This window comes from Rhizobium chutanense (assembly GCF_002531935.1).
GTDB lineage: Bacteria > Pseudomonadota > Alphaproteobacteria > Rhizobiales > Rhizobiaceae > Rhizobium > Rhizobium chutanense.
The window spans coordinates 1-57,671 of sequence record NZ_NWSV01000013.1; the positions used below are offsets into that span (position 1 = coordinate 1).

Sequence of the window (57,671 nt, forward strand, 5' to 3'; positions counted from 1 at the left end):
CCGTCCCCGATCTCGATCTTCGAGGCGAAGGTCGCCTGGGCCGAACCCAGCAATGCCGCCAGCATCTGGCCGGTCTGGTTCGAATCGTCGTCGATCGCCTGCTTGCCGACGATGATCAGGCCGGGCTGTTCGGCGTCGGCGACAGCCTTGAGGATCTTGGCGACGGCGAGCGGCTCGACTTGATCCTCGGTCTCGACCAGGATCGCCCGGTCGGCGCCCATGGCCAGCGCCGTCCTCAGCGTCTCCTCGGCCTTGGCGGGGCCGATCGACACCACCACCACTTCCTCGGCCTTGCCGGCTGCCTTCAGCCGCAGCGCCTCTTCCACCGAGATCTCGTCGAACGGGTTCATCGACATCTTCACATTGGCAAGCTCGACACCCGTGCCATCCGGACGAACCCGGATCTTTACGTTGTAGTCGACAACCCGTTTGACGGGCACGAGAATCTTCATTTGCGAATCCCTATTGTTTTTTCGATTGCCGGCCGTCAGTGCGGCCGTTCTGCAAGCAACACCCAGAAAGCGAAGAGCGGCGTATCGACCGACCTCATGGCATGTTTGATGCCGGGGACATTGTAGAAGGATCCGCCGACGCCGGGCGAAAACCACTCCCCGTCACCTTGCTGGAACTCTCCCTTGGACAGCACGAGATAGACCTCCTCCGGCGCATGGCTATGATCCGGATAGCGCACATGAGGCGCCATCAACGTCACCCCGAACCACAGGTCGTTCCGCTCCTCCAATCCACCCGGGCCGATGATCATGGCATTGGCATGCCCCTCGACGAAGTTGTCGCTGGCCGTGTGGTCATACTTGGTGCGACGACGCCATTCAAGCATTGGTTCGATGCCTTTGAACGTCTCGATCAATCGCGTCAGCGAAGCATAGGAGGTATCCACCGCAAGCGCCAGATCGAGGTGATCACAGACGGGCAACCGACTGCCGTTTCCCGCGCGCGGGGCTCCCGGGCGCTCCAGCGCCGCAAAAAACTGACGGACCGAGCGACGGGCCTCCGGGGCCTTCGCGAACTGATCGAAAGCCAGAGACGCCGCATCCACGAAAAGCTGGAGGCTTTCCCTGCGTAAACTCATCTCATCCCCTCCCCAGGCGATCGGCCGACAAGCGGCCCTTCCTCAATCATATATCCTTGGCGATGCGCAGGCCGTCATAGATGGCGGCATGCGTGTTACGCGCAGCGACAGCATCGCCGATTCTAAACAGCTGGAATTTGCCTTCGGGATTGCGAATGACAGACTGCGGTTCCCCGGAAAGGAGCTGCTCGTGCGACATCTCGCCGAGATTGGTCGAATTGGGCTTCAGTTCGAAATAAAGTTCGTCGAGCGGGATGGTCCCGTGATTGACGACGATCTGATCGAAGCTGCTCTGCTTGGCAATCCCGCCGTAATCGCTGCCGACATGGGCGACGAGCTGGTTGCCGCTCTTCTCGACGGCTTCCAGGCGGTAGGTGACCGTGAAGGTCACGTCATGCTTCTGCAGAGAACGCATATAGGGCACCAGGTTCATGGCCATGACCTCGGGCGCGAAGGACCGGTCGGGCGTCATGATCTCGACCTTGGCGCCCGCCTTGGCAAGAAACTCCGCCGCCTGCAGGCCGGCATGATCGCCGGCATCGTCGAAAATAAGCACGTTGGTGCCAGGCTTCACGTCACCGGAGATGATGTCCCAGGACGAGACCACCAGCTCGTTGCCGCGCGAGAGAACCTCGGTATGCGGCAGGCCGCCGGTCGCGACGATGACAACATCGGGATTCTCGGCCTCGATAGTCTCGGCTTCCGCCCAGCTGTTGAAGTGGAAGGTGACGTCGTATTTTTCGCACTGGCTCATGCGCCAGTCGATGATGCTGATCATTTCCCTGCGGCGCTCGCTCTGGGCGGTGAGCCGGATCTGGCCGCCGGGATTGTTCGCCGCTTCGAAGACAACGACTTTGTGGCCGCGCTCTCCGGCGACACGCGCCGCTTCCAGACCGGCCGGGCCGGCGCCGACGATGACGACCTTCTTTTTCACCTCGGCCTTCGGCAGAATATGCGGCATGGTCAGTTCGCGGCCGGTCGCGGCATTATGGATGCAATAGGCGGCCCCGCCCTGGTAGATGCGATCGAGACAGTAGTTGGCGCCGACGCAGGGACGGATATCCTCTTCACGCTTCTCGATGATCTTGCGGACGATATGCGGGTCGGTCATGTGGGCGCGGGTCATGCCGACCATATCGACCTTGCCGGCCGCGATCGCGTGGCGCGCGGTGGCGACGTCGGGAATTTTCGCCGCGTGGAAGGTCGGGAAGTTGGTCGCGGCGCGGATTTCACCGGCGAAATCGAGATGCGGCGAATTCGCCATGCCCTGGATCGGGATCACGTCGGTCAGACCGGCGTCGGTATCGATGTGGCCGCGGATCACGTTCAGGTAATCGATGAGGCCGCTTTCCTTCAGGCGCTTGGAGATTTCGATGCCTTCGGCCCTGCTGGTGCCGCCGGGAAGACACTCGTCGGCGGTGTAGCGCAGGCCGAGGATGAAATCGTCGCCCACCCTTTTCCGGATTGCCTTGAACACATCGAAACAGAAGCGCAGGCGATTATCCAGCGAGCCGCCATAGGGGCCGTCGAGTTCGTTGGTGAGCGGAGACACGAATTGATCGATCAGATGGCCGTAAGCCTCGAGTTCGACACCGTCCATGCCGCCCGCCTTCATGCGCTCGGCCGCGTCGGCGAAGTCCTTGATGATGCGCTCGATATCCCAGTCTTCCATCTTCTTCGGGAAGGCGCGATGGGACGCCTCGCGATGATGGGACGGCGCCACGACCGGCAGCCAGTCGCCCTTATCCCAGCGCGTGCGCCGGCCGAGATGGGTCAGCTGGATCATGATCGCCGCCCCCTCCTCATGCACGGCGTCGGTCATCTCCCTGATCCAGGGAACGATCTCGTCCTTATAGGCAAGCAGGTTGTTGAAGACGGGCGGGCTGTCCTTGGAGACCGCCGCCGAGCCCGCCGTCATCGTCAGGGCCACCCCGCCCTTTGCCCGTTCCACCGTATAGGCGCGATACTTCTCCTTCGGCATGCCGTCTTCCGGATAGGCCGGCTCGTGGGAGGTCACGATGATACGGTTGCGAAGCGTCAGATGCTTGAGCTGATAGGGCTGCAGAAGGGGATCATTCGACATGGGCCGTGGTTCCGGATTAAAACATCAAGGAAGACGCTAAGCGCAATGTACATATGTGTCAACGACGAAAACAGTTAAGTCGTTGTTTTCGACACTGATGTACATTTTTCTTGTGCGCGGCTTCGTAATTTGATAGGAGATAACGCATGGATCAGGCTTTGAACGACACTGGCTGGCGCGGATCGCAGGAGGGATGGCTGGAAGCAGCTTACCATTCCCTTCTGGATTCCGGTGTGGATTCGGTGAAGATTCTGCCACTGGCGAAGAAGCTCAATCTCTCGCGAACGAGCTTCTACTGGTTCTTCAAGGATCGGGAGGAACTCCTGGCTGCGCTCGTGGCGCGCTGGCGCGAAAAAAACACCGGCAACATCGTCAAGCAGTCCGAAGCCTATGCGGAATCGCTGGCCGAGGCGATGCTCAACGTCTTCGATTGCTGGCTCAACATCGATCTGTTCGACGCGAAATTCGAGTTTGCCGTGCGCAGTTGGGCGCTGCAGTCCGACGAGCTTCTCGCCGAGGTCCAGCAGGCCGATCAGATCCGACTGGAGGCGCTGAAACGCATGTTCATGCGGTTCGGGCTACCAGAAACGACATCCGATGTCAGAGCGCGTACGACTTACCTTGTCCAGATCGGCTACATTTCCATGCAATCGAAGGAGGATCTCGCCGTCCGCATGAAACGGATTCCGGAATATATCGCGATCTACACGGGCGTCGTGCCGCAGCAGAGGGAGCTTGATCGCTTCTTCTCCAGGCATGGCTACAGGCCCGATTAGAGGAGGCCGGGATGAGCATTTCCTTGCGGATCGGCATCATTGGCGGCAGCGGCTGGCTGGGTGGAGCAATCGCCGACTCGATCCTCGGTGCCGGCTTGGTCGATTCTCGCAATCTCTCTCTTTCCTATCGCAGTCAGCAGCCGGATCGTTTCCCGAATTCTTTCTGGACTCCCGACAATCAGGCGCTTGCCGACCGCTCCGACGTGATCCTCCTTTCCGTCCGGCCCGATGACTGGCGCTCCCTTGATGTCGATGCCTCCGGCAAGCTCGTCATTTCGGTCATGGCGGGCATCGGCCTTGCCGCCCTTTCACGACGCCACAAAACCGGCCGCATCGTCCGCGCCCTGCCGAATGCCGCCGCCGAGGTGGCAAAGTCCTATACGCCCTGGATCGGCGCGAGCGATGTCACCAAGCACGACCGCGCCGTGGTCCGCGCCATTTTCGAGGCCTGCGGATCGGAGGATGAGGTCGCAAGGGAAAGCGATATTGATTACCTCACGGGCCTTTCCGGCTCCGGACCCGCCTTCCCGGCGCTGCTTGCCGCCGCCATGATGCGCGATGCCGTCGCCCGCGGCCTGCCGGCCGAGATTGCGCGCCGCGCCGTCAACACGGTGCTAGCAGGCGCCGGCCGCCTTTTGGAGCGTCGCGACGACTGTCCTGACGACGTCGTTCAAACCTTTGTCGACTATCGCGGCACCACCGCGGTCGCCATCGAAGGCATGCGCGCTGCGGGGTTTGACGCGTCGGTCGCCAAAGGATTGTCGGCGGCATTTGAGAAATCGGTGAGTATGGGAAAGGTTTCCTGACGACCGTTGGGGCGGGCACTGCGGCACCCCGCTCGGCAAGACCGGCCGCTAAATAGAGGGAACGAGAATGAAGAAACTACTAGCATCGACATGCCTGACATTCGGCCTGATCGGCGGGGCGTCCTTCGCCAGCGCCGCCGAATGCGGCAGCGTGACCATCGCCAGCATGAACTGGCAGAGCGCGGAGGTTCTCTCTAACCTCGATAAGTTCATCCTGAACGAGGGTTATGGCTGCAGCGCCGACATTACCGTCGGCGACACCGTCCCGACGATCACCTCCATGGCCGAAAAGGGCCAGCCGGATATCGCGCCCGAAGCCTGGATCGACCTGCTGCCCGACGTCGTCAAGAAGGGCACGGACGAAGGCCGCATCGTCCAGGTCGGCTCGCCGCTGCCGGATGGCGGCGTCCAGGGCTGGTGGATTCCCAAATATCTCGCCGATGCCCATTCCGACATCAAGACGATCGGCGACGTGCTGAAGCATCCGGAACTCTTCCCCGATCCCGAGGATCCGAAGAAGGGCGCTGTCTTCAACGGCCCGCAGGGCTGGGGCGGCACCGTCGTCACCTCACAGCTCTATAAGGCTTTCGGCGCCGAAAAGGCGGGCTTTACCCTCGTCGATACCGGCTCGGCTGCCGGTCTCGACGGTTCGATCGCCAAGGCGTACGAACGCAAGGAAGGCTGGGTCGGCTACTACTGGGCGCCGACGGCGCTGCTCGGCAAGTATCAGATGGTCAAGCTCGAAGCCGGCGTGCCGGAAGATACCGCCGAGTGGAAGCGCTGCATCACCGTCGCCGATTGCCCCGATCCCAAGCCCGCTGCGTGGCCGGTCGACCACGTCGTCACCCTGGTCGCCAAGCCTTTCTCGGAAAAGGTCGGGCCCGAGGTCATGGACTACCTGACGAAGCGCTCCTGGAGCAACGACACGGTCAACAAGGTAATGGCCTGGATGACCGACAACCAGGCAACCGGCGAAGATGGCGCCAAGCACTTCCTGGAGGAAAACAAGGACCTCTGGACCAAATGGGTTTCGCCGGAGGCAGCCAAGAAGATCGAAGCTGCCCTCTAATGCCAAAACTGCGGTGCGCCAAAAGCGCACCGCTTCTCGCTCGCCGACAAAATCAAAAAGACTGCCACGGCTCTTTGAAGAAAAGGGGAACCGAATGGAATGGTTTTACAAATTCCCGCATATGAACGACGACGCGCTTCGCAATCTGAAGAAAGCGATCGATGACGGCTTTCGCGGGTTCACCCGCAGCTATGGCGACGGCATCGAAAGCCTGTTCGTCCCGCTGCAGCATTTTCTCATCGCCGCCGAACGTTTCATGACGCAGACGCCGTGGCCGATCATCACGACGATCATCCTCGTCATCGCCTGGTTTGCCAGCCGCAGCCTGAAGATCGTCGTCGGCTGCCTGGTGACGCTGATGCTGATCGGCTATTTCGACATGTGGGACGATACCATGCGGACGGTCTCGATGATCTTCGTATGTACCGTGCTCTCCATCGCCATCGGCATTCCGATCGGCATATTGATGGCTCGCTCCGACCGGCTGCAGCGCATCGTCAACCCGATTCTCGACGTGATGCAGACGATGCCGAGCTTCGTCTATCTCATCCCGGTCGTCATGCTGCTCGGCATCGGCAAGGTGCCCGGCCTGATCGCCGTCGTCATCTACGCCATTCCGCCGATGATCCGCCTGACCGATCTCGGCATCCGGCTGGTCGACAAGGACGTGCTGGAAGCCGCCGATGCCTTCGGCACCTCGCGATCGCAGAAACTCTTCAAGGTCCAGTTGCCGCTGGCGCTGCCCACCATCATGGCCGGCATCAATCAGACGATCATGATGGCGCTCGCCATGGTGGTCATCGCCTCGATGATCGGCGTCCAGGGCCTCGGCCAACCGGTGCTCAAGGCGATCGCCAACCAGTATTTCACGCTTGGCATTTTCAACGGTCTTGCCATCGTCGGCATCGCCATCATCTTCGACCGGGTCAGCCAGGCATATGGCAAAAGGCTCCAGAAGCATCGGGAGACCGTCCATGGCTGAGCATCATTTCGGCGGCATCAAGATCCGTCACCTCTACAAGATCTTCGGCCCCAACCCCTCCGCTCACGTCGATGCGGTTCAGAAGGGCCTGACGAAAACCGAGCTCAACCAAAAATATGGCCATGTGCTTGGCCTCAGGGATATCAATCTCGAGATTCCATCCGGCTGCATCCAGGTCGTCATGGGTCTTTCGGGATCGGGCAAATCGACGCTCATCCGCCACATCAACCGGCTGATCGACCCGACATCAGGCGAAGTGCTGGTCGACGGCGTCGATGTCGTGAAGATGAACGAGGCCGAGTTGCGGACGTTTCGCCGGCAACAGACGGCCATGGTGTTCCAGAAATTCGCGCTTCTGCCGCACCGCAACGTGCTCGACAACACCATCTTCGGCCTCGAAGTGCAGGGCATGGAACGCACCAAAGCCGTCGACATCGCCATGCGCTGGCTGGAGCGGGTGGGGCTGAAGGGCTTCGAGCAAAGATATCCCAACCAGCTTTCCGGCGGCATGCAGCAGCGCGTCGGCCTGGCCAGGGCTCTCTCCAACGACGCGCCGGTCCTTCTGATGGACGAAGCCTATTCGGCTCTCGACCCCTTGATCCGCACGGACATGCAGACGGTGCTTCTCGACATCCAGAAGGAGATCAAGAAAACCATCGTCTTCATCACCCACGATCTCGACGAGGCACTGCGTCTCGGCGACCAGATCGCCATCCTGCGCGACGGTGAAGTCATCCAGCAGGGCACCAGCCAGGATATCGTTCTGCGGCCGGCCGACGACTACATCGCCAACTTCGTCAAGGAGGTCAATCGCGGCCGGGTCATCCATGTCGAAGCTGTCATGACGCCCCTCCATTCCGGTGCGGCGCCGGTTGGATTGGCGATCGTGGCGGGAACGACCGTCGAAGAAGCTGTCCGCATGCTGTCATCGGCACCAGAGGGCGACGCCAGAGTGGTTTCGCCTTCCGGGGAAACCCTGGGGCTCGTCACCTTCCGCCAGCTCGCCAGTGCGATGGTGAACTCGCAGGAGGTGGCTCCCCGACGCGACAGCACGCTTTCCGTCGCACTTTGACGCTTCGCTGACGGCCGTCTTTCCAGGCCGATGGCGACACCGATATCAGGCAGGGCGCCAGGCTTCGTGCAGGCGGCCCGCCGCTGCCGCGAGGCCGGCTTCGATGGCGTGAGGCTTGATGTCAAATGGCTTCTAGAGCTCAGCGTGCAGGAATGTCACGGCAATGGCGTCACGCTGCTCGATCATAACACCACGAGCGCCTTTTCGTAGCAGGCGACAGGCTGATGCTTGCCGTCACCAATACGGCGCCAATTGGCTGGGCGAGGAACTGCATTCCCAAGGTCGCCATGTGATGGAAATCGGGGACTGCACCGCACCACGCCAAGCGCCCTACGCCTTCTATGAGGGTGGACGAGCCACCCTGGAGCTGGGACGGCGAAGCGGCCTCGCTGCGCCTTATGCCAACTCCTGCTGGATGCCACATGAGAGATTCGAGATCTCTATCCACTTTGCGCGCGCCGCGGCGCGAACATGCCTCCAGCCCGCGCTTGCCTATACATTTTGCGCAAAGCCAGTCCAGACTGCGTCGCGAAAAGCCGATTAGCGGATAATATCGTAACCCGACAATTGCTCCATGGCTGCGGAACAATAAAATGAATCGCGACCGGGACCATGATGGTTTGCGGTTCCAAAGCCAAGCCCGTTCATCCATCACCCCCAAAAAGGATGGAAGGGATCATACATACGCACACCATCCCGTGCGTATGCCTGCAATGCATGTCTGCCTGCCGAAGGCAATCTTAAGCGGTCCACTATAGAACCTTCGGCAGGCGACTGCGCGGCTCGCGAATGCGGACGCACCTCCATCAGCTTCAGGCAATGTGCATCTCGGCGAGACCGCCCCATTTGGGCGCGTGGTGGCCCCACGGACACACGCGATAAATTTGCCCTTTAGCGTAATCGTTTCATCATCTTGCCAATCCTGCGATGTTCTGCCAGTTCCTTCCGTCAGGCTGCGAAGCCGGACGCGATGGGAACTGTCGACACTCTATTTAGCGGATTGGTTTTTTTGACATTTGCCGCGCCCGAACTCGGCCTGCATCAGCTTGCGCAAGGCCAGGATTTCGATGCCGCCATCAGGCGGAAATCCACTCCTGCGCACTACTGTGCGCAGCCCTCGGATCGTCTAATATATAGGCCAGCCTTGCTCACCGTTCCCTCAACCGGGCTTTGATGAGCACGCAATGGAGGATGACCAGGATGATTGGCCGAGGTACGTGCATCAATCCCGCATCCACGAAGCTCGCCCTTCGTCCCGGCATCTGCGGGCAATCGCAAAGGGCAAGGCGAAGCAACCGAATTGAACAACGGGAGCAGCATGACAGAAAATAGCACTCCGCAATTCTCATTTCGATTTCGCGGCTCGTCCTTCGACAATATGGTCGAAACGCTCGGGGGCGCTTTTGGCGCGTTCGATGCCGAGCCTGTCGGCCGGGCGCAGCAGTTCCATTGGGGATTGGATTTTTCTGCGGCTGACAGCGCTGTCTTGCTCACCGGCTATCACGAGGCGGAGTTTCAGTTCAATATCGAGCCAACCGTCGATACGACAGAGTATTTGTCGATCGTCGTGCCGCGCAGCGGCGGCATGGGGGTGGCTTATGGATCCCGCATCGCCGAGGCGGGGCAGGGAAAATTGCTTCTCTACAACAATTTCGAACCAGACAGCGTCATCATGCACGGACAGTCGAACGTCATCGACGAATTGCTGATCAACTGGTCCGTGATCCTCCAGACGATCGGCCAGACGTTCGAAATTCCGTTCAGCGGCTCTCTCGATCTGTTGCCCGAACTGGATCTGTCGACGCCGGTCGGCCGGACGATCGGCAATCTGACCGAAACGATCGCCATCGGCATGCGCGACGACGGCCCCTTGCTGCAGTCGCCGATCGCCATGGCGCATATGACGCAGGCGCTGGCCGATCTGGTCGTGCGCCTGGTACCGCACCGGCTGTCGCATTTCCTCGACAACGGGCCTGCCCTGATTGCTCCCCGGCATGTCCGCAAGGCGATCGAATTCATGCAGGCCAATATCGATCAGCCGATCACCATGCCGAAGGTCGCCGAAGCGGCCGGCGTCTCCAGCCGGGCGCTCGAAACCGGTTTTCGCGCCTTCAGGGGAACCTCTCCTGCCGCCTATCTGCTGACGCTTCGCCTGCGCGCGGCCAGGCAGGACTTGCTCGACCCCGAAAGCACGGAGACGAAGAAGGCGATCTGTCTCAAATGGGGCTTCTTTCATTTCGGCCGGTTTTCCGCAGTCTATAAATCGACCTACGGAGAATATCCTTCCGACACCAGGAAGCGCGTCTACCGTCGATAACGCATATCATCGGGACGCGTGCCGCGGCTCCCGGCTTACGGCGGCGAAGCGGGCGGTAACCGGTAATGCACTCTCATCGTCCGCGGATCCCGCTTGACGATCTCGAGGACGCCCTGGCGCTCGGCCAGGGCATTGAGCTCCCGCAATACGAGAGAATGGGCGATCCCCAGCCTCTGCGCAAAGGCGCGGCTGTCATGGACAATCCCGAGCTCGGCGGCGACGAGAAGACCCGCCTGGATCGTCGTCAGCCCGGCATCCCGGGCTTGCGCTGCCGCGACGAGGGCAAGAAACCGATCAACGTCGGAGGTTTCTTCATTCACGCGGCGTTGCGCCGGCGGAAGGATACCATGATCGACTTCGAGGTCGGCGTATCGCTTTCCCTGCCCGCACTGCCCAGCGGCACCAGCACGTTCAGCTCGGGATAATAACCGGCTATGCTGCCCCTCGGAATGTCATAAGGCACCAGCCGGAAATCCTGTGCGATGCGCTCGATGCCGTCATCATACTCGCCGATCACGTCGACCCGGTCGCCGGCCTCGGCGCTCATCGCCTGCAAATCGGCGGGATGAATGAAAATCACCCGCCGCTCTCCGTAGACGCCGCGATATCGGTCATCGAGACCGTAGACCGTCGTATTGTATTGATCATGCGACCGGAACGTCTGCAGAGCGAAACGATGTCCCTCGCCCTTTCGCGCGCGCTGATGCACCGTCTCCTCGGGAAGCAGCTCGGACGAGAATGACGCCTTGCCTGCCGGCGTATCCCACTCCCGGTGCGCGGCCGCATTGCGCAGGTGGAAACCGCGCGGCTTGCGCAGGCGCGCATTGTAGTTTTCGAAGCCTGGAATGGTCGCCTCGATATGATCGCGGATAAGGTCGTAGTCGTCGGCGAGCCCCGCCCAGTCGACCACGGCGACCCCCACCGTCGCTTCCGCCATGCCGGCAATGATGGCGACTTCCGAGAGCAGGTGCGGCGAGGCCGGGCGATTGATGCCGGCAGAACCATGCACCATGCTCATCGAATCCTCGACGCTGACGAGCTGGGAATTGCCGGCTTCGTTGAGGTCCATCTCGGTGCGTCCGAGGCAGGGCAGGATGAAGGCCGCCTCGCCGGGCATGAGATGCGAATGATTGGGTTTGGTGGCGATGTGCACCGTCAGCTTCAGCCGCCGCAGCGCCTTTTCGACGAGGGCGCTGTCGGGCGTGGCTCGCGCGAAATTGCCGCCAAGCCCGATGAAGGCTTCGGCCGAGCCGTCGAGCATCGCGCCGATCGCGGCAAGAACATTGTGTCCATGTTCGCGGGGAACGGCGAAGCGGAAGTGTTTCTCCAGCGCATCGAGAAAATCGTCCGCCGGCTTTTCGTTGATGCCGACGGTGCGGTCGCCCTGCACGTTGGAATGGCCGCGCACCGGGCAAAGGCCGGCGCCCGGCCTGCCGATATTGCCGCGCAGGAACATGAAGTTAGCGATCTCGCGGATCGTCGCGACCGAATGCAGGTGCTGGGTGACACCCATCGCCCAGGTGCAGATGACCCGTTCGGCATTGATATAGACATCGGCCGCCCGTTCGATCTCCGCCCGGCTCAGTCCCGACTGGTCCTCGATCTCAACCCAGCTCGTCGCCTCGACCGCGGCCCGATAGGCCTGAAAATCCGCGCAGTGTTCGGTAAGAAATGCATGATCGAGGACCGGGGGCAGACCGGCGGCGACCGCTCGGCCTTCGGCGGCCAGCACGGCCTTGGCCATGCCCCGCACCGCGGCCATATCGCCGCCGAGCTGCGGCTGCAGATATTGGCTGGCGATCTCGGTCGAACCGCCGCGCAGCATCTCGATCTTGTCCTGCGGATTGGAGAAGCGCTCCAGGCCGCGCTCGCGGATGGGGTTGAAGACGACGATACGCGCGCCGCGGATGGCCGCACGGCGCAGGTCGCCGAGCATTCTCGGATGATTGGTGCCGGGGTTCTGGCCGATCACGAAAATCGCATCGGCCTCTTCGAAATCCTCCAGAAGCACGGTGCCCTTGCCGACGCCGACCGCCTGGCGCATGGCAATGCCGCTTGCTTCGTGGCACATGTTGGAGCAATCGGGAAAATTATTGGTGCCGTAGACGCGCACGAACAGCTGATAAAGGAAGGCGGCTTCGTTGCTGGCCCGGCCCGAGGTGTAGAATTCCGCCCGGTTGGGGCTGTCGAGGCCCTTGAGGATGCCGCCGATCTCGGCAAAGGCATCCCCCCACGAAACCGGCAGGTAGCGGTCGCTGACCCTGTCGTAACGCATCGGATGCGTGAGGCGGCCGTTGAGTTCGAGTTCATAATCGCTCAGCCGGCGAAGCTGCGAGACCGTATTGTCCGCGAAGAAGGCGGGCGTTGCCCGCTTCTCGGTCGCCTCCCAGGCGACCGCCTTGACGCCGTTCTCGCAGAACTCGAACGACGATCCGTGTTCCGGATCGCCCCAGGCGCAGCCCGGGCAATCGAAACCATCCGGCTGGTTTGCCTTCAGCATGGTGCGCGCGCCCGAAATGGGCATACCGCTTTGCAGTAATTGCTTACCGCAACTCTTCAAAGCGCCCCAGCCGCCGGCTGCCGCCGATTTCTTACCAATGAATTTTGTGTCCATGCGCCCTGTATTGTTGAAACGGGCAAAACATCAAGGCCACAGCAGCGATGGTTCAATAGAAAAAATCTATCGAGGAAGGATCGCATCCAGCTTGATCGGACGGCGAGCTAACCGACGTCCTTCATGGCATGCCGTTCCCCAGTGGGCGAATAGGCCAGAATCCGATTGCGGCCCTGGGTCTTGGCGTCGTAGAGCGCCGCGTCGGCTTCGGCCAGAAGGCGGTTCGGATTGGTTCGCAGAACGGCCCCGGTCGCGCAGGCCAGGCCGATGCTCGCCGTCACCCGCAAAAATTCGCTGCCGGAATGGGCGATATTTTCCTTGGCGAGGCGACGCGCGAATTGCTCGGCGACGATCATTGCCCCTTTGGCGCTGGTGTCAGGGAGAAACACCACGAATTCCTCTCCGCCGTAACGCGCGACGATGTCGGCCGGCCGGCTGACCGATTGGCGCAGACACTTGCTGACGACCCGCAGGCACTGGTCTCCGGCGGGATGGCCATAGGTGTCGTTATAGGCCTTGAAGCGATCGATATCGACCATCAGCAGGCTGAACGGCGTGTTTTTCCTGGCGCTGCCTGCGGTTTCGCGCGCGAAAGCCTCATCGAAGGCACGACGGTTGACGATGCCGGTGAGCCCGTCGGTCTCGGCCAGGCTCTTCAGCTGCTCGGCCGACAGCCTGAGGGCGATTTCCGCCTGCTTCGTCGCCGTGATATCCGAGACGACGGCCATCGCCATACCGTCTTCCGCAAGCCTTGTCCGAATGCTGCGCCAGTCGCCGTTGTGAAGCTGAACCTCTTCGTCCTTGTTGCTGTGCAGCGAGGCGGCGGCGGCCTTGATCCACCCGTCCACGTCACCTTCCGGGATACCGGTGCGCTCGCCGGTTTCCGCGACGCGGCGCAGGATGTCGCTGATATGGGCGCCGACCACGCGAGCATCTCCGGAGAGCGGGAACGCATCGCGATACTGGTCGTTGCAAAAGACAAGAAAACCCTTGCTGTCATACATGGCGATGCCATCGGACATGCCCGCCATCGCATGCGACAGCAGGTTCTTGCTTTCGCGCAATTCCCGGTCCAGGGCGACACGCTCGGTGATATCACGCGTTACGCCGGCCAGGCCAATCACCCGCCCCTGCCTGTCGCGCAATGGAACCTTGGAGGCGAGCAGCGACCTGCCCTCGATTTTCTCGGCCGAGTCGATCAGCGGCACTCCGGTGTCTATGACCTGCTGCTCGAGATAATATAATTCTTCGGCCAGCGGCCGCGACATCAGATTGAAATCCGACAATCCGATCATCTCGGCCGTCGTCCGGAAACGAAAGAGACGAGTCATATTCTCGTTGACGGCAATGAACCGGCTGTTTCGGTCCTTGACATAGAGATAGTCGGGCGACTGCGAAAATGCGGTCACCAATATGCTTCGTTCCAGCGCCCATTGCTGGGTCTTCAAGAGAACGAAACCACACAGGACGGTCGCCAGGCAATTCAACACGGTCATGGGCAGACCGATGATGGCCAGCACGCGGGCGTGCACCAGGGTGGGGAGCGTCGCCATCGATAGAACAAGCGCGGCTCCGAGCGCAAGACTGAGCAGCGCAACGTCCATAAGCGCAGGAGATCTTTTACGAATCCAGAAATTGGCAGCCAGGCCGATGCCGGTCGCGACAGCAATGACGATGAGACCATCGATCATCGCCGTGCCGCCGACCCAGAAGCGGAAGGCCATCGCCATCAACGCTGCGAAAGCTGCCGCAATCGGTCCACCGAACATGCCCGCCAAAGCAAGCGGCGAGAAGCGCAAGTCGATATAGAGGCCGGGATTGAATTCGACCGCCAACAATATCGATCCGATGGAGGCGGCACCCGCTACGATTCCGAACGCGATTTTTTCCTGTCGGGCCGAGCGGCGCTGAAACTGGATTGAAAAATGCGCCCAGAGCGAAATTGCCAGGCAGACGAATGAAAGGTTGCCACCGAATTGCGTCCAGATGCCGTTCACCGCGTTAGGTCCACCTTCCACTACGTGTAAGAACCCATCATAGGGCAGCACTGGTTTGAGCTTGGTTAAAACCCACAGACCTGTCGACTTATGTGTCCGCCGACGCGCCTCGGAGCAGATCGGCAGGAGACATCATGTTCGCGACGCGCTGCGGTTCGACTGCTAGCACCGGATGAATAAGGCAGGCTTAACAACCGCGCCGCAAGCGTCGGGACACGTCTTTTACTGAGACAAAAATGCGCCATCCGGACAGGATTGCGCAATCGGGCTAGCCGTTGCACGCCGCGCCTGCCTGTCCGACCTTCGATGACCTTCAGCGCAGCAGGGCGTCGATCTCGCCGCGCGAAGGCATGGCGGGGGCCGTGCCCGGCCGCGTCACCGCAATTGCCGCCGTGGCGCAACCGAAGCGTACCGCTTCGACCGGAGCATATCCTTCGGAGATCGCCGTCGCGAAGCCGCCCAAGAAGGCATCGCCGGCGCCCGTGGTGTCGACGACGTTGCCCGCAGAAAACGCCGGTACGAATTCACTCCGATCGGCTGCTTGGTAATAGGCGCCGCGCGCACCGAGGGTCAGGATCACCGCTTTCGCTCCGCGATCCAGCAAGGTACGTGCCGCCGCACGTGCCTGCTCGTCCGTTTCGATCGCATGTCCCACCAATTCGGCTGCCTCCACCTCGTTCGGGACGATGAAATCACACAAATCATAGACACTGTCCGGTATGGCGCGGGCAGGCGCGGGATTGAAAATCGTGGTGACCCCTGCCCTTTTCGCCATCGACAGGGCATGTATGGCGGCGTCGAGCGGCTGTTCGAGCTGGGTCATGAAGATAGCCGCCCTTTCGATCTCCGCCCGGTTCGCATCGACGTCTTCGATGCCGATGAGACCGGCAGCACCCGGCGCGACGATGATGGCATTGTCGCCGGTCGCTTCGTCGACGAAGATGAAGGCAGCACCGCTGGAGACGCCGTCCATCTTCATCACATTGGCTTTGACGCCCGCCGCGGCATAGGCCGCAAGGGCCATTTCGCCGAACGGATCATTGCCGACCCGGGAGATGAAGGTCACTTTCCCGCCGGCCCTTGCCGCGGCGATCGCCTGGTTGGAGCCCTTGCCTCCCGGCCCAAGCGTGAAGCCGGACCCCATCAGCGTCTCGGCGATGTGCGGCAGGCGCTTGGCCTTGTAGGCGGTGTCGGCGGCGAAAATCCCGAGAATGACGATTCCGCTTTTCCCGCTCATCGCAGAGCCTCCTCCGCCGGGATGACGCCCTTGGTCAGAAGGAAGCATCCGTAGAAACGCAGTTCCCCGGTTGCGATCACGCAATAGGCCTTTTTGGCGATGTCATAAAAGGCCATGCGTTCGACCGGATACATGGGCGACGGCTTGCCTTCGGCGCGGTCGACAACGGCCTGGACTTCCTGTTGAATCGGCGGAATTTCGTGAGGTTTGCCGATCACCTCCATACGACCCGCCGAAGGCTGGATGGGGGTGTCCAGCGGAAAGACGGAAAGGATCGCATCGATCGCCTGCGGCGCGGAAATGTTTTCCATCGTCAGCAATCTCCCCAGACGCGTCTGGCGAGCGATCGAATCCGACGGAAAGTTCGTGTCGGAGATGACGAGATAATCGCCATGTCCCATATTGCAAAGTGCTTGAAGAATATCGCCGTTGAGTTCGGCCCTGATTCCCTTGAGCATCTGATCCTTCCATCCCTTTTATTGGCCTCAATGCTGGCCTTGCTTCAATTTTTATGCCCGGCGACTGCCTTGGGCTGCGCAGGCGGACCGCTCGAGCCCCGCACCACCAGCGACCCATCGACCATCTCATCTCCTCTGCCCGAAGGTTCCTCGAGGAGAAGGCCGACCGCGCGCCGCGCCAGCATGTCGGCCGGCTGGCATATGGTCGTCAGCCTGGGAACGACGAGATTGGCGAGCGAAATATCGTCGAAACCCGTCACCGAGAGTTTGCGCGGCACGTCGATCTTGAGGTCGCGCGCCGCACGCAGCGCGCCGATCGCCTGCTGGTCGCTGGCGGCCGCAATGGCCGTGGGCCGGTCCTGCGGCGGGCGTGAAAGCAGGTCGCGGGCAATTCTTTCGCCGGATTCGTAATCGAATTTGCCGTAGGCGATTTCCAGTTCGACCGGCTCGCCCGTTTCGCCGAACCTATCGATGCGACCGACGAAGCCCTCCTTGCGCATGCGCCCGGCCTCGGTGTCGGGCGGCCCGGCGATATAGGCGATATGGCGGTGCCCGAGCTCATAGAGATGGTCGGCCATCAGCGCCGCCGCCTGCGCATGGTTGGTCGAGACCAGGGGAAAGGCGCCGAAGCGCCGGTCCAGCGAGATGACGGGAACCGCAGCCTCCAGGTGGAGCCCCGGACTGTCGCTCGAAGCCACCACGATGATGCCGCGCACCGACCGATCGAGAAACGCCAGGACGTGGCTCTGCTCCGCTTCGCGATCGTCATGCGAACTTGCCAGCATCAGGCTATGCCCGCGTTCGAGCGCCGCGCGCTCGACGCTGGCTGCGAGCTGCGCGAAGAACGGGTTGGTGATGTCGGGAACGATGAGGCCGATAACATCGGTCCTGCTGGTGCGCAGCGCCCTCGCGGTGACGTTAGGCCGGTAACCGAGCGCTGAGATGGCGTCGTTGACCTTTTCGCGCAGCAAGGGTTTGACCGCCGCTTCGCCCGACAGCACGCGCGAAACAGTGCCCACGGATACATCAGCATATTCTGCGACATCCTTGATTGTGGGCATCTTTGACATTTTAGACCGTCCCGCAGCTATTTTACCGCTCCAGCGGTCATCCCGGCAATGATGTGCTTTTCCAGAACGACGCCGACAGCGACCAGCGGAAGGATGCCGGCGGTGGAAAGTGCGGCCATCGACCACCAGTTGATGCCCTGGCTGCCCGTCTGGCTGGCAATCATCACCGGCAGGGTGTTGGTGTTGGTCGAGGTCAGCAATGCCGCGAAGAAATATTCGTTCCAGCACAGGATCAGCGCCAGCAGGAAGGCGGCGACCATGCCCGGCAGAACGAGCGGCACGATGATGCGGGCGAAGGCGCCCCAGATCGACAGCCCGTCGACCAGCGCGGCTTCCTCCAGCTCCACCGGTATGGTGGCGAACTGGTCGCGCATGATCCAGACGACGATCGGCAGGACCATCAGCGTATAGACGGCGATCATACCCACATAGGTGTCGAGCAGCGCCAGTTCCTTGTAGAGAACCAAGAACGGCAAAGCGAGAACGACGGGCGGCATGATCAGCTGCGACAGGAAGAAAAAGGAAATGTCGGAGTTGCGCATATGGCCGAACTTGTAGGAAAAGCGGCTGAGGCCATAGGCGGCGAGCGATCCGAGGACGACCGCCAAGACCGATGCCGTGACCGAGATGACGACGCTGTTCCAGAGCCTGCGCATGAACTCCTCGCGCACCGTCGAGACCTCGAAGATCGTATCCGGGGAGAGCCCCAGAGAGCGCCAGCCGAGCCAGCTGGGTGCAAAGTTGAACCAGGGGATCAGATTGCCGCGCATCACGTCGGCGGCAGTCTTGAACGAGGTCGAGACCGTCCAGAACAGCGGGAACACGCAGACGAATGCCCAGGTGACGAGCAGGCCATAGACGACGAAACGCATGGCCCACCAGCGAATGCGCTGGCCGCGCGCGTATTTTTCGAAATCGATCCGGACCATCAGAGCCTTCCTGTCATGCGCTTCACGATACGGTCGGATATCTTCATCAGTCCCGTCATGCCGACAACGATGATAACGAGATAGACGAGCGCGAGAAGGGTGCCGTATCCGACATTGGAACGGTCGCGGTATTCTCGATAGATGAAACTGGTGACGGAATCGGTCGCCCCGCCGGGGCCTCCCGATGTCACGGTGATGATGATATCGGCGAGCTTGAGCTTGAAGATGATGCGGATCATCACCGCCGTCACCGAAACCGGCAGCATCAGCGGGAAAATGACCTGCCAGAAGCGCTGCCATTTGGTGGCGCCATCGACTTCGGCTGCCTCCAGCACCTCCCTTGACAGGGCCTGCAGCCCGGCGAGCAGCATGATCATCATGAAGGGAATGAAGGTCCAGGCGTCCATGATCATGATCGAAAGCCGTGCCGTCAGCGGATCGCCGAAGAAGGAGGGATTTTCCCAGCCGAGCCAGCGGGCGAAGCGCGCGACGGGGCCGAAACGGGTCTCCAGCATCGACTTGCCGACCATCCAGCTGACCGCGACGGGCGACAGCATCAAGGGCACCAGGAAGGTGACGCGCCAGAATTTGCGGGCGACGATTTCCTGGTTGAGGAGCAGCGCCAGGCCGAAGGCGATGGCGTATTCGACGGCGATCGCCAGGCAATAAAGGATCATGTTGACGAGGGCATTGGCATAGAACGGATCGGTAATCATCCGCCTGACATTGTCGAGCCCGTTGAAGCGCCGGCCGGCCGAAGAGGCGAGGTTCCAGTCGGAAAAGCCGATCCACAGCGCAAAGAGCAGCGGGAACACCACCATCGACACGACGAAAAGTGCTGCCGGCAGAACGAAAAGCGCCTTCTTGCCCGCCTCGCCATGAATGACGACGCGCGTGACGCAAAGAACGGCGGCCCAGAGAAAATAGGCATAGAGCACCGGGCGCCAGTTCGAAAAACCCCAATCGGTCCAGCCCAGTTCATGGACACCCTGCAAGACGAACGCTGTGATGAACCATAGGGCGCTCAGCCACAGGGCCGTGCGGCCCCAGAAACGACGGCTCGCCGAAATGGAGCCGGCTTCGACCGTGTGGAGCAGGTCGCCTTCGACTGTCGACATGATATTCCTCGCCCAGACAGAATGGGCGCCGGCGAAATCGCTTCCGATCCGCCAGCGCGTTTTGGTCAAAAGATCAGAGCCCGAGGCTCGCCCGATAGAGCTTCAGCTGGCTGTCGCGGCCGATCTGGTCGGTGATCTTTTCCCAGGCGGCGGCAATCGCATCCGCGGTCTCCTGCGCCGACTTGTACTGTCCGGCAAAACCCTTCGCCAGTTCGTCCTCGGCGACGGAATAATATTGGAAGATACCGGGGATGCGCGGTTCGATGGCGGCGTTCGGGTGGTTGTAGCTGTCGGCGTTCGAACCGAGATAGTCCTCGATATAGGCGCGGTCGTAACCTGCCTTCTGCCATTCGTCGTAGTTGAAGTTGGACTGGCGGTAGGGCTGGAAGCCGGAGGGATAGGCCGACGTCCACAGCGACAGATCCTTGCCGCCGAGATGGGCGGCGGCAGACCAGGCCGCCTTGCGCTTCTTCTCGTCGCCGGAGACCTGCTTGGTGACATAGATGCCCCAGCCGAGATAGGCCATGTTGGGCGCTTCGTTATACTTGTCTTCCCACTGTCCGGTCTTGCGGTTGTAAACGCGGCTGGAGCCGCGGTTGATGCCGAAACCGACGACGTCGCCGACAACAGAGGTATCCGAGGTGCGGGCGCTGGAGCCGACATCGCCCCACCACATCAGCATGGCGCCGGTGCCTGCCAGGAACTGCGAGAAGGCCGTGGTGCCGGGATCGGCATTGATCTGGTCGGCCGGATAGGCCTTGGCGGCAATCAGATCCAGGACGTCCTGGATCGCCTGAACCCAGGCGGGGTTATTGACCAGCGGCTTCATGTTTTCAGGATCGAACAGCCAGGCCGGGTCGCCCGGATATTTGGCATAGGCGGTCGCGCGGTTCTCGATGAAATAGAAGCCGAAACCGCCCCAGCCCTTGAGCGGGTCGAGATAGCCGTAGGCCGGCTGGCTGGTCAGCGGATCGGTCTTGCCGATCAGCGCCTTGGACACGGCGTTGACTTCCTGCCAGGTCTTCGGCGGCTCGGCCATGCCGCTGATCGAGCCTTCGCCGAAATAATCCTTGCGATAGGCGAAGGTGTGGCAGTCGCCGTCGATCGTGACACGGTAAGTCTTGCCGCCCCAGGTGCCCACAGGCGGCTTCAGGTAACTCACCAGATCGTCGGCCTCGATCTGCTTTGCCACCCAGTCGGGCATCTCATCCAGAAGCCCGCGGCCGGCGGTGTCGCCTTCGAAGGGAGCGCCCATTTCCAGGATGTCGAAATCGACCGTACCGGTTGCGATCGATTGCTGAAGGCGGGCGTTGTAATCCGCCTGGGCCAGATCGATCCAGTTGATCTTGGCGCCCGTATAGGCTTCCCACGGTTTCAGGAAACCGCGGAACAGGAAGTTGTGCAGATTCTGGTTGTTGAGCCCCATGAAGGTCAGCTCGACGCCGGCGAATTCGCCCTGCTTGACATTGCCCTTGGTCGGGCCGAGGCAGAGCTCACCGACCTTCTGCCAGTCCGCATCGGTCGGCGATCCCTTACCGACGCCCGGAATCTGCAGGATCTGGGCGCGAACATCGTCAGCGCCGAACGCCATGCCGGGAATCCCGCCGATCACCCCCGAGACGCCGAGCAGAGCCGCGGCACTTGCCGTTCCGCGCAAAACGTCACGGCGGCTTGCCTGACGGCGCATCAATGCATCGTATATTTCAACTTTCATATCTTCCTCCTCCACGTTTCCTAGCGCTTTCGCCCGCCGGCCTTGCCGGGCCGGCTCCTGTCCAATTTTAAGACTGGCTCGATGCAGAACTATCTGGTAAGCAAGAAATGAAACGTTTCATATCCTGCTTGAAACCGCTCCTCCCGGTTTCGCCGGCGAGCATCAGACGGCCGGCGGGAAAAGTCAACAAGAAATGAAACGTTTCATGGAGGAGGTTCGACGGGTGCTTTTGAGGAGGCGCAATGGCCGGTTTGCCTGCCGCATCCTCTCGGGCACACGGCAAGACACGCAGCCCCTTGAGGCAGCTCGGGGGCGCCTGATGCAAGTGGGAGGCACATGGCTGAGGTCAATATTTCAGGGGCGCAGAAGGCTTACGGCGCCGTCAATGTCCTGCACGGCGTGGATATAGACATTCGCGACGGCGAGTTCGTCGTGCTTGTCGGCCCGTCCGGTTGCGGCAAATCCACCCTGTTGCGCATGGTCGCGGGGCTGGAAAGCATCACCGGCGGCACCATTTCGATCGGCGACAAGGTCGTCAACAATCTGCCGCCGAAGGACCGCGACATCGCCATGGTCTTCCAGAGCTATGCGCTCTATCCGCACAAGACCGTTGCCGAAAACATGGTCTTTGCGCTGCGCCTGCAGAAACAGCCGCCCGAACTCATCAAACAGCGCCTGCAGGCGGCGGCCGAAACCCTCGACCTCGTGCCCTATCTCGACCGCTATCCGCGCCAGCTGTCGGGCGGCCAGCGGCAGCGCGTGGCGATGGGCCGAGCCATCGTCAGATCGCCGCAGGTCTTCCTGTTCGACGAGCCCTTGTCGAACCTCGATGCCAAGCTGCGCGTTCAGATGCGCAAGGAAATCAAGGAGCTGCACCAGCGGCTGCGAACCACGACCATCTACGTCACCCATGACCAGGTCGAAGCGATGACCATGGCCGACAAGATCGTGGTGATGCAGGGCGGCAAGGTTGAACAGATCGGCACACCGCTGAAACTTTACGACCGTCCCAACAACACGTTTGTGGCAACCTTCATCGGCTCGCCGTCGATGAACCTCCTGAAAGGCCGCTACAAGGCCGATGGCGCCATCTTCGTCACGGAAACCGGCGACGAAATCGCCCTTGGCTTCACACCTGACGCAGCCGACGGGCAGTCCGTGCTGCTCGGCATTCGGCCCGAACATCTGTCGCTGGCCGAGCACGGCTTGAAGGCGACCGTCAGCGTCACCGAACCCACCGGCCATGAGACAATGGTGTTCCTGCGCTACGGGCCGGGCGAGCTTGTCGCAGTGTTCTCGGAACGTCACGAGTTCGAGCCCGGACAAGTGGTCACCATCGCTCCTCGGACCGACAAGCTCCACCTATTCGATGCCGCGTCGGGCAAGTCGCTGCGGCTCGATTGAGCCCCGGCGCCTTCCTAGCCCTTACTAAACAGTCGGCGCCGGAGTGTCATCCGGCTCCTTCAAGGCAATCACAGCGACCAGTACGTCGTTCATAACAGACTTAGAGATGGTCAAATCCTTCGCGTGGAAGAAGAGAATTTCGGTCGCGAGATTCGGAGACTTATTCTCTTCACAGCAGATTCCACCTATTGGAGGACTGCGACTGTGTTCTAAGACCGCTTGCTCCGCCTCCATTCGTTCGATTGAGATGTCTCGATAATTGTCCTTTCAAGGGATCGGACTTCGGTGACGGTCGGCGGGAGAAATGCAGCATTTTTCGAAATCGGCCGGTGCGGGTCACTCGTAGAGATATTTTTTCGCGTCCGCTACAACTCTATCCATGAATCGAAGCATGACCATACAGTCCGAGTATTTTCCGTCCCTGCCTGAGATAGGAATCCGTAACTCCTTGCCCCCATCAGTCAAGATGATTATTTGAACGCTCTCTTTCCCCTCTAAAATGGACACCAACTTCACCTCGGAATAGAGGAATGACTTGCCCTCTTCACCGTCGCCCCACAATATGCCGTTATCCAATATAAATATTTTAGTGTTATTGGGGCCTGGGTTAGAATATATCCCTATCAAGAAGCCAAACCCCTCTCTTTCGTGCCACATCGGCGATGACATCACTTCATATCGCCTCAGATCCTTTAATATTCTTCTTGCTCGAATTCTCGCGTTCATTGGCGTGTCACCTTAGGTTAATTCTAGCGAGGTGGCGTTAAATCGAAAATTCGTTTCGACGCCGTAGAATCCCCTTCATCGATTCTTACGCCGCTACCCTTGTTGTCTGACCAGCGCAAACCACTCTTTTTTATTGGGACGTGGTGCGCCCCATTCATCCGGAATTTTGCCCTGCGTGTCCGTTTTCACTTGGTCAGACCAACTCTGGACTTGCGACGTTTATTGGGAAGTAGAAGCCGCCGCTTTTGCAGTTCTGTCCTGAAGTCTTCACCATGCGTGCACGAGCAGCGCCGCGGGGTCAAAAATGCCCCGGAATACACTAGCGAGCTGAGCGGCGCTTACGAGGATCTTCAGAATTGCTGACAAGCTAAAGCGTCGCAATCGTTCAGATTCGCTTCGCGCGCTGTAAGTTCTTGTCTACTCGGATGTCATTATCGCAAATAGGGCACAATTGAACGGATCCGAACCTACGGCCCATTCTAGGATAGTCGTTTCGAATCAAGCTTCCTGGCCATGCTGAACGGCAGCACGTTACCCGTTTCAAGCCGAGCCGCCGGCGCGGGCCGTCCGATGTAATATCCCTGGATCTGGTTGATGCCGTACTGCTGCATCAGCAGTTGATGTTCGATCGTCTCGACGCCTTCAACGAGGATCTTCACGCCGCGATTGCGCAGCAGGCTGATAATGTCGAGCAGCATCCTCTTGCCTCTCTCCGTGTTGCTGTCATGGAGGAAGGAGCGGTCGATCTTGACGGTGTCGAAGTCTATCAGGCGAAGCCACGAGAGGCCGGCGAAGCCCGTGCCGAAGTCGTCGAGCCAGACTTGAGCGCCGAGCGCCCTTAGGTCGCTGATGCAGCGAACCACGTCCTGGTCGATTTCCAGCTCCACGCCTTCGGTAATTTCGAAAGCAAGCCTGGCGCCCGCCACGTCGAATTCTGCCAGTGTTGCCGCGACATAGCTGGCGAAACCCGGCGTCTTCAGCTCAATCGGCGAAACGTTGACGCTGGCAACCTGCACCAGGTCTGTTGCCAACAGGTCTCTGCAAACAGTGCGAATGGCCCACCGACCGAGTTTGACGATTGAACCCGTCCGTTCCGCAACCGGGATAAATCTATCGGGCGGTACGGCGGTTCCGTCCAACATCCTCAAACGCATCAACGCTTCGACACCGTCCGTCTTGCCGGTCTGGACGTTGCGGATCGGCTGATAGACGAGGTGGACGAGGCCGTGTTCAAGCGCGATCTTCAGGGTCGCGGCGATATCCTCGCTGTCATCGCTGCTCTGCGGGTCGTCAGGATCGAAGACCACGACGGTGTTGCGGCCCGTCGCCTTGGCGGCATAAAGCGCGCGATCGGCTTCATGAATGACCTTGTCGACCTGCTTGGTCTGGTCTCGCGTGTAGGAAACGCCGACACTGACGGTGATGACCGTGGTTCCGTCCCGCCGGTGCTCGTGTGGCCAGGCCAGCGCGCGGACGGCGGCACACATTGCTTCTGCGAGTGCGGAGGCTCTTTCCGAATTTTGCATGGGTGCGATGACGATGAATTCCTCACCGCCATATCGCCCGATGATCGAGCCGTAGGACGAGGCCACGCTCTGCAGAAGCTGGGATACGGCCACAAGGCACCGGTCACCTTCCTGGTGGCCGTAGCAGTCGTTATAGTGCTTGAAGTAATCGACGTCGATGAGCAGGACGGCAAAGGGCGCCCTCTGGTCCTGCCAGCGTTGCCAATGATCCCGCAGGCGTTGATCGATTGCCCGGCGATTTTCGAGGCCGGTCAGCGAGTCCGTGTTCGAGAGGTGCAAGAGCGCCTTGCCCCTTTCCTCGGCCGCCGCTTGCTGCAAACTGGCTTCAAGGGCATTCAGGAAGACTTTATAGCGCTCTCTGTTGAGCTGAAGGTTCACGTAAGACGTGAAAATAAAGCAGGAAATACAGAAGGCACCGAGGATCAGCTTGTGAAGAAGCAACATAGGCGCGAACAGATAAAGAGCGCCGACGAAGATGAGCACGTTCGTGACGGAGGCCGCAAGGGCAAGCGGAAACCGGAAACTGAAGAACAGGTTGACGCTCATCATGAAGATCGCGCCAAAAACCATATAGTATGAGAACGCTTCCCTGACCGTGGTCATCTGGGCGGTGAGAAGCCAGACAAGATAAGCTGCCAGCACGGATGCCGCCGCGGCCATGTCGACCGTGTCGGCTTTTGCCTTGCGATAGAGCAGGAGTTCCAGCGTGCACAGCGCGATGGCGCTCACCGCCAACCGGCCGGCGATCGTGTAGCGGACGACATCGCCGATAAAAAGATAGTCCGTGAAGGCATAGGCGATGTAAACAGCGACCGCGATCCAGAGGCCGCTGCGCGTCGCGCACTTTCGGCCGCTCTCGCTTTTCTGCTTATAAAGGCGACGCAGCCGTTCTGGCGACAGCGTCGGCCGTATAGTGGCGACTGCGGTCTCGGCTAACATGTGCATCATGCCCCTGCCACCCAAACATCTTGCAGCCGTTGCCCTACGCCGACTGCTCGCTGAAACTGGATAGCCTTACCCAGACTCCACATCAACCGATAAGGCGCGAACAACACCCTGAGCTGGCAGGGTATCTCTCGGGTTCACTAATATTTTCTAAAATTAAGTGGTGCACTGGCGACCGCGGCGCCGACTTTGACTTGACCTTTAAGAGAATGCTGAGGAATTTATGCAATCTCTTAAGTTGTTATTTACCAGTGAGGTTCCGTGGCACAGCCGCTTTTTTCTCTTGATGGCCAAAGCTTGATCACACCGCAGTCCGTCAGCAATAACCTCCCCTCGCCCAGCCAGGATCACGAAACAGGCCTTCTGCGCACCGCGGAGGCCGAGTTTGCGATTGTCATCAACCTTGCAACGCAGCGGTTCGCCGCCGGCAACCACCTGCCCGACGCAGTCAGGTGGTTGATTGGCCAGCTCCATGATATCCGTCAAAAATTCGGTGCTGCCGTGTGGCAGAAGCTCATCCCGATTATTCAGGCCCATTCCTCGGCAAAGATCCTGCAGCAGTGCCCGTTCACGCGTTGGTCCTTTGAAAAACCGCGCGGTTATTCCGGTGATGCCGGACTTATAGACTTTATTTATGGCCATCCGGCGGTCGCCGAAGAAGTGGCCAGATCCACCCGTCTCGGTCTCGATATCTTCGAATACACGATCAACGCGCCCGGCCCGGTCGCCGTCAGGGAACGTCGCGACATCCTGACCCGCTACGTCGATGACACCGCTGCGCGAACGGGTTCGGATACCGAGGTCCTGGCCATCGCCGCCGGTCACCTTCGCGAAGCGGAGGCATCAACAGCACTGGCGGAAGGCCGCCTGAAACGCTGGGTTGCTCTCGATCAGGATCCCCAAAGCATTGGCTCGATCTCGAGCCAGTTCCACGGGACTCGTGTCGAGCCTATTGATGGATCCGTGCGCGGCCTGCTCGCGCGAAAGCACCAAATTGGCACATTCCATCTCATCTACGCAGCGGGCTTGTACGATTACCTCACCGACAAGGTCGCAATCCGGCTCACGCAGATTTGCATGGAAATGCTCAAACCGGGTGGCATCTTTCTGTTTGCCAATTTCTCCGATGAGATGGCGGACGACGGATATATGGAATCCTATATGAACTGGGAGCTTCTCCAGCGTTCCGAAGCCGACATGTGGCGTATTGCCAATGCTAGCGCGGCGGAAAACACGGTCGATAAGCGGGTCTGGTTCGGCACCAACCGCAACATCATTTACAGCACTATCAGGAAGCTGCCGTAAGCCTCAACGGCCGGGCGCGTAATAAATCTCACGCCCGGCTCCGCCGATGTCCGCTCTATTTGCAGATCGCCGCGGCCAGAAAGCCGCGCATCGCCTCGCCGAAAGGCGGCCGCATCATATATTCCGCTTCGACCATCTTGCTCTGGTGATAGACGGCGCGCGGGTGCGAGAAGGTGAGGAAACCGAACTTGCCGTGATAGGCGCCCATGCCGGAATGGCCGACGCCGCCGAAAGGCAGGCCTTCCGCCGTGACGTGGCTCATGCAGTCGTTGACCGTCACCCCGCCGGAGGTCGTATTGTCGAGGACACGGCGCTCCTCTTCCTGATCCTGGCTGAAGTAATAGAGGGCGAGCGGGCGCGGCCTCGCATTGATCCGGTCGATGACGTCGGCGATATCGCGATAGGCAATGACCGGCAGCACCGGCCCGAAGATTTCCTCCTGCAGCACGTGCATGTCTTCGGTGGGATCGAGGATCAGGGTCGGAGGTATGCGATGGGCCGATTGCTGCAAGAAATTCTCCGCCGCCGGATTGATCTCGACGATACGGGCGCCCTTGGCCCTGGCATCCTCGATCAGGCTCTGGACGCGGGCGTGATGGCGGGCATTGACGATCGAGGTGTAATCGGGATTTTCCTTCAGCGCCGGATACATCGCGCCGACCGCCGCGACCGCATGTCCGGCAAAGGCTTCGACGCTTTCCGCGGGCACATAGACATGATCCGGCGCCAGGCAGATCTGGCCGGCATTCAGCGTCTTGACCGTCATGACGCGGCGCGCTGCGTCGGCGAGATCGGCCGAGCGGCCGACGATGACGGGCGACTTGCCGCCGAGTTCCAGCGTCAGCGGCGTCAGATTGTCAGCCGCCGCGCGCATGACATGATGGGCGATCGCGGTCCCGCCGGTGAAGATCAGATGGTCGAAAGCCAGCGATGTGAAGGCCGTGCCCGTCGCCGGTCCGCCCTGGACGACTGAGATTTCGGTTTCGTCGAAGGCGCCGGCGATGAGCTCTGCCATCAAGGCGGATGAGGCCGGCGTCACCTCCGACGGTTTGATCATGGCGCGGTTGCCGGCGGCGAGAATGCCGGCAAGCGGCGCAAGGGCGAGCTGATAGGGGAAATTCCAGGGGCTCAGGATTCCGACAACGCCTTTTGGCTGGTAGACCACCTTGGCGACCGCATCCGGGAACAATGCCTCGTGCTCTTCCGGCTTCAGCCATTCGGCCAGATGGGCCTTGGCATATTTGAGCGAGCCGATGCAGGTGAAGACATCGAGAAGCAGGCTCGCCTCGACGCTGCGGCTGCCGAAATCGCTGGAGAGAGCCGCGGCAATCGCGTCCTTATGGTCGACGAGCAGGGCGATGACGCGGTCGATGCGATCGATGCGGGTCTCGATATCAGGCGGCCCCTCCTTCAGGAAGGATGCCCTTTGCCGCTCAAGCAGCGCCTTCATGGCCTCGGCACTGGTATCGGTGGCGATTGGGGTAATGGTGTTCATTGTTTCCTCCCTTGAACGGTGTCAGACGGCCGGCTGGCGCACGACCGGTTTCAGGACGATGCCCTTTTCCGAGTCCTCCACCGCCTGGTTGATGTCGGCGAAATCATAGAAGGTGATGAACCGGTCGAAGGGGAAGCGGCCCTGCCTGTGAAGGTCGATCAACAGCGGGATCAGCACGTCGGGATTGGAATCGCCCTCGACGATGCCGCGCACCCGGCGTCCGCCGGAAAGGATATGGGTGAGATCGAGCGTCAGCGTCGCGCCGTGGGGCGAGGCCCCGACGATGCCGCAAGTGCCGCGCGGCGCCAGCACCCGCACGCATTGATCAATGACGGCGGGCACGCCCGAGGCATCGATCGCATAATCGACGCCGGCGCCGGTCATCGCCATGATCGCGGCGACCGCATCGCTCGTCCTACCATTGACGATGTCGGTCGCGCCGAGTTCCGCCGCAAGCGCCAGCCGCGTCTCGTTGACGTCGACGGCGATGATCCGTGACGCTCCGACGACCCGCGCCGCCATGACCGCGGCAAGCCCGACGGAGCCCATGCCGAAGACCGCAAGCACCTTTCCCGGTTCGACTTTGAGCGCGTTCATGACAGCGCCAGCGCCGGTCTGGATGCCGCAGGCGAGCGGCCCGAGCAGCGCCAAATCGGCGTCTCCGGGCACTTTCACGATATTGCGTTCATGGCAGAGCGCATGGCTGGCAAAGGAGGATTGCCCGAAAATATTGCCGTGAACCCGCTCTCCCTCGCAGGAGAGCCCACTCGACCCATCGGCGCGCGCACCGAAGAAATTACGCGGGAAGAATTCGTGGCAATAGGTCTCCTCGTGATCGTTGCAGCTCGGGCAATGGCCACAGGAATTGAAGGTCATGACCACGTGATCGCCGGGCGCCACCTTGGTAACACCCGGCCCGACCCGCTCGACGATGCCGGCGCCTTCGTGACCGAGCACCACCGGCTGCGGCACTGGCAGATGCTGGTCGCGCATGACGATATCGGTGTGGCAAACCCCGGTTGCGACGACGCGAACCAGGATTTCCCCTTCGCGCGGCTCCTCCAGATCAAGCCTTTCCAGCGAAAACGGCATATGCGGCGCACGCGCCACCGCGGCATGGATTTTCATTCTATCCTCCTCCCGAAATCAACGCGCCCTCAGCCGCGCTTGTAGGCGCCGAGCCCCGGCTGATAGGTCTTGTCGTCGAGGAACTGTTTCAGCCCCTCGTCGCGCCCCTTGGTCTTGTCGAGAAACAGCATCTGCTCCAGCTTGGCGTAGATGTAATCGTCGGCGAGATCCCATGGCAGGTTGCGCACCCGCTTATAGGTGTCCTTGGCGGCCTTCAGCGTCACCGGGTTCTTTTCGAGCAGGCTGGCGCAGATCTTGCGGACCCGGCTTTCCAACTCGGCGAGCGGCACGGCCTCGTTGACCAGCCCCATTTCCGCAGCCTTGCGCCCGCCGAACAATTCGCCGGTCATGATGTAATAGAGGGCGTCGCGGTGGCGCATCACCTCGGCAACCGCGCGGGTGACGTTGCCACCCGGCAGAATGCCCCAATTGATCTCGGAGAGGCCGAAATTCGCTTCCTCGGCGGCGATGGCGAGATCGCAGGAAACCAGCGGCGTGAAGGCGCCGCCGAAGCACCAGCCGTTGACCATGGCGATCGTCGGCTTTTCGAAATACATCAGCCGGCCCCACCAGTTGCCGGATTGGCGCCGTGCCTTCAGCGTGGCGTCACGCGGCTTGTCGTCATTGTCGCGGAAATATTCCTTGAGATCCATGCCGGCCGACCAGGATTGCCCGGCGCCGCGCAGAACGAGCACACCGCAGCGCTCGTCGCCCTCGAGTTCGTCGAGCACCTGGAGCATCCGGGCATTCAGCGCCGGATTCATCGCATTGCGCTTTTCCGGACGGTTGAGGGTGACGAAGGCGATGCCGTTGTCGAAGTCGACCAGAACGGGGGATTGGATGTCAGTCATAGGCGTACTCCATTGGTTTCGTGGTGAGAGCGGGGCCGCTTCACAAAGCCTGTCGTTGAAGGGTTTCGTCGGAATGCAGCTGGCGCAGAACATGTTTCTGCACCTTGCCGGAGGCGGTGCGCGGAATGGTCTCGACGAAGACGATGCCGGCCGGGCGTTTGAAGGCGGCGAGCCGCTCCGCGCAATGGCCGGCGATCGCCTCGCCCGTTGCCGCCGCCCCCGGCCGCAGCACGACATAGGCGATGCCGCATTCGCCCCACCTGGTGTCGGGAATACCGACGACGGCGGCGTCGAGAATATCGGGATGGCTGACGAGTGCGGCTTCGACCTCGGCGGGGTAAACATTCTCGCCGCCGCTGATGTACATGTCCTTCAGCCGGTCGACGATGCGATAGAAGCCGTTGGCTTCGCGCCGGCCGAGATCGCCGGTGCGGTACCAGCCGTCGGTGAAGGCGGCGGCGGTTTCCCCGGGCTTGTTCCAGTAACCCGGCGTCACCGCCGGCCCGCGCAGCCACAACTCGCCGATCTCGCCTTCATCCACCTCGCGGCCGTCCTCGCCGACGATGCGAATGTCGATGAGCGGCGCCGGCAGACCGACACTGCCGGGATTGTCCTGCACCGCGCGCCGGTCGATCGGCACATGCAGCACCGTTCCCGCCTCGCTCATGCCGTAGCCGTTGACCAGCGCAACGCCGTCGTCGAGATAGCTTTCGATCAGCGCCTGCGTCAGCGGCGCGCCGCCGACAAAGAGCGCGTGCAGGCCGGAAAGAGCCGCGGCGCTATAGGCGGCATCGCCACGCAGGGCGAGTGCGATCTGCGGCACGGCGAAATAATGGGTGACGGCGCGCTGCCGGTCGGCAAGCGCTGCGAGCGTTCGCGCCGGCGTGAAGCGGTCGGAGACGACGAGCGTGCCGCCCAGCATCAAGGTGGTGCGCGCCACCGCGATCAGCCCGATCGTGTGGAAGAACGGCAGGTCGCACAAAGCGACGGTTTCAGGCCCGATCTCGCCGACAAAGGAAAAATTGACGGCGGCGAAGAAAGCATTGCGGCGGGTGATGACGACGCCCTTCGGCTGTCCCGTCGTGCCCGACGTGTAGAGAAGGACGCAGGCTCCATCGGCATCGGCGGGCACCTGCCCGGCCGGAAGGCTCGCCTCGATCCGGGCGGCGAGCGCGGCCGGACCGCCTGATGTCGACATCACCACCATCTCGGGATCGGCGTCTACGAGGCTCGCCACAACAGCCGAAAATTCCTCGTCGTGGACCAGCAGCGCCGGCGCGCAATCGGCAAGGATCGGCAAAAGCTCGGCGGCGTTGAGGCGCCAATTGAGCGGCACGTAGATGGCGCCGGCCCGCTGGCAGGCAAAGGCAAGCACGATCGAATCCATCGAATTGCGCGCCAGCATGGCGACCCGCGCCCCATCCCGCCGCGCTCCGAGCACACCGGTCAGGAGGCCGGTGCAGCGGGCGATCCGCGCATCGAGCTCGGCATAGGTAAGCTGCCGGCCGGTGGCGATCTCGAACAGAGCCTGACGATCCGGTGCGACGCCGGCGCGGTAGAGGATCGGGTCATCCTTCACCAGTCCGCAATCTGCCGACGAAACCACCCCGGAAAAGGAATGCGCCATTATTTCCTCCCATGCCCGTCGCTCCCACAACAGGCATCAACTTTGTATGCAACACATACTAATATCTTTTCTCGGAGATGCAAGAGCCGTTTGCGGCAATCCGCTCATTCGGGCGGACGCGGGAGAAATCGAGACCGGCGATATTGACTAACCCGCTGATTTTGATGGTTATGGCGCCTGAACCAGGCGAGACGGACAATGACCAAGCAAGCACCGCAGGACGATGTCGAGGGCGAAGAGGCGCCGGTAACACCGCCGCTCGACGTCGGCCGACTCGGCGATCTCTTAGGGTTTCATCTCCGTATGGCGCATGTCGCGATCTACCGCGATTTCGCCGAAACCATGGAGCAACTGGCGCTGACGCAGAAACAGCTCGCGGTGATGGAACTGCTTGCGGTCAACACAGGCGCATCGCAGATCGACCTCGCCAATACGCTCGGCACCGATCGCGCCACCATGATGGCCCTCGTCAACCGGCTGGCCGCCCGCGACCTGATCGAGCGCCGGCCCTCCCAGGCGGACCGCCGCCGCCAGGAACTGCATCTGACCGAAGCGGGACGCGCCATGCTCGAACAGGCGCGCAAGCTGATCGACACGCACGAGCAGCGTTTCATCGAGCTGTTTTCGCGCGATGAGATGGATGCGCTGCTGGCGGCGTTGAAACGGATCTATAAGGGGAGCTGAAACCCGTTTTGGCTTTTCGGCGGGCCGGCGCTCCCAGCTCAAACCGGTCATAGGCTTCGAAGAAACTTAAATTTTCTGCGACATCTCATGGATGAGAAGATGCCCAATGGGCTCCCGATTCACGAATTCCGCCTCGACGTGTTTGAGAACACGGCGCTGGCCCGCGAACGGCACCATCTCCATGGCCTCTGCGAACGATACCCACCGAAATTCGCTGTGTTCATCGTTGATAAAAACTGTCTGCTCGGCATCCACAATACCGACGAAGACGGGCAGCATGCTGATGGCATTGCGATCGGCCTCATAAAATTGCTCGCAGATATCTGCGGAATAGAGAAGGTCGCAGATCAGGCCTGTCTCTTCACGGACCTCTCGCAACGCAGTTTCCCAGGCCTTCTCGCCGTCCTCGATGCCGCCGGCCACTTGGCACCACTCACCAATCAACGTGTGATTTCGGCGTAAAAGCAGCACCTCATATCCAGCCATTCTCTCGCGGATGACGACGACCGATACAGCAAAACAACGGATTGGAATTTCGGCCACTCGCCCTCTCCTCCACAATGATCCTTTGCGCCATCGGTTGGCATAACAGGAAATTCCGCAACGCGCACAACGCCTGCTTCCGGGGCCAACCGGAAGCACTGATTGCGAAATGAACGTCTGCTCCGGGGCAGGGAGGGGACTTTCATTGGGCTATCAGCGTTCGGCAGCTTCGCGCCCTCAACTCTGCCACTGAGGTTGGCATTGCCACTCCCTGAAGGTAGACGAATTGGCGCCTCGCGCGCAGGCGAGTTAGCCTCAGGCCCGATTTGCACAGCTACCCAACCCGGGCATGTAATTTCGTTTTAGGGAGAGAGGGTGGAACCCTAGCTCCCTATCTTGCCAACCGCGCATCAACTCGGTAAGTTCGTGTCATCGGGGTCGGGCCGATCCGTTTTCGGACCCAAGAACCGCCGGCGAAATGCCGGGAGCCGAACCGCGTGGAACCAACCCGCGGCCGCCGACCACTAGCCAGCAAACATGCAGGCGTGGTTGTCGTTCGGCTCCGACGATCTCGCTTTGTCACTCCTGAGCCGATCGACAGGAGACTCCAAGTGACGAACGTTCTGTATTTCCCTCGTCCGTATCGCCGTGCATCCGTGCGGGCGAAGTTGCACACAATCCGCTTGCGCGTCCTCGACGAGCGGAATCCAGCCTATACCCGGCACAGGACCCAGTACCATGTTGTGCATGCGAGGGGTTTCCCGGCGCTCCGAGGGTTCACCGACGCTAATGCGAGGCGGCACCGCTGGCACAGCTTTCAAGTAAAAGCGCATAACCTCCCGCGCTTTACCCGCGGTATGCGCTCGATGGTGGATCGCGGCCTTGTCGAGCTTCGTATCGACGGCAAGGCGCTGCAGACGGGTATCCGCCGCCGCGCATAATGAACTAAAAGGAGGCCGGACTCTTCGTCTGGCCTCCTTACTGCATAGCTCCTTCGCCGAGGGCCGCGGGGGTAACGGCATCGAGGCGAAGCTCCGCGGCAACGGGACGTCGGATAAGTGGGTGGAGAACCTCTACGACGTATAGGACAACTGCCTTCTCGAAGCAGGCCTGTTCGAAGCGTTCGCAAACGCGCACTATAAGAAGAACTGGGTCAAGAACACCATCACCTACCGCGCGATCGACACGCCGCAGATCGGCGCCGAGCGCGTGACCTCCTTCATGGACACGCTGCCCGCCGCAGTCTCGTCAACTCTGAGCGTTGAGTGCGGCCATGGCATCGCCGCCTTGTCGATCCCATCGGTTCTTCTTCGGTCGCCATCGCCCTACATCAACAGCCGGTAGTCGTAGTTGGCTTCACCGAAGTTCTCCATAAGACGGCCTATACGGGCGATTTGGCCGGAGGTCTCGAGCGTCGCGGGCGCCTGCGTGTACAAATCGAAGCTGTTCCAGTTCATCTTCGACAGGCCGAGGATTTCGGTCGCCAGCGTCTGCAGGTCTGTTGTTCCGGCATGACGTCGGATACGGAGCGGCGCCGGAATGCGTCGCTTGCCTTGGTAGTAGCGCCAGTTGTTGCGTATCGCCGCGGCGCTGCCATGCACCCAAAGCAGTGCCTCCTGGTCACCGATCGGGATGACGGTCCCGCGTGCGACGGGGAACTTGTCGACCTCCAGCTTGCCCGAATACATCTTGGAATTCACATAGCGGAACGCGTCGTCGACGGTGATCTCCACCATATCAACCTCGGCGACGCCGGCGAGGCCCTCGAGCAACCCTTCCCGCTCGTCGCGCCGGAACTCGAAGCGCTTATGGATGACGACGCGGCGGGGCAGAGCGCTGCGTGCCTCGAAGAAAAGCTGCCTGATAGATTCGCCGACGCGGCGCGCATCATCGCGGGAGAGAAAGGCGTTGCGCTGCCGGCGGTCGAAGCTCGGGTTCTCGACCTTGCTCAAACGATACTGCAGGCCCTGGCCCTGCTGATTGAAGATATGGCTGCATCCGAGCACGACTTTGCGCCCCTGCGGGCCGTGACGGTCAATGCTGGTGCCGAAGCCGACATAGGCGGTATCAGTGCCGGCTGCCTGCAAGACGAAAGGAGTGCGAAAGCTCTTGGCGTAAAGGGCGAGCGACAGCCACCACCGGATGCGGCAGGTCTGCGGATCGGTCAAGGTATCCTCATCGAGAAACTGTGTCGCGATACCTTTACGCGCACAATAGGCCTTCACGAAATCATGCAGGTCGAAGCGTTCGCTGTCGGTCTCGAAAGAGCGCCAGTTCGCCCAGCGCAACGGTGTGACGATCAAGATGACGTTGACGCGTTGCGCACTACGCAGTTCGTCGATCGCCTGAATGACGGCGCGCGCGGCAAAACGGGTTCCGCGCTCCTTTGTCAGATCGGTTGAAGGCTCGTCAGGCGCACGCCACGACAGGTCCTGCGGTCTCGGGATGACAAGGGGCAGCCCGAATGCCTGCGCGAACCCAGGGAAGTCCAGGAGATAGTCCTTCTCCGTCTCGCTGGGGCTTGCCGCCTGCTCAAGCATGGTGAGACGCGCGGCGGTGGCAGCGGCCTCGGGCTGTGGGCAGATGACCCCGAGCTTGATGTCGTGCGCCATGCCGGAACGCGTGAGGCTGAAATCGAACGGGCGGTTCGACACCAGGCCGCGCACCGGATGCGGGTCGTTTACCATGCCCGTGCCCCCCTTGCTGGCGAATAGCAGATTGGGCTCGCGGATTCGGAAGCCCTTCTGCACCGATTTCGCGGCAGCCCTCTCGGGAATCGTTGCTTCTCCAGGCGCCGCCACTATCGCCGCGGACACGGGCGCGCGGTCGATCGTGAACAGGAAGCCGACATCCTCGCCCGAAGGGCAGTTGAACTGCGTGCCCTCGCCGAATAACTGACGGCGCCAGTGTTCGACGGCCGCGTCGAACTTGTCGTTGTGCTGGTAGCCGAAGATGCCGAGCTTGATCGCCTTCTCGTCTTCCTTTGGGGCCGGCGAGCCGTCCGCGGCAAACAGCTTCACCGTGGGTTTGAGTACGAGGAACGTGTCCCGGCCGGCGCGCCGAATGAACAGCAGGACCGCATCATGGACGGTGTAGCTGCGGCCATCTACCTGCCGGCGCTGGGGCTTTTTGGGGTCCCATAGCAGCGGGCCTTCCGACGGCAGGTTCCGGGCGCCGGCGATCGCCAAGGCGAGGGAACGCACGAGTAGGTGCGTGACCGCGCCGTCCTCATGGCGCAGTTCGCTGACGTCGATCGGAACCCTTACTGGTACTTCGCTCATGGGTCCGGTAAACACCTCATGGATGCTGGTCAGGGTGCCGAGCGCCCACACCCTGCCCTTGTAGGGAACGGCCATGAGATCGCGCCGATCGCCGATCGCCTCGCGCACCCATCGCCATACGCCCTGCTCAGGCATCGAAGCGGGTTTGAACGAATAGGCCTCGACGGGGCAGCGAAGCTTGAAGGCCGTGCTCTTGACGATGCCGCCGATCGCACCGGCCGGCACAGTGAAGGCCGTGGCGGCCGGCTGCTCCGTGCCCGATTTGGCGATGATGTCGAGGACATCCTCGCGGTCTCCACCGCTTAAAGTAGCGAGGGCAAGCCGCCGCATGACGTCGTCGAAAGCCGCTCCCGGTACATAGAATGCGGTCCGGCCGGCCTTGCGCGCCGCAGCGATGAGGGCAACAACGGCTTCCGGCGGCGGCCCGTCGCCGAATCCGCACCAGTACAGCACGCCGGCGCCGGGACGTGAGTAGCTCTCAGTCAATGCCTCCATGATCGAGTTGTCGCGGCCGCTATAGCCAAGCACGATGAGCGGGGAGGAGACCGCCTGCTCGATCAATGCCTGCCGCAATTCCTCGTCGAGGCGCCGCACCTCGTCGTCGGTGTTGCGAAGCGCGTCGTAGCGATAATCACCATGCAGCGCGACGCAGCTGAGTTCGCCGGTGCGGTTAGTGCGCACGATTCGATTAGTGGAATCGAGACCGATCTCCACCGGCGTGACCGACGTCTCCGCGAGCGCCCTTGACATGAGGCCGTCGAAATTCGTCGTCCAGACCAGCCGGAACAGGTTGTTCTTCGCGAGGCGCGCGGCTATGCGGTAGCCGCTGCTTAGCTTCGCGGCCTGGATATGCCGCTGGAAGAACGAGCGGCGATCCTCAACACGCGGATAGCAGCGATCGATATAGAAGCCATACTCGCCCTCATCGCCAATGCGGGGAAAGCCGGGCTGCGTATCGAGCCAGCCCTGGATGCGTTCCTGCACCATGCCGAGCGAGAGCTCGTCGAAATTCTGCTCCATCCCCGGATGGTTCGACAGGAAGATCGAGCGCTTCCATTGCCAGATGCAGGTCGAGGCAGACGGTATGCGCGACGAGATCGACGCGCCGGCGCCGAGCAACAGCATGTGCGGCACCTCGGTGTTGACGGATATAGAGCGGACGAACGCGTCCAGAGGAAGGACGCTATCATCGCGGGCCACGGCGCGGGCCAGGGTGGTATCCTGCTGGTTCATCGTGACTCCGCGGGCTCAAGCGGCACTGCCAGCGCAAAGCCCTCCTCGGGATAGAGTTCTTCGAAACGGGCGCGGCGTTTACACGATGCGGCTTTGATGTTGCCTATAGACCTGATCTCCCCCAACAGCGCACCCATTGCGAACCTCACCTGCCTTCCCTTATCTGCCTTCCTATTCATCTTCCGGCTCAAACACATAGACGTCGCCAAGCTCAACAACGATTCTACTCAAATCAAATTCGCCGAGTACAAACTCGATCTCTTGGTCGCTGCCTAGATCACGCACGCTGACAGTAATATTGGCTCGTACATTCAGCGTGTAGCCTTACTCAATCGATCGCCCAAACAACTCGTCTTCAGGGACAACGGGCATCTAGTCGCGCTCCAACGAGCTCGGCTAATCACGTAGAATTGGCAAATTATTAGAATACTTGCGCGATTCGTTCTAGTATTGCGGCGCGAGCATTGTTGTTAGGCTCGAAGAGTTTCAATGCCACGTCATAGAGTCGATCGGCATCGCGCAGGGATCGCAAGAGTGCCTGGTCGGAATGGCACTCCGAGCGTCGGCTTGAGCCAAGGTAAAACGACAGCTTCTCGCAACTTGATCCCAAACCTGCCAGTCCGCTCACGGCCCCATGTCAGCCATTGCCGACTACGGCGCGCAATGACTGCGAAGAGGCGCAAAGCAGTCAAGACCGCCGTCTGCCCCTTTACTGCCGTTCGAGGTCGATCCGAGGAACGTGTGCTAGAATGCGACCCGAAGGCGGAATGCGATAGACGCACTGCGGGGAGCCGTGTGATCGTACCGGAATTCGCGTGACCGAAAGCCGACGTTGTGTTCTTGATAAGGGGAGACGAGGACGATGCCGACAGCACAGCAGCCCAGTCTGATAGTTCGACAGAAATCTCCACCAAACATCGAGTTTCCGTTTGCGTCGCTCTCCGATTGGCTGATCCCGACCGAGCAGTTCTTCGTGCGAAACCATTTCCCGTCGCCGGACCTCGATGCGCGAGACTGGAGATTGCGCGTTGGCGGGGCGGTGGAGCGGCCGATCGAACTTGACCTCGACAGCATCAAGGCGATGCGGAGCACGACTTTATCGGCCGTCGTCGAGTGCGCAGGCAACGGGCGCGTCTACTATGTGCCGCCGAGGGAGGGGTTGCAGTGGCAGAACGGAGCCGTCGGCAATGCCGCGTGGACAGGTGTTCTTCTGCGCGAGATTTTGGAAATGGCGGGCGTTAAGCAAACCGCCTGTGAGGTTCTCCTCACAGGCGCCGACAGCGGCGTCGTCGACGCGAACAAGAAAACGGCGTCTCCCGGCCCCATCGCTTTTGCGCGCAGTTTACCGCTTGAGAAGGCCATCGCCGACAGCACGATCCTTGCCTATTCGATGAACGGGGAGCCGTTGACGCGCGATCACGGCTACCCGCTGCGCGCCGTCGTCGGTGGCTGGTTCGGCATGGCCTGGGTCAAGTGGATCACGGATATCACGGTTGTGGAGCAACCGTTCCTTGGCTACTGGCAGGCGCGCGATTATTTCCGTTGGGAGCGCAGCCTCGGGGAACCCAGGCTGGTCCCCCTTGCGGAGATGGAGGTCAAATCGCAGATCGCGCGTCCCGTCCAGGGGGCACGTCTCGTCGCCGGCCAACCGTACCGGATTTTCGGAGCCGCCTGGGGCGGAGAGGCTGCTATCCGGCAAGTGCAGGTCTGCACCGGAGATGGCAGGGGCTGGCGCGAGGCAAGGCTCCTCGAAACAGAACGTCCTTTTGCCTGGCGCTTGTGGGAATACATGTGGACCCCTGAAGACGTGGGGCCATATACATTGCGATGCCGCGCGACCGATGCGGCGGGGTCCGTGCAGCCCGACCTCCAGCGGTCCGACTGCGAGAGCTACGCGGCCAATTGGATTATTCCGGTGGAGGTTACGGTCGTTCCCGAGCCACAGACCTACGCGGAGGAATTCGTGATCTGATCACCCGCATGGGGCGGAATGGCGGCTTTGCGGGCGCAACGCCGTCATTCGCGGTGAGATCATCGAACGGGCCGTCAGTCGGCGGACGGGCAGGGAAAGTTCGGGACGCTTGCGCTTCCTACGCGGGCAGGTTATAAACTGAACCATATGGTTCAGTATGGAAGCCCTCCCCTCGATCTCTCGTTCGCGGCGCTGTCCGATGCGACCCGCCGCGGGATCATCGATCAGCTTGGACGAGGGGACGCGTCGATCACCAGTCTCGCGGATAGGTTCCAGATGACGCTGACCGGCATGAAGAAGCACGTCCAGATTCTCGAGCGGGCGGGGCTCGTCGTCACGCAGAAGGTCGGACGGGTGAGAACCTGCAAGCTTGGGAAACGCGGCCTCGAGGCGGAGGCCGAGTGGATCGAGGCGCATCGCAAGCTCTTCGAGGCCCGCTTCGACGCATTGGACGACATCATCAGCGAACTGGAACGGGAGGGAAGCGATGAATCAGCCAGTTGACAGTGCAGGCGGTGCGCAGAACCGCACGTCGGTCGAGCGCAAAGGGGATCGCGAACTCGTCGTGACGCGGACATTCAATGCGCCGCCGAGCACGGTTTACAGGGCGTGGAGCCAGCCCGAGCTGTTCCAGCGCTGGTGGGTGCCAAAATCGGCACCCGGCATTTCGCTCGTATCGTGCGATATGGACGTCCATACCGGCGGCAAATATCGGCTGGAATTCGGCGCCGGCGGTTCGGACACCATGGCCTTCTACGGCAAGTATCTCGAGGTGGTGCCGAACGAGCGCATCGTCTGGACCAACGACGAGGGTGAGGAGGGCGCGATCACGACCGTGACCTTCGAAGAGCAAGGCGGGAGGACACTTCTGACTTTCCACGAAATCTATCCGTCCAAGGAGGCGCTTGAGGAAGCACTGCAGGGCTCGGCGGCCGCATTGCCGGAGCAGCTGGAACAGCTCGACGAATTGCTGTCCGGCATCGGCGCGTAGCGCGGGTCAGGAAACTCGCCTCCGGGGACTCCGAGCCTATCGATTTCTATTAGGAAATTCCCGTGTTATGATCCCGGTCCTGGCGTCGTCCGCCGTGGGTTCTGCGCACGGAGACTGATTTGATGAGCGAAATGGATGCACTTTTTGCCGCCCTGCGGCAGGCTGCCGACCCGCAGACGGTCGAGTGCATCGAAAACGTCGTCAGGCATGGCTCGGATCGCGATCTCAATCGCATCAACGCGCTCGCTTTCGCAAATCAGCATCATCTCGATGAAGAAAAAACCATCGCAGCGCTTCTGCATGCCGCCCGCATAGGCGCGTTCGAGATGACCTGGAATGTGCTTTGCCCGGGATGCGGCGGCGTGCTTGACAGCGGCGCGACCCTCAAAGGGGTCTCGCAAGAGACCTACCATTGCGCGCTCTGCGCAGCCGGCTACGAGCCGACGCTCGACGAGATGGTCGAGGTAACCTTCACCGTCAGCCCGCGCGTGCGCAGGATTGCCGCCCACGACCCCGATCGGCTTCCTCCGGTTGAATATTACCGCCAGATCTTCTTCAGTTCCGGTGTCGACCTGCCGGAGGATCTGGAAGCGAAGTTTTCCCGCATCCAGCTGGAGATGATCGAGCTGGCTCCGGGCGAGAAGGCTTTCGTCTCGCTGCAACTGCCGGCGCAGTTCGTCATCATCTTCGATGCGGTCACCCATTCGGCGCAGTTCATCGACGTGAAGGGCGAGCCCACCGACGAACGCCAAACCCTCTCGATGGTCATCAGCCGGGCGCATGCGCTGAACGAAACGCTGACCCTGCGTCCCGGCCTGCTGCGGCTCACCCTCGAAAATCACACCGATCGCAGGGTGGTGCCGAATGTCTGCATCGCCGGCGATGAGCTGCACGACCTCTTGGGCCGCCGGCGGCCGTTTCTGACAGCCAAGCGCCTGCTGACCAACCAGAGCTTCCGCGACATCTACCGGACCGATACGCTCGACGTCGACCAGCGCCTCAAGATCACCAGCCTGACTTTCCTCTTCACCGACTTGAGGGGCTCGACCGCGCTTTACGAACGTGTCGGCGACCTTGCCGCCTTCGATCTGGTGCGCGCCCATTTCAGGGTTCTCCACGAGATCGTCGCCACAGAGGCCGGCGCTGTCGTCAAGACCATTGGCGATGCGGTGATGGCGACCTTCCCGAGCCCCGACCGCGCAGTGGCGGCCGCGCTCCGGATGCGGGAGGCCATGCTTCGCCTGAATACCGAACATGGCAGCGACGATCTTCTCCTGAAGATCGGCATCCATGAAGGCCCATGCCTTGCCGTCAACCTGAACGACCGGCAGGATTATTTCGGCCAGACCGTCAATATCGCCTCGCGCGTCCAGGGTCTTGCCGATCCGAATGTGATCATGACGACGGAGGCGATCGTCGGCGATGCCCATGTTTCAGACATCCTGCGCGACAGCGGTATCACGTCGGCCTCGCGCATGGCAGAACTTCAGGGCATCGGCAGAGAGGTCAGAATCTTCGCCCTCTCATGAGCTTCGTCACCGACCCCGACGAGTCTGTCATCTGGCCCGTTCAAAGGGTGAACACCGCCTCCAGTTTCGCCTGCCCTACCGCGACGTCGGCCACGCGCCTGCAGATAGCGGTCGAAAGGGGCTTGCCCCCGCTGCACCTGCCGGTCAACCGCCCCACACTCCGTCATCCCAGGGCATCAAGCCCTGGGATGACGGAGGAGAGGTGGTGGCTGGACACATAAGCCTCGCCGGCGCGATGAAGCTGCGGCTCCGCAGCGGCGATGGAGCGACGGCAAAAACGGGGCCGGTGCGTTTGGCGATCTCGCCAAACGCACCGGCGCAGCCTGCGAGGCGCCGCTTGCCCTATTATTTTGTGACTGCCTGTGATGGGCCTTTCTGCAAATCCGCCTCGTCGGCCAGAATGGCGGCGGCTTCATCCAGCAGGGCGTCTTTTGCATTCTTGCGGGCATTTTCCATGGCAATATCGGCGCTCAGGCTGCGCTCGTCCGCCTGCAGGCCATCATCGCCACCAAGATCTTCGCCATCGCCTGCCTGCGCGCGAGACTTGAACCGGTTTTCCCGAGCAGCCGCTTCCTTGCGGCGTTCGGCTTCATTGAGAGAAACAACGCCTTTGTCGCGCTGCGCCTTCAGGTCGGCAATGTCTTTTATCAGGCGCTGGAAGTCCGGATCGCTCTTGACCCGGGCATCATGGCGGCTTTGCAATGCCGGCAGCAGCGTCTGGATCGTCTCGTCGGGGGTATATTTCGCCGGCTTGATCTCGGCCCATGGCAGGGCATTGTCATAACTGGTCTCGCCGAAAGCAGTCGGGTCGGACAATCCCGGCAGGCTCAGATCAGGCGTCACGCCGCGCAGCTGCGTCGTCCCGCCGTTGACCCGGAAAAACTGGGAAATCGTCACTTTCAGCTCGCCGAATTCAGGTTTGCTGTTGTGAACCACCTGGTCGAGATCGACGACGGTCTGAACGGTGCCCTTGCCGAAACTGGGTTCGCCGATGATCACGCCGCGACCGTAATCCTGGATTGCCGCAGCAAAGATCTCCGAAGCCGAGGCCGAGCCGCGATTGATCAGGACACCCATCGGGCCTGTCCAGACAGGTGCAGCAAAATCAGCGCTTCTGACCGCGATCTTGCCGTCGCTGCCGCGCTGCTGAACGACCGGGCCATTGCCGATGAAGAGACCGGTGAGATCGATCGCCTCATCCAACGAACCGCCGCCATTGTTGCGCAGGTCGATGAGAACGCTGTCGACCTTTTCCTCGTTCAGTTCGCCGAGAAGCTTGGCGACATCGCGGCTTGCACTCTTATAGTCCTTGTCGCCTTTGCTCTTGGCTTCAAAATCCTCATAGAAGACCGGCAGCGTGATGATGCCGATTTTCCGCGTGGCGTCGCCCGCCTTGACGGACAGCACGGTTTTCCTGGCGGCCTGCTTGTCGAGACTGATCTTATCGCGCACCAGGCTGACGACACGATGCGCGGCATCGGCGCCGGCATCGGCCGGCAGGATATCCAGGCGCACGACGGAGCCTTTTTTCCCGCGGATCATCTGCACGACTTCATCCAGGCGCGTGCCCACCACTTCCTTGATCGGCCCGTCCTTGCCCTGGCCGACGCCGGTAATGCGGTCTCCGACCGCGAGCTTGCCGGAGAGCTGCGCCGGCCCGCCGGGCACCAGCTCACGGATCGTCGTGTAGTCGTCGCGCTCCTGCAGCACGGCGCCGATACCGAACAGCGAGAGCTTCATCGAGACATTGAAATCGGCGGAAGCGGCCGCGCCGAAATAATCCGTGTGCGGATCGACGGAGGTTGCAAAGGAGTCCATGAACGACTGGAAAACGTCGTCGCTTTTAAACTGGTAAGCACGCTCGAGCGAGTTTTCGTAGCGTTTGTCGAGGGTTTCGCGAATAGCGGCGTCGGTCTTGCCGCCGAGCTTCAGCCGCAACCAGTCGTTTTTGACACGCTTGCGCCAAAGCTCATTGCTCTCGGCTTCCGACTGCGGCCACGGCTCCTTATCGCGCAGCACCGAGAAGCTTTCCTGCGTGCTGAAATCGAAGCCCTGCTTCAGCAGGCTGCGTGCATAGGTCATCCGGTCGACAACGCGCTGTTCATAGGCGTTGAAAATCGCAAACGGGATCTTCAAGTCCTGCTTTTCGATCGCATCGTCGATCTCGCTGCGGTCAGCCATGAACCTGTCGACATCCGTTTGCAGGAAGAGCATGCGGTCCGGATCGAGCGATTTGATGAAGCTGTCCATGATCCTTTGCGACAAGGCGTCGTCGAGCGGAACGGGTTTGTAGCTGTATCGCGACAGAAATTGTGCGCTCAACTGAGCCGCCTGCGCCTGCCGCTTCAGCGGCGCCAAAGCCGGCGGCGAGGCAACTTCAGCATATGCGGACTGTGCGAGGGCAAGAAATGCTGCAAGAAAAACGTAGGGTATGCGCATTCAGCGTTGATCCAATTCATGCTGCCTGATGTCGATGGGTGATCTAGGTGAGACAATTATGGTCTTTTGGCAAGCAGGTGGCAAATAACATGGTTGGCAAAGGCAGGAAAACGCATCTGGGGCGATCGGTTGGAAGGCGATGAAGCGTATCTGAGTTTTCAGAATAACGCGGGAAAGCAAAGTTTGCGTCAGAGGGGCATGGGGAAAGGCAGCCGCCGGACGGCCCTTGCTAGCCAAAATGTGGGGCCGGGAGGAACGGCCGGACACATCGGCATGGAGCTAGTTTAATTGTCGTCCGAACTGTCGATAGGGTCCTGGAAGCATTCTTGAACGAACTTTGTCTCACCGACTATTTGTCACCTCCGGCAATACTGGACAAGCCCGAGCCACCGGAGTTTGAATGATTTGGGCGTGCCGATTTCCGCTTCCAATCCAGTGAGGCGGGCTACTGAAGCAGCCCACCTCGATAGGTACGGGATACCAGGCGCTCTAATCGCTTTCAGAATATGCCCAACGGCAATTCCAAGAACTCAGCAAGAATTCGGCAACGTTCTCTTATGCTAGAGGCATCGTTGGTCCCTTGTTGGTTGAGCCGATCAAACTCTAATAGGTCAAAGGACGCGCCCTCGTAATTTTTCGAGGCTAATTCACGGTTTTCGGAGAGCTTTTTCCTAAAATCCAAAAGCTTCCTCCGGGTGATTTTATCAGCTTTTCCAATTGCCAGCGCCTGCTTAAATGTGAGGTAGTACACAACCAGGACGCCTTGAGCGGCAAGCAGTTCGTCTGCGTGGGTGAATTCAGCGTTCATCGCATTTAGAACCGTTGCGACTAGCTTCTTCAATTCCACAACTCTCTCAGCATTATTGCTATGGTACTTGCGAGCGAGGCCGTCGAGGTAGACTTTCTTGGTGTCGACTATTTGGGGGTGGGCCTGTCTGAGACTGTCCTCAACAAGCAAAAACCGAGCAGCAGCTTCTCTGTGTTGGTAGCGATTATTGCGAAACTTCACCCTGTCTGTGAAGAATACGTCATTGGATAAATCCGCAATCGCCTTGACCATATTCCCGCCGATGGCATTTCGTTTTTCGGCGGCGTTTAGGGGGACGGCCTCGTTAAGCCTTGAGAACATATCCTCAATTAAGTCCAACTCATCCCCTTCAATTCCAACGGTGACGACTGGCAGAACAAAGGAGTCGAATTTCACTCTGATCTTTGGATGCTGTTTCGCAATATCCTCATAGCTGAGACCCGCTAAGCTAATGCTCGTGTCTCGTTGGTACTCAAAATCTCCCGACAGCGTGAAGTCGCCATCCATAAAACCCCATATTGACTCCAGCCTCTGTCGGCCGTCGATAACCGCGTATCGATATCCTGTTTTTGTATACTCTTCGTTGCTCAGCTCATGAAAGTATATCTTAGGAAGATCGTAGTCATTTAGGATTGAATCAATAAGAAGTCGACGCTTATCGACAGTCCAGACGCCACCCATACGCTGGTAATCAGGATTCATATTGATTTCATCACGCTCAGAATATAACAGCATAATCGTGCTATTCTTCATCGAAGCCGTTTCAACGTAACTCATTTCACCATTTCCTTAAGGATAGCGCCGACGCTCGCCAATTCGGGGAATAGGCTGAAGCGATTGAAACCCAATAATTTTAGGTCTGTAAGCACCGAGTGCCGGGACTCGCTGGGTATCACATACTTCAGAATATGTTTCTGATCCCCCACATCTTCGATAGCGATTTTCTTATTATGGTGGATTGTAAATGTCCCCAGCTGCGCTTGAATCCTGGGATTATTACGTGTCGCTATTGTTGCAACAGGAAACAGCTCAATCCGTGTATTTGTTCGTACGCTGTCAGTCGCGTAGCCTTCCAACTCGACATCTTCGAAAGATGGGATGTATTTGCCCTCGACCTTATCGACGATGTTGGCGTTTTTATTGAGGACTGTCGGCCATAGGCACCACAGCGCTGCATCCCTATTCGGATGATTTTCAAATTCGTCCACGGCGAAATAAAGGGCAACCAGCGGACTCTCGCTCCAGTCGAGCAACCGCGTCGGCACCCCATAATGCTGCATCAGAAAGGTCCAGTCGAAGGATGTTTGAGGCCTATTGTCCGCCAGCATTGCCGCGCTTTGCTTAAAACGGTTTAACAGGGTCGTCTCAGACACCTGCACCTCGTTGCGGAGAAAACCCGGCAGAAGAGACCAGCTAGCATCGGATTGCCCCCGAAACCATGCTGTACCCGCTTCGTGGCCTTGATCAACCCTCCAAGCGTCCAAGAACTCGCTAATATTGTTTATTCTCTTTTCTATCATTTCAGGCCCCAACTCGCCCAAGTCAAATTCATGGCGTATTACCCAGATAGCGACAATTCGTTCCTAAGTTGTAAAAGAGGCGAGTCGTCCGTCGTATGCCGACTTGGGATTTCATGTCAGCACGATTTGCGACCCAAATAAGCCCCGCGCCTAAGGCCAATCCGCATAACCCGAAGACAGCATACTGTTCTCCGAGCCGGCGGAGGCGCGGGCGATGTCGCGGTAGCCAGCGGGGGAAAGGCCGGTCTTGCGCTTGAAGAAATGGCTGAAATAGGTCGGATCGCGGAAGCCAAGGCTGTCGGAGATTTCCTGGATATTGCGGGCCGAGCGCTCCAATCTCAGCTTTGCCTCCTGCACCACGCGCTCATGCAGAAGCTGGATCGGCGAGCGGCCGAGCGCCCTTTGGCAGATCGAATGCAGCCGGTCGGCGGTGACGCCCAGTTCGGCGGCATAATCGCTGATCGGCCGGTGCCGGCGGAAACCGGCCTCGACGAGCTGCCGGTATCGCTGCAGGATCGATCCGGTTTCGCCCTGCCCGCGCTGCTCGCTTCGCTCGCCATCGGAACCGCGCCACAGCGCCATCAGGATCAGCCTGATATAGGCGGATGCGACCATCCAGGAGGAGCGAGAGGGATCGGCGAGTTCCCGCACGAAGCCTGAAATCAGCGGAGTGATTTCGGCCACCGCTGCGGGATCCAGGGCCTCGACCAGCTTGCGCTGTTCGGTGAAGAGGCGCAGCGAATAGGATTCCACCTTGTCGCCGATCGCATCGACCATGATCTGCGGCGAGGCGCCGACCAGATGGGCGGCGGTCCCGGCTGATATCGAAAGGTCGCAGCGCGCCTGCGGCGGCAGGAAGGCAAGCAGCGGTCCCTGCAAAGGCCGATCTTCGCCATTGTCGAAGTGAAGCTCGGCCGCCCCCTCGCCGAGCAGCAGGAAATGGTGGAAATCGGCATAGAGGCCTTTTTGAAAACGGATGCGCCGGTGCGACAGCGACGGCGCATGCCACTCGCCCCTGGCATAGTGATGAATGCCGCCGTTCGTTGCCAAGGCCTCTCCTCCGCTCCCTAGTCAAACAATGCTGTTATCACCGGATAATTACAATATTAACCCAATAAATCGCATTCCATCCCTAGCCGATCGGCGTAACCTTGTCTCCATCAGCCTTTGGGAGGAGGCTCTTCAACAGATGCAGGAACGCTCAAGCGACCCTCGTGGCGCCGCGTCCGCTCGTTTTCTCCCATGGCAATAACGCAGGCGCCGGTCGATGGCGCCAACACGTGACGAATTGGGTGAAGCGGTGTTTTCGGCAAAGCTGATGATCAACAACGAGGCGATGGATGCTTCCGAAGGGGCCACCTTCGAACGCATCGATCCGCTGACCGGCGACGTCGCCACGATCGCCGCGGCCGGATCGGTTGCCGACATGACGCGGGCCGCCAATGCGGCCGCTGCCGCCTTTCCCGCCTGGTCGCAGACCGGCCCGGGCGAACGGCGCAGACTGCTCAACGCCGCCGCCGATCTTCTCGATATCAGAACGCCGGAGCTCGTTGCCGCCATGACCGGCGAAACCGGCGCCACCAGACAATGGGCGGCGATCAATTGCGGGCTCGGCGCCGATATTCTTCGCGAGGCGGCGGCGATGACCACGCAAATATCGGGCGAGATCATTCCGTCAGGCATTCCCGGAAGCCTCGCCATGGCGGTGCGCCAGCCGGCCGGCGTCTGCGTCGGCATCGCCCCGTGGAATGCGCCGATCATCCTCGGCACCCGCGCCGTCGCCATGCCGCTTGCCTGCGGCAACACCGTCGTCCTCAAGGCCTCGGAACTCTGCCCGAAAACCCATGGCCTGATCGGCGACGTGCTGCGGGATGCCGGTTTTCCCCGCGGTGTCGTCAATGTCGTCTCCAATGCGCCGAACGATGCCGCGGCCATCGTCGACGCCCTGATCGCCCATCCGGCCGTGCGCCGCATCAACTTCACCGGCTCCACCCGGGTCGGCAGGATCATCGCCGAATCCGCGGCAAGGCATCTGAAACGCTGCCTGCTCGAACTCGGCGGCAAGGCGCCGTTCATCGTCCTGGCCGATGCCGATATCGACGAGGCGGTCGGTGCGGCCGCCTTCGGCGCCTTCATGAACCAGGGCCAGATCTGCATGTCGACCGAGCGGATCATTCTGATGGACGAGATCGCCGACGGCTTCGTCGGCAAGTTCCGGACGAAAGCCGAAACCCTCGTCGCCGGCCATCCCGGCGACGGCAATACGCCGCTCGGCACGCTGATCAACGCCGAAGCCATCAGGCGCGTCCGGTCACTCATCGACGATGCCCTGCAGAAGGGCGCGGTCCTCGTCTGCGGCGGCGAGGCCCACGGCACGCTGATGGATGCGACCGTCATCGACCATGTGACACCGGCCATGCGCATCTACCGCGAGGAAAGCTTCGGGCCGGTTGCGGCGATCATCCGGGTCGGCAGCGTCGACGAGGCGGTGACGGTTGCCAACGACAATGAATACGGGCTTTCGGCGGCGGTTTTCGGCGCCGACGTCAATGCGGCGTTATCGGTCGCCATGCGGCTCGAATCCGGCATCTGCCACATCAACGAAGCCACCGTTTCCGACGAGCCGCAAATGCCGTTCGGCGGGGTCAAATCCAGCGGCTACGGCCGCTTCGGCGGCAAGGCCGCAATCGATGAATTCACCGAGCTTCGATGGATTACCATGGCATCGGGAAAACGACATTACCCGATCTGAATTCAGATCGGGATGAACACAGGGAACGGGCTGGGAGGCCCATCAAGAGGGAGGAATGATTTCATGAACGGCATTTTCCGCAACGGGAAACTCAACGCGGCATCTCTCACCCGCCGCTCTTTCATCGTATCGGCTGCCGCAGGCAGTGCGGCGCTGGCTCTTTCCGGCCGCACGGCCTTTGCCCAAAGCGGCGACACGCTGAAGGTCGGCTTCATCAGCCCGCGCACCGGCCCTCTCGGCGGCTTCGGCGAGACGGACGGGTATGTGCTCGACCTGGCGCGCAAGGCGCTGGCGAACGGCCTGCAGGCGGGCGGCAAGAGCTGGAAGGTGGAGATTCTCGACCAGGACACCCAATCCGACCCCTCGCGCGCCGGCCAGCTAGCGAAGGAGTTGATCAACAACCAGGCGATCGACCTGATGCTCGCCGTCTCGACGCCCGAAACCATCAATCCGGTCGCCGATGCCTGCGAGGCAGCCGGCATTCCCTGCCTGTCCACCGTCATGCCCTGGGAAGCCTGGTATTTCGGCCGCGGCGCCAAGCCCGGCGCGCCCTCGCCGTTCAAGTGGACCTATCATTTCGGTTTCGGCGTCGAAGAGTTCCACAAGGCCTATGTTTCGCAGTGGAGCCTGATCGAGACCAACAAGAAGGTCGGCGTCATGTATCCCAACGACGCAGACGGCAATGCGATCCGCGCCCATCTGGCGCCGGCGCTGGCCAAGTCGGGCTTCACCATCGTCGATCCCGGCGCCTATGAAACCGGAACCACCGACTTCTCGGCGCAGATTGCCCTTTTCCGGCAGGAGGGCGTGGAGATCTTCAACTCCTTCCCGATCCCGCCCGATTTCGCCGCCTTCTGGCGTCAGGCGGCACAGCAGGGTCTCACCCAGCAGATCAAGATCTGCCAGGTCGCCAAGACAGGCCTGTTTCCCTCCGACATCGAGGCGCTCGGCGATCTCGGCCTGAACATCGGCAGCGCCGCCTACTGGCACAAGGCTTTCCCTTATAAATCGACGCTGACCGGCGTCTCCGGAACCGAACTCGCCGACGGCTATGAAACCGCCAGCGGCAAGCAGTGGACGCAGCAGCTCGGCGCCAGCCTCGCCCTTCTCGACGCCGGCTTCGATGCGCTGAAGGCGAGCGACGACGTCAAGAGCAAGGAGGCGGTGGCCAAGGCGATATCAACGCTGAAGACCACGACGATCGCCGGCAAGGTCGACTTCACCAGCGGCCCTGTCGCCAACGTCTCGGCCGGGCCGATCATCGGCACGCAATGGGTGAAGGCGGAGGGCTCGAAATTCCCGCTCGACTACGTCGTCACCGAAAACGCCACCGATCCCAATGTCCCGGTCGGCGCCAAGCTCACCGCTTACAACGGATAACCGACAGTGCGGCGGGAAACTCAAAATCGGCCGGGGGAAGCTTTTCTCTCGGCCAAGGGGATCCACAAGCGGTTCGGCGCGCTTGTCGTGCTGGACGACCTGGATTTCTCCATGGGCGATGGCGAGGCGGTCGGCATCGTCGGGCCGAACGGCGCGGGCAAGACGACGCTGCTCAGCGTGCTCGCCGGCGCCTATCCGCCGAGTGCGGGAAGCATCACCTTCGACGGCACTGAGGTCACCAGCCGGACGGCGGCGGAGCGCTGCCGCTCGGGTCTGGTGCGGACCCATCAGATTCCGAAACCCTTCAGCGGCATGACGACCTTCGAAAATGTCTTCGTCGCCGCTTCGCACGGCAGTGCCACCAGCCGCGACGAGGCCTATGAGCGTGTGGTGGATTCGCTATCGCTCTGCGGCATGCTCGGCGTCGCCAACCGCCAGGCCGACACGCTCGGCCTCTTGGATCGCAAACGGCTGGAGCTTGCCCGCGCGCTCGCCACCCAGCCGAGGCTGCTGCTGCTCGACGAGATCGGTGGCGGCCTGACCGATGGCGAAGCGAGCGAGCTTGTGGAAACCATCCTCGAATTGCGCCGCCGCGGCATCGGCATCATCTGGATCGAACATATCGTTCATATCCTGCTGCAGGTGGCGGAGCGGCTGATCTGCATGGATGCCGGCAGGATCATCGCCGACGGCGAACCGAAAACGGTCATGAGCGATGCCGAGGTGGTCAAGGCCTATCTTGGAGGCACACCCACATGAGCCATCTCTCCATCCGCGACCTCGACGTCCGCCACGGCCTGCTGCAGGCGGTGCGCGGGGTCAGTTTCGATCTTGCCAAGGGCGAGGTGCTGGCCCTGGTCGGCGCCAACGGCGCCGGCAAGACGACGCTGCTCAGATCGATCGCCGGCGCCCATCTTCCCGCCTCCGGCCGCGTCCTTCTCGACGATGAGGATCTGGCCGCCGTCCCGTCCCACAAGCGGATCGCCAAGGGCATCGCCCTGGTGCCGGAAGGCCGGCGGCTATTTTCGCAAATGACGGTCGAAGAGAACCTGCTGCTCGGAAAGAGCTGCGGCCGCAAGGGCGAGTGGAGCATCGACCGCGTGCTCGACGCCTTTCCCAACCTGAAACCCCGCCGTCACGCCAAGACCGGCCACCTCTCGGGCGGGGAACAGCAGGCGACCGCCATCGGCCGGGCGCTGATGAGCAATCCCGATATTCTTCTGCTGGACGAGGTTTCGCTCGGGCTTTCGCCTCTGGTCGTCGATCGCGTCTACGCGCAATTGCAGGCGCTGCTCACCTCGGGAACGACCATCGTGCTCGTCGAGCAGGATCTTGCCCGCGCCATGAGCGTCGCCAGCCGTGTGATCTGCATGCTCGAGGGACGCATCGTCCTCGACCGACCGGCGGCCGCCGTCACGCGCGAGCATGTCACACAGGCCTATTTCGGATTGCACCGGGCATCCGGCGAAAGGAGCGCATCATGATCAACACCCTGCTCCAGGGCATTCTGCTCGGCGGTTATTACGCCGTCATCGCCTGCGGCCTGTCCTTCATGTTCTCGGTCATGCGGATCATCAATCTCGCGCATGGCAGCCTGGCGGTCGCGGCCGCCTACGGGCTGTGGCTGCTCGCCGCCAAAGCCGGCATCCCGCCTTTCGCCGGGCTGCTGATCGTGCTGCCCGTCATGGCGGTGATCGGCTGGCTGCTGCAGCGCTTCATTCTCGAACGCAGCGCCCGCGGCGGTACGCTACTGCCGATTCTGACGACCTTCGGCCTGTCGATCGTCATCGACAACCTGCTGTTCGAGCAGTTCGGCGCCGACACGCGGTCGCTGGCGCCCTTCATCGGCAACCTGTCCTATGCCTCCTGGCAGCTGCCGGGCCACATCTTCGTCGGCAAGCTTGCCGTCCTGATGATGGTCACGGCGATCCTCATTCTCGGCGGACTGCAGTTCTTCCTCAGCCGTTTTGCGCTTGGGCGCGCCATCCGCGCCACGGCCGAAGACCCGGATACGGCAGGGCTGGTCGGCATCGATGCGCGTGGGGTGAATGCCGTTGCCACCGCCATCACCATGGTCACAACAGGCATTGCCGGCGCCTTTCTTGGCATGCGGGCGACCTTCAGCCCCTATGCCGGCGGCCCGCAGCTTCTCTTTGCCTTCGAGGCGGCCGTCATCGGCGGAGCGGGATCGCTGTGGGGCACACTTGCCGGCGGCATCGTTCTCGGCCTTGCCCAATCGCTCGGCGCGCAATTGCATCCGCAGGGCTTCCTGATCGGCGGCCATGCCGTGTTCCTGCTGGTGCTTTTCATCAGGCTGTCCCGGTCCCGCCTGCCGGTTCTCGACAAAGTCGGAGCGCTTCTCAAACCCAGCGCCCTCCTCAACCTTCGCGCCCGCCTTCGGAGTCCGACATGACCCCCAATACGAGCTTTGCCTCCAACGGAATATCGATAGAACGCTGGACGAAATCGTCGCGGCTAGCGCTCGCTTCCATGGCCGCGGTGCTTGCCCTGCTGATCCTCGCCCCCGCCGTGCTCGGCGCCGGTGCGATCGACCGGATGACCGCCCTGTTCATCTATGTGATCCTTGCCGCCATGTGGAATGCGCTTGCCGGCTTCGGCGGGCTGGTGTCGGTCGGCCAGCAGCTGTTCTTCGGGCTCGGCGCCTATTTCACCATTCGCCTCGCCGATGCCGGGCTCGATCCCTTCGTCTCGGTCTTTGCCGCGGCGATCGTGACCGGCGCACTGTCGATCCCGCTTTCGCTGTTCATGCTGCGGCTGAAGGGCGGCGAGTTTGCGATCGGCATGTGGGTCATGGCCGAACTCGCCCATCTGCTCGTCAATCTCGACCGGCTGATCCAGGGGGAAACGGGCACCTCGCTGATCTCGCTCAATGTCTATGACAGCAGCATGCGGCGGGCGACGATCTACTGGCTCGCACTGACCGCGATGGCCGCGCTGCTCGGCGCGCTCTTCATCCTGATGCGCAGCCGCGCCGGCGCGGCCATGCAGGCGATCCGTGACAATGAGGAGGCGGCAACCTCGGTCGGCGTGCGCGTGACCGCGACCAAGCGGCTGCTCTTTGTGCTCGCCGCTTTCGGCATAGCGGTCGCCGGCGGACTGTGGCTGGCGACCGCGACGACCTTCCAGCCGAAGACCTATTTCAGCGTCCAGTGGACGGCCTACATGATCTTCATGGTGCTGGTTGGCGGGATCGGCAAGTTCGAGGGCGCCATCCTCGGCGCCATCCTGTTCTTCGTGATCGAGACCTTCTTCGGCGCAGCCGGCGTCTGGTACCTGATCGGCCTCGGCGCCACCGCGCTGATTTTCTCGCTCTACCTGCCGCGCGGCCTCTGGGGCGAAGTCGAACGCCGTTTCGACTTCCAGCTTCTGCCGGTCGGCTATCGGCTGAAACTGCCCGGTCCGACCAAGATCCAATGGAAAGAATGAGCCGGCTTATATCAGGACTCTCATGTGAAAGGTGACGTTCATGCTTTTTGGTAAAACAATCCTGGTGACCGGCGTGGCCTCCGGCATCGGCGCCCGCACGGCCGAGCTGGCCGGTCAGATGGGCGCCGAGGTGATCGGCGTCGACGTGCGCGAACCGGCAGGTGCAAGTGCCGCCTTCATCAAGGGCGATCTCTCCACACCGTCAGGCGTTGCCGAGATCGTCGCGCAGTTGCCGACGCGTCTCGACGCGCTCGCCAATGTCGCCGGCCTTTCCGGCAACACCGGCGTCGTCTCGACGCTTGCCGTCAATTTCTACGGGCTGCGCGCTTTGTCGGAAGCCGTGGCACCGCGCCTGCGCGAAGGCGGCGCCATCGTCAACGTCGCCTCGATCGCCGGTTACGGCTGGCGCGCCAATCTCGAGCGGGCAAAAACGCTCACGTCAATCGAAGGCTTTCCCGATGTCGCGGCGGTTGCCGCCGAATACGGGCTGAAGGACGAGGAGGGCTATCCGCTCTCCAAGGAGCTGCTGCTGCTCTGGACCATGCGCGCCGCCCACCAGCCGCTATTCAAAAACCGCGGCATCCGGGTCAATGCGGTCAGCCCCGGGCCGGTGGAAACGCCGATCCTCAAGCAGTTCCGCGCCGTGCTCGGCGATGCAAGGGTCGACAGCGACATCACCCGCGTCGGCCGCGCCGGCACTGCGGCCGATATCGCGCCCGCCGTGCTCTTCCTCTGCTCGGACGGCGCGCGCTGGATCAACGGCAGCAATCTTGCCGCCGACGGCGGCCTCGAAGCATCGATCAATGCCGACGTGCTCGGCTTCTAATTCATTCCCAGGAGACCCCACGATGAATATTTCCCTGCTGATAAACGGCGCCAACCGCGCGGCCTCCGGCGGCCGGACATACGATCGCATCGACCCCTTCACCGAAAAGCTCGCCAGCCGCGCCGCCGCGGCAAGCCTGGACGATGTCGCCGCCGCCGTCGATGCCGCCTCCGCCGCATTCGGCGACTGGTCGAAGACCGGCCCCGGCCAGCGCCGCGCCATCCTGATGAAGGCTGCCGATATCATGGATTCGAAAGTCGGCGAGTTTACCCGGCTGATGATCGAGGAAACCGGCGCCACCGCGCCCTGGGCCGGCTTCAACGTCATGCTCGCCGCCAATATCCTGCGCGAGGCCGGCGCCATGACAACACAGATCGCGGGCGAAATCATTCCCTCCGACAAGCCCGGCACGCTTGCCATGGGTGTTCGCCAGGCCGCCGGCGTCTGCCTGGCGATTGCCCCGTGGAATGCGCCCGTCATCCTCGCCACCCGCGCCATCGCCATGCCGATCGCCTGCGGCAACACGGTCATCCTCAAGGCATCCGAACAATGCCCCGGCACGCATCGGCTGATCGCCACGGCGCTGACCGAAGCGGGCCTGCCGGCCGGCGTCATCAATGTTCTCACCAATGCGCCGGAGGATGCGCCTCAAATCGTTGAAGCGCTGATCGCCCATCCGGCCGTCAGGCGGGTGAATTTCACCGGCTCGACCAAGGTCGGCAAGATCATCGCCGAGACCTGCGGTAAACATCTGAAACCCGCCCTGCTCGAGCTCGGCGGCAAGGCGCCGCTGGTCATCCTCGATGACGCCGATATCGACGGCGCCGTCAACGCCGCCATTTTCGGCGCCTTCATGCATCAGGGTCAGATCTGCATGTCGACGGAGCGGATCATCGTCGACGCGGCGATCGCCGATCAATTCGTCGCCAAACTGGCCGCCCGCGCCAGCCAGCTGCCGGCCGGCGATCCGCGCGGCCATGTCGTCCTCGGCTCGCTGATCAGCCTCGATGCCGCCAAGAAAATGGAAGAACTGATCGCCGATGCGACGGCCAAGGGCGCCAAACTCGTGGCCGGCGGCAAGCGCTCGGGCACCGTGGTCGAGGCGACGCTGCTCGATCACGTCACATCCGATATGCGCGTCTATACGGAAGAATCCTTCGGCCCGGTCAAGCCGATCATTCGTGTCTCGGGTGAGGAGGAAGCCATCCGCATTGCCAACGATACCGAATACGGCCTATCATCGGCCGTCTTCACCCGTAACATTCAGCGGGCGATGGCGGTTGCGGCCCGCATCGAATCCGGTATCTGCCATATCAATGGCCCGACGCTGCACGACGAGGCGCAGATGCCCTTCGGCGGCGTCAAGGGCAGCGGCTACGGCCGCTTCGGCGGCAAGGCGGCAATCGCCGAATTCACCGACCTGCGCTGGATCACGGTAGAGGATTCCGCCCAGCATTACCCCTTCTGAGGGGCGCCTGCCGGAGGCATTGAAAATCACGAGCGCCACAGCGGCTATTGCGGTTGTGGCGCATTTTACTCGGAGTTCACGGTCGAAAGAAGCTTCCTCCATAAACGTGAGTGGGTTTAGCGTTGCCTTAAACAAACTGTGCAAGGGTAGATGCCTGTTATCTACACCGGCGACCTGATGAAGTTTCGAAGACATCCAAAGGTAGCGCGCGGCTTTGTGGGCGCTGTCATGCGCCATGCCAGCGCATTTGCTCCAGCCATATTTGCGGCCGCCATTGCCGTCATCGTCGTCTGGGTGGCCACAAACTGGCGGCTGGAGCGATCGCTGGCCGATGAACGTTCGATCGTCGCCGGTGAGCTTGCCACCATATCATCCCGACTTCAGACGAACCTCAACAGCAATGTGAAGCTGTTGCAAGGCCTGGCGGCGGGTATCGCAGCCAACCCGGGGATGGACCAGGACGCCTTTTCCAAACTTGCCGCGCAGATCCTGCTGCCCGATTCACAGTTGCGAAGCTTC

Annotated in this window: 48 protein-coding genes (1 of these 48 running past the window's edge); 24 read left to right on the forward strand and 24 right to left on the reverse strand. The window is 61.2% G+C overall.

Annotation, left to right across the window (positions count from 1 at the left end; translation table 11 throughout):
- The 3 genes from CO666_RS19425 to CO666_RS19435 form a co-directional block, all read right to left on the reverse strand.
- A partial coding sequence (locus CO666_RS19425) for an electron transfer flavoprotein subunit beta/FixA family protein (protein ID WP_143540329.1) occupies positions 1-452 on the reverse strand: 452 nt, incomplete at its 3' end.
- A gap of 35 nt (positions 453-487) precedes the next feature.
- A complete protein-coding gene (locus CO666_RS19430) occupies positions 488-1,090 on the reverse strand; it encodes a dimethylsulfoniopropionate lyase (RefSeq protein ID WP_097613838.1) in 603 nt (200 codons plus the stop codon).
- A 46-nt stretch (positions 1,091-1,136) separates the two neighbouring features.
- Complete coding sequence (locus CO666_RS19435; RefSeq protein WP_097613839.1) at positions 1,137-3,173, reverse strand: NADH:flavin oxidoreductase; 2,037 nt, start codon at positions 3,171-3,173, stop codon at positions 1,137-1,139.
- A 146-nt stretch (positions 3,174-3,319) separates the two neighbouring features.
- On the opposite strand from CO666_RS19435, the gene CO666_RS19440 reads away from it, so the two are divergent.
- From CO666_RS19440 to CO666_RS19470, 7 genes are all read left to right on the forward strand, one after another.
- Positions 3,320-3,949, forward strand: a complete 630-nt coding sequence (locus CO666_RS19440) for a TetR/AcrR family transcriptional regulator (RefSeq protein ID WP_097613840.1) — start codon at positions 3,320-3,322, stop codon at positions 3,947-3,949.
- Positions 3,950-3,960: 11 nt separating this feature from the next.
- Positions 3,961-4,755 (forward strand): pyrroline-5-carboxylate reductase family protein, encoded by a 795-nt coding sequence (locus CO666_RS19445; protein WP_097613841.1) that lies wholly within the window; start codon positions 3,961-3,963, stop codon positions 4,753-4,755.
- Between the two features lie 67 nt (positions 4,756-4,822).
- Complete coding sequence (locus tag CO666_RS19450; RefSeq protein WP_097613842.1) at positions 4,823-5,824, forward strand: ABC transporter substrate-binding protein; 1,002 nt, start codon at positions 4,823-4,825, stop codon at positions 5,822-5,824.
- Between the two features lie 94 nt (positions 5,825-5,918).
- Positions 5,919-6,806, forward strand: coding sequence for an ABC transporter permease (locus tag CO666_RS19455; RefSeq protein ID WP_097613843.1), 888 nt, complete (start codon positions 5,919-5,921; stop codon positions 6,804-6,806).
- Complete coding sequence (locus tag CO666_RS19460; protein WP_097613844.1) at positions 6,799-7,878, forward strand: quaternary amine ABC transporter ATP-binding protein; 1,080 nt, start codon at positions 6,799-6,801, stop codon at positions 7,876-7,878. The genes CO666_RS19455 and CO666_RS19460 overlap by 8 nt, the downstream gene beginning before the upstream one ends.
- Before the next feature lie 30 nt (positions 7,879-7,908).
- Complete coding sequence (locus CO666_RS34575) at positions 7,909-8,088, forward strand: hypothetical protein (RefSeq protein ID WP_245436817.1); 180 nt, start codon at positions 7,909-7,911, stop codon at positions 8,086-8,088.
- A gap of 1,108 nt (positions 8,089-9,196) precedes the next feature.
- Positions 9,197-10,195 (forward strand): AraC family transcriptional regulator, encoded by a 999-nt coding sequence (locus CO666_RS19470; RefSeq protein ID WP_097613845.1) that lies wholly within the window; start codon positions 9,197-9,199, stop codon positions 10,193-10,195.
- A gap of 35 nt (positions 10,196-10,230) precedes the next feature.
- On the opposite strand, the gene CO666_RS19475 is transcribed toward CO666_RS19470, so the two are convergent.
- From CO666_RS19475 to CO666_RS19515, 9 genes are all read right to left on the reverse strand, one after another.
- A complete protein-coding gene (locus CO666_RS19475) occupies positions 10,231-10,515 on the reverse strand; it encodes a hypothetical protein (RefSeq protein ID WP_097613846.1) in 285 nt (94 codons plus the stop codon).
- Entirely contained in the window at positions 10,512-12,809 is a 2,298-nt protein-coding gene (locus tag CO666_RS19480; protein ID WP_097613847.1) for an FdhF/YdeP family oxidoreductase, read from the reverse strand. Before CO666_RS19480 ends, CO666_RS19475 begins: the two co-directional genes overlap by 4 nt.
- 107 nt (positions 12,810-12,916) lie before the next feature.
- Positions 12,917-14,806 (reverse strand): diguanylate cyclase, encoded by a 1,890-nt coding sequence (locus CO666_RS19485; RefSeq protein ID WP_097613848.1) that lies wholly within the window; start codon positions 14,804-14,806, stop codon positions 12,917-12,919.
- Positions 14,807-15,119: 313 nt separating this feature from the next.
- Entirely contained in the window at positions 15,120-16,043 is a 924-nt protein-coding gene (rbsK, locus tag CO666_RS19490; RefSeq protein WP_097613849.1) for a ribokinase, read from the reverse strand.
- The gene (locus CO666_RS19495) at positions 16,040-16,501 is read right to left on the reverse strand and encodes an RbsD/FucU family protein (protein WP_097613850.1); all 462 of its coding nucleotides are present in this window, start codon (positions 16,499-16,501) and stop codon (positions 16,040-16,042) included. Before CO666_RS19495 ends, rbsK begins: the two co-directional genes overlap by 4 nt.
- 44 nt (positions 16,502-16,545) lie before the next feature.
- A complete protein-coding gene (locus CO666_RS19500) occupies positions 16,546-17,571 on the reverse strand; it encodes a LacI family DNA-binding transcriptional regulator (RefSeq protein WP_097613851.1) in 1,026 nt (341 codons plus the stop codon).
- Between the two features lie 17 nt (positions 17,572-17,588).
- Positions 17,589-18,500: a carbohydrate ABC transporter permease gene (locus tag CO666_RS19505; protein WP_097613852.1), complete on the reverse strand. Its 912-nt coding sequence runs from the start codon at positions 18,498-18,500 to the stop codon at positions 17,589-17,591.
- Positions 18,500-19,618 carry a carbohydrate ABC transporter permease gene (locus tag CO666_RS19510; protein WP_097613975.1) on the reverse strand — a complete coding sequence of 373 codons (1,119 nt, stop codon included), beginning with the start codon at positions 19,616-19,618 and terminating at the stop codon, positions 18,500-18,502. The genes CO666_RS19505 and CO666_RS19510 overlap by 1 nt, the downstream gene beginning before the upstream one ends.
- A gap of 73 nt (positions 19,619-19,691) precedes the next feature.
- Positions 19,692-21,332 (reverse strand): extracellular solute-binding protein, encoded by a 1,641-nt coding sequence (locus tag CO666_RS19515; protein ID WP_097613853.1) that lies wholly within the window; start codon positions 21,330-21,332, stop codon positions 19,692-19,694.
- A 336-nt stretch (positions 21,333-21,668) separates the two neighbouring features.
- Here CO666_RS19515 and CO666_RS19520 point away from each other — a divergent pair, with 336 nt between their 5' ends.
- Positions 21,669-22,736, forward strand: a complete 1,068-nt coding sequence (locus tag CO666_RS19520) for an ABC transporter ATP-binding protein (RefSeq protein WP_097613854.1) — start codon at positions 21,669-21,671, stop codon at positions 22,734-22,736.
- A 336-nt stretch (positions 22,737-23,072) separates the two neighbouring features.
- On the opposite strand, the gene CO666_RS19530 is transcribed toward CO666_RS19520, so the two are convergent.
- Together CO666_RS19530 and CO666_RS19535 are read right to left on the reverse strand one after the other, a co-directional pair.
- Positions 23,073-23,462: a hypothetical protein gene (locus CO666_RS19530; RefSeq protein ID WP_126908418.1), complete on the reverse strand. Its 390-nt coding sequence runs from the start codon at positions 23,460-23,462 to the stop codon at positions 23,073-23,075.
- A 479-nt stretch (positions 23,463-23,941) separates the two neighbouring features.
- A complete protein-coding gene (locus CO666_RS19535; RefSeq protein WP_425352419.1) occupies positions 23,942-25,936 on the reverse strand; it encodes a putative bifunctional diguanylate cyclase/phosphodiesterase in 1,995 nt (664 codons plus the stop codon).
- A gap of 258 nt (positions 25,937-26,194) precedes the next feature.
- Here CO666_RS19535 and CO666_RS19540 point away from each other — a divergent pair, with 258 nt between their 5' ends.
- Positions 26,195-27,238, forward strand: a complete 1,044-nt coding sequence (locus tag CO666_RS19540) for a class I SAM-dependent methyltransferase (protein ID WP_097613857.1) — start codon at positions 26,195-26,197, stop codon at positions 27,236-27,238.
- A 55-nt stretch (positions 27,239-27,293) separates the two neighbouring features.
- Here CO666_RS19540 and CO666_RS19545 read toward each other — a convergent pair whose 3' ends face one another.
- The 4 genes from CO666_RS19545 to CO666_RS19560 are packed head-to-tail and all read right to left on the reverse strand — an operon-like array spanning position 27,294 to position 32,339.
- Positions 27,294-28,733: a coniferyl aldehyde dehydrogenase gene (locus CO666_RS19545; protein WP_097613858.1), complete on the reverse strand. Its 1,440-nt coding sequence runs from the start codon at positions 28,731-28,733 to the stop codon at positions 27,294-27,296.
- A 21-nt stretch (positions 28,734-28,754) separates the two neighbouring features.
- On the reverse strand, positions 28,755-29,861 hold the full coding sequence (locus tag CO666_RS19550) for an NAD(P)-dependent alcohol dehydrogenase (RefSeq protein WP_097613859.1): 1,107 nt from the start codon (positions 29,859-29,861) through the stop codon (positions 28,755-28,757).
- 29 nt (positions 29,862-29,890) lie between these two features.
- Positions 29,891-30,712 carry a p-hydroxycinnamoyl CoA hydratase/lyase gene (locus CO666_RS19555; protein WP_097613860.1) on the reverse strand — a complete coding sequence of 274 codons (822 nt, stop codon included), beginning with the start codon at positions 30,710-30,712 and terminating at the stop codon, positions 29,891-29,893.
- Positions 30,713-30,752: 40 nt separating this feature from the next.
- Complete coding sequence (locus tag CO666_RS19560) at positions 30,753-32,339, reverse strand: AMP-binding protein (RefSeq protein WP_097613861.1); 1,587 nt, start codon at positions 32,337-32,339, stop codon at positions 30,753-30,755.
- Positions 32,340-32,537: 198 nt separating this feature from the next.
- Here CO666_RS19560 and CO666_RS19565 point away from each other — a divergent pair, with 198 nt between their 5' ends.
- Complete coding sequence (locus CO666_RS19565) at positions 32,538-33,023, forward strand: MarR family winged helix-turn-helix transcriptional regulator (protein ID WP_097613862.1); 486 nt, start codon at positions 32,538-32,540, stop codon at positions 33,021-33,023.
- Between the two features lie 66 nt (positions 33,024-33,089).
- Here the strand turns inward: CO666_RS19565 and CO666_RS19570 are convergent, their stop codons facing one another.
- Positions 33,090-33,566, reverse strand: a complete 477-nt coding sequence (locus CO666_RS19570; RefSeq protein ID WP_097613863.1) for an NUDIX hydrolase — start codon at positions 33,564-33,566, stop codon at positions 33,090-33,092.
- 551 nt (positions 33,567-34,117) lie between these two features.
- Here CO666_RS19570 and CO666_RS33705 point away from each other — a divergent pair.
- Positions 34,118-34,447 (forward strand): hypothetical protein, encoded by a 330-nt coding sequence (locus tag CO666_RS33705; protein ID WP_143540331.1) that lies wholly within the window; start codon positions 34,118-34,120, stop codon positions 34,445-34,447.
- A 384-nt stretch (positions 34,448-34,831) separates the two neighbouring features.
- On the opposite strand, the gene CO666_RS19580 is transcribed toward CO666_RS33705, so the two are convergent.
- Positions 34,832-38,020 carry an SIR2 family protein gene (locus tag CO666_RS19580; protein ID WP_097613865.1) on the reverse strand — a complete coding sequence of 1,063 codons (3,189 nt, stop codon included), beginning with the start codon at positions 38,018-38,020 and terminating at the stop codon, positions 34,832-34,834.
- 862 nt (positions 38,021-38,882) lie between these two features.
- Here CO666_RS19580 and CO666_RS19590 point away from each other — a divergent pair.
- The 4 genes from CO666_RS19590 (at position 38,883) to CO666_RS19605 (ending at position 42,512) form a co-directional block, all read left to right on the forward strand.
- Complete coding sequence (locus CO666_RS19590; RefSeq protein ID WP_097613867.1) at positions 38,883-39,992, forward strand: sulfite oxidase; 1,110 nt, start codon at positions 38,883-38,885, stop codon at positions 39,990-39,992.
- Between the two features lie 147 nt (positions 39,993-40,139).
- Positions 40,140-40,496 carry an ArsR/SmtB family transcription factor gene (locus CO666_RS19595; RefSeq protein WP_097613868.1) on the forward strand — a complete coding sequence of 119 codons (357 nt, stop codon included), beginning with the start codon at positions 40,140-40,142 and terminating at the stop codon, positions 40,494-40,496.
- A complete protein-coding gene (locus CO666_RS19600; protein WP_097613869.1) occupies positions 40,480-40,983 on the forward strand; it encodes an SRPBCC family protein in 504 nt (167 codons plus the stop codon). Before CO666_RS19595 ends, CO666_RS19600 begins: the two co-directional genes overlap by 17 nt.
- Before the next feature lie 122 nt (positions 40,984-41,105).
- A complete protein-coding gene (locus CO666_RS19605) occupies positions 41,106-42,512 on the forward strand; it encodes an adenylate/guanylate cyclase domain-containing protein (protein WP_097613870.1) in 1,407 nt (468 codons plus the stop codon).
- 345 nt (positions 42,513-42,857) lie between these two features.
- Here the strand turns inward: CO666_RS19605 and CO666_RS19615 are convergent, their stop codons facing one another.
- The 4 genes from CO666_RS19615 to CO666_RS19630 form a co-directional block, all read right to left on the reverse strand.
- Positions 42,858-44,951, reverse strand: a complete 2,094-nt coding sequence (locus CO666_RS19615; RefSeq protein ID WP_097613872.1) for a carboxy terminal-processing peptidase — start codon at positions 44,949-44,951, stop codon at positions 42,858-42,860.
- A gap of 499 nt (positions 44,952-45,450) precedes the next feature.
- Entirely contained in the window at positions 45,451-46,536 is a 1,086-nt protein-coding gene (locus CO666_RS19620) for a DUF262 domain-containing protein (RefSeq protein ID WP_097613873.1), read from the reverse strand.
- Entirely contained in the window at positions 46,533-47,300 is a 768-nt protein-coding gene (locus tag CO666_RS19625; protein ID WP_210202063.1) for an FRG domain-containing protein, read from the reverse strand. The genes CO666_RS19620 and CO666_RS19625 overlap by 4 nt, the downstream gene beginning before the upstream one ends.
- A 129-nt stretch (positions 47,301-47,429) precedes the next feature.
- Positions 47,430-48,329 (reverse strand): helix-turn-helix transcriptional regulator, encoded by a 900-nt coding sequence (locus tag CO666_RS19630; protein WP_097613875.1) that lies wholly within the window; start codon positions 48,327-48,329, stop codon positions 47,430-47,432.
- A 217-nt stretch (positions 48,330-48,546) separates the two neighbouring features.
- Here CO666_RS19630 and CO666_RS19635 point away from each other — a divergent pair, with 217 nt between their 5' ends.
- From CO666_RS19635 to CO666_RS19675, 9 genes are all read left to right on the forward strand, one after another.
- Positions 48,547-50,031, forward strand: coding sequence for an aldehyde dehydrogenase (locus CO666_RS19635; protein ID WP_179869725.1), 1,485 nt, complete (start codon positions 48,547-48,549; stop codon positions 50,029-50,031).
- A gap of 63 nt (positions 50,032-50,094) precedes the next feature.
- Positions 50,095-51,411, forward strand: a complete 1,317-nt coding sequence (locus CO666_RS19640) for an ABC transporter substrate-binding protein (protein WP_097613877.1) — start codon at positions 50,095-50,097, stop codon at positions 51,409-51,411.
- A gap of 6 nt (positions 51,412-51,417) precedes the next feature.
- Complete coding sequence (locus CO666_RS19645; protein WP_097613878.1) at positions 51,418-52,170, forward strand: ABC transporter ATP-binding protein; 753 nt, start codon at positions 51,418-51,420, stop codon at positions 52,168-52,170.
- Complete coding sequence (locus CO666_RS19650) at positions 52,167-52,895, forward strand: ABC transporter ATP-binding protein (protein WP_097613879.1); 729 nt, start codon at positions 52,167-52,169, stop codon at positions 52,893-52,895. Before CO666_RS19645 ends, CO666_RS19650 begins: the two co-directional genes overlap by 4 nt.
- The gene (locus CO666_RS19655) at positions 52,892-53,824 is read left to right on the forward strand and encodes a branched-chain amino acid ABC transporter permease (RefSeq protein ID WP_097613880.1); all 933 of its coding nucleotides are present in this window, start codon (positions 52,892-52,894) and stop codon (positions 53,822-53,824) included. Before CO666_RS19650 ends, CO666_RS19655 begins: the two co-directional genes overlap by 4 nt.
- On the forward strand, positions 53,821-54,858 hold the full coding sequence (locus CO666_RS19660) for a branched-chain amino acid ABC transporter permease (protein WP_097613881.1): 1,038 nt from the start codon (positions 53,821-53,823) through the stop codon (positions 54,856-54,858). Before CO666_RS19655 ends, CO666_RS19660 begins: the two co-directional genes overlap by 4 nt.
- Before the next feature lie 40 nt (positions 54,859-54,898).
- Entirely contained in the window at positions 54,899-55,684 is a 786-nt protein-coding gene (locus CO666_RS19665) for a coniferyl-alcohol dehydrogenase (protein ID WP_097613882.1), read from the forward strand.
- Positions 55,685-55,706: 22 nt separating this feature from the next.
- Positions 55,707-57,152, forward strand: a complete 1,446-nt coding sequence (locus tag CO666_RS19670; RefSeq protein WP_097613883.1) for an aldehyde dehydrogenase — start codon at positions 55,707-55,709, stop codon at positions 57,150-57,152.
- A gap of 177 nt (positions 57,153-57,329) precedes the next feature.
- Positions 57,330-57,671 carry the 5' end (the start) of a bifunctional diguanylate cyclase/phosphodiesterase gene (locus CO666_RS19675; RefSeq protein ID WP_097613977.1) on the forward strand. 1,917 nt of this gene lie beyond the right edge of the window, so only the first 342 of its 2,259 coding nucleotides appear in the window; its start codon is at positions 57,330-57,332; the stop codon falls past the right edge of the window.

What these genes read in the sequence shown, in the direction of transcription:
- CO666_RS19430 (WP_097613838.1), bottom strand. Translation starts at nt 1,090, where the DNA reads ATGAGTTTACGCAGGGAAAGCCTCCAGCTTTTCGTGGATGCGGCGTCT.
- CO666_RS19435 (WP_097613839.1), bottom strand. Translation starts at nt 3,173, where the DNA reads ATGTCGAATGATCCCCTTCTGCAGCCCTATCAGCTCAAGCATCTGACG.
- CO666_RS19440 (WP_097613840.1), top strand. Translation starts at nt 3,320, where the DNA reads ATGGATCAGGCTTTGAACGACACTGGCTGGCGCGGATCGCAGGAGGGA.
- CO666_RS19445 (WP_097613841.1), top strand. Translation starts at nt 3,961, where the DNA reads ATGAGCATTTCCTTGCGGATCGGCATCATTGGCGGCAGCGGCTGGCTG.
- CO666_RS19450 (WP_097613842.1), top strand. Translation starts at nt 4,823, where the DNA reads ATGAAGAAACTACTAGCATCGACATGCCTGACATTCGGCCTGATCGGC.
- CO666_RS19455 (WP_097613843.1), top strand. Translation starts at nt 5,919, where the DNA reads ATGGAATGGTTTTACAAATTCCCGCATATGAACGACGACGCGCTTCGC.
- CO666_RS19460 (WP_097613844.1), top strand. Translation starts at nt 6,799, where the DNA reads ATGGCTGAGCATCATTTCGGCGGCATCAAGATCCGTCACCTCTACAAG.
- CO666_RS34575 (WP_245436817.1), top strand. Translation starts at nt 7,909, where the DNA reads ATGGCGACACCGATATCAGGCAGGGCGCCAGGCTTCGTGCAGGCGGCC.
- CO666_RS19470 (WP_097613845.1), top strand. Translation starts at nt 9,197, where the DNA reads ATGACAGAAAATAGCACTCCGCAATTCTCATTTCGATTTCGCGGCTCG.
- CO666_RS19480 (WP_097613847.1), bottom strand. Translation starts at nt 12,809, where the DNA reads ATGGACACAAAATTCATTGGTAAGAAATCGGCGGCAGCCGGCGGCTGG.
- rbsK (WP_097613849.1), bottom strand. Translation starts at nt 16,043, where the DNA reads ATGAGCGGGAAAAGCGGAATCGTCATTCTCGGGATTTTCGCCGCCGAC.
- CO666_RS19495 (WP_097613850.1), bottom strand. Translation starts at nt 16,501, where the DNA reads ATGCTCAAGGGAATCAGGGCCGAACTCAACGGCGATATTCTTCAAGCA.
- CO666_RS19500 (WP_097613851.1), bottom strand. Translation starts at nt 17,571, where the DNA reads ATGTCAAAGATGCCCACAATCAAGGATGTCGCAGAATATGCTGATGTA.
- CO666_RS19505 (WP_097613852.1), bottom strand. Translation starts at nt 18,500, where the DNA reads ATGGTCCGGATCGATTTCGAAAAATACGCGCGCGGCCAGCGCATTCGC.
- CO666_RS19510 (WP_097613975.1), bottom strand. Translation starts at nt 19,618, where the DNA reads ATGTCGACAGTCGAAGGCGACCTGCTCCACACGGTCGAAGCCGGCTCC.
- CO666_RS19515 (WP_097613853.1), bottom strand. Translation starts at nt 21,332, where the DNA reads ATGAAAGTTGAAATATACGATGCATTGATGCGCCGTCAGGCAAGCCGC.
- CO666_RS19520 (WP_097613854.1), top strand. Translation starts at nt 21,669, where the DNA reads ATGGCTGAGGTCAATATTTCAGGGGCGCAGAAGGCTTACGGCGCCGTC.
- CO666_RS19530 (WP_126908418.1), bottom strand. Translation starts at nt 23,462, where the DNA reads ATGAACGCGAGAATTCGAGCAAGAAGAATATTAAAGGATCTGAGGCGA.
- CO666_RS19535 (WP_425352419.1), bottom strand. Translation starts at nt 25,936, where the DNA reads ATGATGCACATGTTAGCCGAGACCGCAGTCGCCACTATACGGCCGACG.
- CO666_RS19545 (WP_097613858.1), bottom strand. Translation starts at nt 28,733, where the DNA reads ATGAACACCATTACCCCAATCGCCACCGATACCAGTGCCGAGGCCATG.
- CO666_RS19550 (WP_097613859.1), bottom strand. Translation starts at nt 29,861, where the DNA reads ATGAAAATCCATGCCGCGGTGGCGCGTGCGCCGCATATGCCGTTTTCG.
- CO666_RS19555 (WP_097613860.1), bottom strand. Translation starts at nt 30,712, where the DNA reads ATGACTGACATCCAATCCCCCGTTCTGGTCGACTTCGACAACGGCATC.
- CO666_RS19560 (WP_097613861.1), bottom strand. Translation starts at nt 32,339, where the DNA reads ATGGCGCATTCCTTTTCCGGGGTGGTTTCGTCGGCAGATTGCGGACTG.
- CO666_RS19565 (WP_097613862.1), top strand. Translation starts at nt 32,538, where the DNA reads ATGACCAAGCAAGCACCGCAGGACGATGTCGAGGGCGAAGAGGCGCCG.
- CO666_RS19580 (WP_097613865.1), bottom strand. Translation starts at nt 38,020, where the DNA reads ATGAACCAGCAGGATACCACCCTGGCCCGCGCCGTGGCCCGCGATGAT.
- CO666_RS19590 (WP_097613867.1), top strand. Translation starts at nt 38,883, where the DNA reads ATGCCGACAGCACAGCAGCCCAGTCTGATAGTTCGACAGAAATCTCCA.
- CO666_RS19595 (WP_097613868.1), top strand. Translation starts at nt 40,140, where the DNA reads ATGGTTCAGTATGGAAGCCCTCCCCTCGATCTCTCGTTCGCGGCGCTG.
- CO666_RS19600 (WP_097613869.1), top strand. Translation starts at nt 40,480, where the DNA reads ATGAATCAGCCAGTTGACAGTGCAGGCGGTGCGCAGAACCGCACGTCG.
- CO666_RS19605 (WP_097613870.1), top strand. Translation starts at nt 41,106, where the DNA reads ATGAGCGAAATGGATGCACTTTTTGCCGCCCTGCGGCAGGCTGCCGAC.
- CO666_RS19615 (WP_097613872.1), bottom strand. Translation starts at nt 44,951, where the DNA reads ATGCGCATACCCTACGTTTTTCTTGCAGCATTTCTTGCCCTCGCACAG.
- CO666_RS19620 (WP_097613873.1), bottom strand. Translation starts at nt 46,536, where the DNA reads ATGAGTTACGTTGAAACGGCTTCGATGAAGAATAGCACGATTATGCTG.
- CO666_RS19635 (WP_179869725.1), top strand. Translation starts at nt 48,547, where the DNA reads ATGGCGCCAACACGTGACGAATTGGGTGAAGCGGTGTTTTCGGCAAAG.
- CO666_RS19640 (WP_097613877.1), top strand. Translation starts at nt 50,095, where the DNA reads ATGAACGGCATTTTCCGCAACGGGAAACTCAACGCGGCATCTCTCACC.
- CO666_RS19650 (WP_097613879.1), top strand. Translation starts at nt 52,167, where the DNA reads ATGAGCCATCTCTCCATCCGCGACCTCGACGTCCGCCACGGCCTGCTG.
- CO666_RS19655 (WP_097613880.1), top strand. Translation starts at nt 52,892, where the DNA reads ATGATCAACACCCTGCTCCAGGGCATTCTGCTCGGCGGTTATTACGCC.
- CO666_RS19660 (WP_097613881.1), top strand. Translation starts at nt 53,821, where the DNA reads ATGACCCCCAATACGAGCTTTGCCTCCAACGGAATATCGATAGAACGC.
- CO666_RS19665 (WP_097613882.1), top strand. Translation starts at nt 54,899, where the DNA reads ATGCTTTTTGGTAAAACAATCCTGGTGACCGGCGTGGCCTCCGGCATC.
- CO666_RS19670 (WP_097613883.1), top strand. Translation starts at nt 55,707, where the DNA reads ATGAATATTTCCCTGCTGATAAACGGCGCCAACCGCGCGGCCTCCGGC.